The 57,671-nt window shown below is 45.4% G+C and carries 51 protein-coding genes and 4 pseudogenes (1 of these 55 cut by a window edge); 48 read left to right on the forward strand and 7 right to left on the reverse strand.

Going from position 1 to position 57,671, the window contains the following annotated elements; all coding sequences use genetic code 11:
- The 8 genes and pseudogenes from HMPREF9007_RS20490 to HMPREF9007_RS20455 form a co-directional block, all read left to right on the forward strand.
- Positions 1 to 654, forward strand: a pseudogene (locus HMPREF9007_RS20490) (M60 family metallopeptidase); the annotation flags it as partial.
- Between the two features lie 10 nt (positions 655 to 664).
- A complete protein-coding gene (locus HMPREF9007_RS20485; RefSeq protein ID WP_008760227.1) occupies positions 665 to 2,026 on the forward strand; it encodes a M60 family metallopeptidase in 1,362 nt (453 codons plus the stop codon).
- Positions 2,027 to 2,038: 12 nt separating this feature from the next.
- A complete protein-coding gene (locus HMPREF9007_RS20480; protein ID WP_008760228.1) occupies positions 2,039 to 3,355 on the forward strand; it encodes a M60 family metallopeptidase in 1,317 nt (438 codons plus the stop codon).
- Positions 3,356 to 3,384: 29 nt separating this feature from the next.
- Positions 3,385 to 6,417, forward strand: a complete 3,033-nt coding sequence (locus HMPREF9007_RS20475) for a hypothetical protein (protein WP_225651845.1) — start codon at positions 3,385 to 3,387, stop codon at positions 6,415 to 6,417.
- An 18-nt stretch (positions 6,418 to 6,435) separates the two neighbouring features.
- Positions 6,436 to 8,424 (forward strand): glycoside hydrolase family 97 protein, encoded by a 1,989-nt coding sequence (locus HMPREF9007_RS20470; RefSeq protein ID WP_008760230.1) that lies wholly within the window; start codon positions 6,436 to 6,438, stop codon positions 8,422 to 8,424.
- A gap of 36 nt (positions 8,425 to 8,460) precedes the next feature.
- Positions 8,461 to 10,185 (forward strand): right-handed parallel beta-helix repeat-containing protein, encoded by a 1,725-nt coding sequence (locus HMPREF9007_RS20465; protein WP_008760231.1) that lies wholly within the window; start codon positions 8,461 to 8,463, stop codon positions 10,183 to 10,185.
- Positions 10,186 to 10,190: 5 nt separating this feature from the next.
- Positions 10,191 to 11,669, forward strand: coding sequence for a sialate O-acetylesterase (locus tag HMPREF9007_RS20460; RefSeq protein ID WP_008760232.1), 1,479 nt, complete (start codon positions 10,191 to 10,193; stop codon positions 11,667 to 11,669).
- A gap of 207 nt (positions 11,670 to 11,876) precedes the next feature.
- Complete coding sequence (locus HMPREF9007_RS20455; RefSeq protein WP_008760233.1) at positions 11,877 to 12,125, forward strand: hypothetical protein; 249 nt, start codon at positions 11,877 to 11,879, stop codon at positions 12,123 to 12,125.
- A gap of 623 nt (positions 12,126 to 12,748) precedes the next feature.
- On the opposite strand, the gene HMPREF9007_RS20450 is transcribed toward HMPREF9007_RS20455, so the two are convergent.
- On the reverse strand, positions 12,749 to 13,399 hold the full coding sequence (locus HMPREF9007_RS20450; protein WP_008760234.1) for a response regulator transcription factor: 651 nt from the start codon (positions 13,397 to 13,399) through the stop codon (positions 12,749 to 12,751).
- A 157-nt stretch (positions 13,400 to 13,556) separates the two neighbouring features.
- Complete coding sequence (locus HMPREF9007_RS20445) at positions 13,557 to 14,045, reverse strand: GNAT family N-acetyltransferase (RefSeq protein ID WP_008760235.1); 489 nt, start codon at positions 14,043 to 14,045, stop codon at positions 13,557 to 13,559.
- A 293-nt stretch (positions 14,046 to 14,338) separates the two neighbouring features.
- Between HMPREF9007_RS20445 and HMPREF9007_RS20440 the strand changes: the two genes are divergently transcribed.
- The 31 genes and pseudogenes from HMPREF9007_RS20440 (at position 14,339) to HMPREF9007_RS20320 (ending at position 42,985) form a co-directional block, all read left to right on the forward strand.
- Entirely contained in the window at positions 14,339 to 15,511 is a 1,173-nt protein-coding gene (locus tag HMPREF9007_RS20440) for a PLP-dependent transferase (protein ID WP_032850123.1), read from the forward strand.
- A gap of 38 nt (positions 15,512 to 15,549) precedes the next feature.
- Positions 15,550 to 16,730, forward strand: a pseudogene (locus HMPREF9007_RS20435) (PatB family C-S lyase).
- Positions 16,731 to 16,755: 25 nt separating this feature from the next.
- Entirely contained in the window at positions 16,756 to 17,226 is a 471-nt protein-coding gene (locus tag HMPREF9007_RS20430; RefSeq protein WP_008760237.1) for an Lrp/AsnC family transcriptional regulator, read from the forward strand.
- 187 nt (positions 17,227 to 17,413) lie between these two features.
- Positions 17,414 to 18,382, forward strand: a complete 969-nt coding sequence (bioB, locus tag HMPREF9007_RS20425; RefSeq protein WP_008760238.1) for a biotin synthase BioB — start codon at positions 17,414 to 17,416, stop codon at positions 18,380 to 18,382.
- A 32-nt stretch (positions 18,383 to 18,414) separates the two neighbouring features.
- Complete coding sequence (locus tag HMPREF9007_RS20420; protein WP_032850210.1) at positions 18,415 to 19,227, forward strand: HesA/MoeB/ThiF family protein; 813 nt, start codon at positions 18,415 to 18,417, stop codon at positions 19,225 to 19,227.
- Between the two features lie 37 nt (positions 19,228 to 19,264).
- Entirely contained in the window at positions 19,265 to 19,780 is a 516-nt protein-coding gene (locus HMPREF9007_RS20415) for a DsrE/DsrF/DrsH-like family protein (RefSeq protein WP_128567787.1), read from the forward strand.
- Positions 19,781 to 19,799: 19 nt separating this feature from the next.
- Complete coding sequence (locus tag HMPREF9007_RS20410) at positions 19,800 to 20,021, forward strand: sulfurtransferase TusA family protein (RefSeq protein ID WP_032850211.1); 222 nt, start codon at positions 19,800 to 19,802, stop codon at positions 20,019 to 20,021.
- A gap of 406 nt (positions 20,022 to 20,427) precedes the next feature.
- On the forward strand, positions 20,428 to 21,351 hold the full coding sequence (locus tag HMPREF9007_RS20405) for a hypothetical protein (protein WP_032850124.1): 924 nt from the start codon (positions 20,428 to 20,430) through the stop codon (positions 21,349 to 21,351).
- Between the two features lie 61 nt (positions 21,352 to 21,412).
- Positions 21,413 to 24,511 carry a TonB-dependent receptor gene (locus HMPREF9007_RS20400; protein WP_008760243.1) on the forward strand — a complete coding sequence of 1,033 codons (3,099 nt, stop codon included), beginning with the start codon at positions 21,413 to 21,415 and terminating at the stop codon, positions 24,509 to 24,511.
- Positions 24,512 to 24,553: 42 nt separating this feature from the next.
- Entirely contained in the window at positions 24,554 to 26,077 is a 1,524-nt protein-coding gene (locus tag HMPREF9007_RS25820) for a RagB/SusD family nutrient uptake outer membrane protein (RefSeq protein WP_008760244.1), read from the forward strand.
- 32 nt (positions 26,078 to 26,109) lie between these two features.
- The gene (locus HMPREF9007_RS20395) at positions 26,110 to 27,138 is read left to right on the forward strand and encodes a uroporphyrinogen decarboxylase family protein (RefSeq protein ID WP_165000507.1); all 1,029 of its coding nucleotides are present in this window, start codon (positions 26,110 to 26,112) and stop codon (positions 27,136 to 27,138) included.
- An 11-nt stretch (positions 27,139 to 27,149) separates the two neighbouring features.
- The gene (locus HMPREF9007_RS20390) at positions 27,150 to 28,313 is read left to right on the forward strand and encodes a dicarboxylate/amino acid:cation symporter (RefSeq protein ID WP_008760246.1); all 1,164 of its coding nucleotides are present in this window, start codon (positions 27,150 to 27,152) and stop codon (positions 28,311 to 28,313) included.
- 825 nt (positions 28,314 to 29,138) lie between these two features.
- Complete coding sequence (locus HMPREF9007_RS20385; protein ID WP_008760247.1) at positions 29,139 to 30,089, forward strand: amidoligase family protein; 951 nt, start codon at positions 29,139 to 29,141, stop codon at positions 30,087 to 30,089.
- Positions 30,086 to 30,319: a hypothetical protein gene (locus HMPREF9007_RS20380; RefSeq protein WP_008760248.1), complete on the forward strand. Its 234-nt coding sequence runs from the start codon at positions 30,086 to 30,088 to the stop codon at positions 30,317 to 30,319. Before HMPREF9007_RS20385 ends, HMPREF9007_RS20380 begins: the two co-directional genes overlap by 4 nt.
- 225 nt (positions 30,320 to 30,544) lie before the next feature.
- A complete protein-coding gene (locus tag HMPREF9007_RS20375) occupies positions 30,545 to 31,324 on the forward strand; it encodes an AAA family ATPase (RefSeq protein WP_008760249.1) in 780 nt (259 codons plus the stop codon).
- Between the two features lie 13 nt (positions 31,325 to 31,337).
- The gene (locus HMPREF9007_RS0124655) at positions 31,338 to 31,757 is read left to right on the forward strand and encodes a DUF3408 domain-containing protein (protein WP_032850125.1); all 420 of its coding nucleotides are present in this window, start codon (positions 31,338 to 31,340) and stop codon (positions 31,755 to 31,757) included.
- 4 nt (positions 31,758 to 31,761) lie between these two features.
- Positions 31,762 to 32,517 carry a hypothetical protein gene (locus tag HMPREF9007_RS0124660; RefSeq protein ID WP_032850126.1) on the forward strand — a complete coding sequence of 252 codons (756 nt, stop codon included), beginning with the start codon at positions 31,762 to 31,764 and terminating at the stop codon, positions 32,515 to 32,517.
- Positions 32,518 to 32,955: 438 nt separating this feature from the next.
- The gene (locus tag HMPREF9007_RS0124665) at positions 32,956 to 33,222 is read left to right on the forward strand and encodes a DUF4134 domain-containing protein (protein ID WP_128567788.1); all 267 of its coding nucleotides are present in this window, start codon (positions 32,956 to 32,958) and stop codon (positions 33,220 to 33,222) included.
- A gap of 11 nt (positions 33,223 to 33,233) precedes the next feature.
- Positions 33,234 to 33,584, forward strand: a complete 351-nt coding sequence (locus HMPREF9007_RS20370) for a DUF4133 domain-containing protein (protein ID WP_008760251.1) — start codon at positions 33,234 to 33,236, stop codon at positions 33,582 to 33,584.
- Positions 33,547 to 36,036, forward strand: a pseudogene (locus HMPREF9007_RS0124675) (TraG family conjugative transposon ATPase); the annotation flags it as partial. The gene HMPREF9007_RS20370 and the pseudogene HMPREF9007_RS0124675, both read left to right, overlap by 38 nt.
- A 31-nt stretch (positions 36,037 to 36,067) precedes the next feature.
- Positions 36,068 to 36,700 carry a DUF4141 domain-containing protein gene (locus HMPREF9007_RS20365; RefSeq protein WP_008760252.1) on the forward strand — a complete coding sequence of 211 codons (633 nt, stop codon included), beginning with the start codon at positions 36,068 to 36,070 and terminating at the stop codon, positions 36,698 to 36,700.
- A gap of 24 nt (positions 36,701 to 36,724) precedes the next feature.
- Complete coding sequence (gene traJ / locus HMPREF9007_RS20360; RefSeq protein ID WP_032850129.1) at positions 36,725 to 37,744, forward strand: conjugative transposon protein TraJ; 1,020 nt, start codon at positions 36,725 to 36,727, stop codon at positions 37,742 to 37,744.
- 22 nt (positions 37,745 to 37,766) lie between these two features.
- Positions 37,767 to 38,390: pseudogene (gene traK, locus HMPREF9007_RS20355) on the forward strand (conjugative transposon protein TraK).
- 13 nt (positions 38,391 to 38,403) lie between these two features.
- A complete protein-coding gene (locus tag HMPREF9007_RS20350) occupies positions 38,404 to 38,679 on the forward strand; it encodes a hypothetical protein (RefSeq protein WP_008760254.1) in 276 nt (91 codons plus the stop codon).
- Positions 38,669 to 38,857, forward strand: coding sequence for a hypothetical protein (locus HMPREF9007_RS0124685; protein WP_032850130.1), 189 nt, complete (start codon positions 38,669 to 38,671; stop codon positions 38,855 to 38,857). Before HMPREF9007_RS20350 ends, HMPREF9007_RS0124685 begins: the two co-directional genes overlap by 11 nt.
- Positions 38,858 to 39,970: a conjugative transposon protein TraM gene (gene traM / locus HMPREF9007_RS20345; protein ID WP_128567790.1), complete on the forward strand. Its 1,113-nt coding sequence runs from the start codon at positions 38,858 to 38,860 to the stop codon at positions 39,968 to 39,970.
- 33 nt (positions 39,971 to 40,003) lie between these two features.
- Complete coding sequence (gene traN / locus HMPREF9007_RS20340; protein WP_008760255.1) at positions 40,004 to 40,903, forward strand: conjugative transposon protein TraN; 900 nt, start codon at positions 40,004 to 40,006, stop codon at positions 40,901 to 40,903.
- Between the two features lie 2 nt (positions 40,904 to 40,905).
- On the forward strand, positions 40,906 to 41,490 hold the full coding sequence (locus HMPREF9007_RS20335) for a conjugal transfer protein TraO (protein WP_008760256.1): 585 nt from the start codon (positions 40,906 to 40,908) through the stop codon (positions 41,488 to 41,490).
- 7 nt (positions 41,491 to 41,497) lie between these two features.
- On the forward strand, positions 41,498 to 41,980 hold the full coding sequence (locus HMPREF9007_RS20330) for a hypothetical protein (RefSeq protein WP_008760257.1): 483 nt from the start codon (positions 41,498 to 41,500) through the stop codon (positions 41,978 to 41,980).
- 49 nt (positions 41,981 to 42,029) lie between these two features.
- Entirely contained in the window at positions 42,030 to 42,488 is a 459-nt protein-coding gene (locus tag HMPREF9007_RS20325; RefSeq protein ID WP_008760258.1) for a TraQ conjugal transfer family protein, read from the forward strand.
- An 8-nt stretch (positions 42,489 to 42,496) separates the two neighbouring features.
- Positions 42,497 to 42,985: a hypothetical protein gene (locus HMPREF9007_RS20320; protein WP_008760259.1), complete on the forward strand. Its 489-nt coding sequence runs from the start codon at positions 42,497 to 42,499 to the stop codon at positions 42,983 to 42,985.
- A gap of 83 nt (positions 42,986 to 43,068) precedes the next feature.
- Here HMPREF9007_RS20320 and HMPREF9007_RS20315 read toward each other — a convergent pair whose 3' ends face one another.
- From HMPREF9007_RS20315 to HMPREF9007_RS20305, 5 genes are all read right to left on the reverse strand, one after another.
- Positions 43,069 to 43,839: a phage antirepressor KilAC domain-containing protein gene (locus HMPREF9007_RS20315; protein ID WP_008760260.1), complete on the reverse strand. Its 771-nt coding sequence runs from the start codon at positions 43,837 to 43,839 to the stop codon at positions 43,069 to 43,071.
- A 97-nt stretch (positions 43,840 to 43,936) separates the two neighbouring features.
- Positions 43,937 to 45,394 (reverse strand): DNA cytosine methyltransferase, encoded by a 1,458-nt coding sequence (locus HMPREF9007_RS27475; RefSeq protein WP_225651431.1) that lies wholly within the window; start codon positions 45,392 to 45,394, stop codon positions 43,937 to 43,939.
- A 144-nt stretch (positions 45,395 to 45,538) separates the two neighbouring features.
- Positions 45,539 to 46,015 (reverse strand): Hint domain-containing protein, encoded by a 477-nt coding sequence (locus HMPREF9007_RS28035; RefSeq protein WP_032850132.1) that lies wholly within the window; start codon positions 46,013 to 46,015, stop codon positions 45,539 to 45,541.
- Between the two features lie 98 nt (positions 46,016 to 46,113).
- Complete coding sequence (locus HMPREF9007_RS20310) at positions 46,114 to 46,461, reverse strand: hypothetical protein (protein WP_008760261.1); 348 nt, start codon at positions 46,459 to 46,461, stop codon at positions 46,114 to 46,116.
- A gap of 13 nt (positions 46,462 to 46,474) precedes the next feature.
- Positions 46,475 to 46,795: a helix-turn-helix domain-containing protein gene (locus HMPREF9007_RS20305; protein ID WP_008760262.1), complete on the reverse strand. Its 321-nt coding sequence runs from the start codon at positions 46,793 to 46,795 to the stop codon at positions 46,475 to 46,477.
- Between the two features lie 323 nt (positions 46,796 to 47,118).
- On the opposite strand from HMPREF9007_RS20305, the gene HMPREF9007_RS25835 reads away from it, so the two are divergent.
- From HMPREF9007_RS25835 to HMPREF9007_RS20265, 9 genes are all read left to right on the forward strand, one after another.
- The gene (locus HMPREF9007_RS25835) at positions 47,119 to 47,445 is read left to right on the forward strand and encodes a hypothetical protein (protein WP_008760263.1); all 327 of its coding nucleotides are present in this window, start codon (positions 47,119 to 47,121) and stop codon (positions 47,443 to 47,445) included.
- Positions 47,400 to 48,107, forward strand: a complete 708-nt coding sequence (locus tag HMPREF9007_RS20300; protein WP_128567791.1) for a nucleotidyl transferase AbiEii/AbiGii toxin family protein — start codon at positions 47,400 to 47,402, stop codon at positions 48,105 to 48,107. Before HMPREF9007_RS25835 ends, HMPREF9007_RS20300 begins: the two co-directional genes overlap by 46 nt.
- An 804-nt stretch (positions 48,108 to 48,911) precedes the next feature.
- Positions 48,912 to 49,112, forward strand: a complete 201-nt coding sequence (locus HMPREF9007_RS20295) for a helix-turn-helix transcriptional regulator (RefSeq protein WP_008760265.1) — start codon at positions 48,912 to 48,914, stop codon at positions 49,110 to 49,112.
- A gap of 2 nt (positions 49,113 to 49,114) precedes the next feature.
- Positions 49,115 to 49,960: a DUF4007 family protein gene (locus HMPREF9007_RS20290; RefSeq protein ID WP_032850133.1), complete on the forward strand. Its 846-nt coding sequence runs from the start codon at positions 49,115 to 49,117 to the stop codon at positions 49,958 to 49,960.
- Between the two features lie 66 nt (positions 49,961 to 50,026).
- The gene (locus HMPREF9007_RS20285; protein ID WP_277754620.1) at positions 50,027 to 53,140 is read left to right on the forward strand and encodes a hypothetical protein; all 3,114 of its coding nucleotides are present in this window, start codon (positions 50,027 to 50,029) and stop codon (positions 53,138 to 53,140) included.
- Between the two features lies 1 nt (position 53,141).
- A complete protein-coding gene (locus HMPREF9007_RS20280) occupies positions 53,142 to 54,245 on the forward strand; it encodes a phosphoadenosine phosphosulfate reductase (RefSeq protein ID WP_008760268.1) in 1,104 nt (367 codons plus the stop codon).
- A gap of 20 nt (positions 54,246 to 54,265) precedes the next feature.
- The gene (locus HMPREF9007_RS20275) at positions 54,266 to 56,533 is read left to right on the forward strand and encodes a DEAD/DEAH box helicase family protein (protein WP_008760269.1); all 2,268 of its coding nucleotides are present in this window, start codon (positions 54,266 to 54,268) and stop codon (positions 56,531 to 56,533) included.
- A 2-nt stretch (positions 56,534 to 56,535) separates the two neighbouring features.
- A complete protein-coding gene (locus HMPREF9007_RS20270; protein ID WP_008760270.1) occupies positions 56,536 to 56,769 on the forward strand; it encodes a hypothetical protein in 234 nt (77 codons plus the stop codon).
- Positions 56,766 to 57,671 carry the 5' portion of an AAA family ATPase gene (locus HMPREF9007_RS20265; RefSeq protein ID WP_008760271.1) on the forward strand. Its footprint extends 1,266 nt past the window's final position, so only the first 906 of its 2,172 coding nucleotides appear in the window; the start codon lies at positions 56,766 to 56,768; the stop codon falls past the right edge of the window. The genes HMPREF9007_RS20270 and HMPREF9007_RS20265 overlap by 4 nt, the downstream gene beginning before the upstream one ends.

Raw genomic sequence — 57,671 nt, forward strand, 5'->3', positions numbered from 1 at the left:
GATGGAAAAATTATCTCAATTCGTTCTAAAGAGATTGATGCATGGGCATATGCCGGAAATCCAATACAATGGAATAAAAACTATATTTACGAATCGCTTCAAACGATTCGGAGAGGAGATTGGTGTTTTGGAATAATGCATGAAATAGGGCATAATTTTGCTCCTTATATTTCAAGTGCTACATATGCTTGGAATTGGAATGAAGAGATATTTGCCAACTTCAGGATGTTCTACGCCTTGGAAAAATTAAATGCAAAAGTTATAACAACAGCCTCTGTTGTACAAGCAGATGGTTCATTTGAATCACAAGAGAAAACGTATACAGGTTCAGAACTTTTACAATTATATAAATCAGAAACAGACAACTGTTACGATCGGACAATAGGTGCCGGTAGAGCGGTAGAGATGGGCAATGCTCTTTGTTATTGTTTAATTCGTATTAAAGAAACTTACGGTTGGGAATTATATCAAGATGTTTTCGAGGAATTATATTCCATTCCAAGAAACGAGGAGCAAGAGAAAAACATGAATCAATGGCAGAAATTCGAATATTTTCTCTCTTTTCTTACTAAGCATGCTAAGGTAGATACGAACGAACTGTTTAGTAAACAAGAATTACAAGTGATAAAATCATATCTTTCTACACAACAATAATTGAAGATTTATGAAATTAAAATTTACACAATTATTTATTTTTATTATTTGCTTTGTTGCTTGCAAAGATGATAATAATGTTATTCCAGAAGATTCTCCAACACCTCCTGTCATTGAGAATCCTAATGCAATAGAGGTATCTAATGCTTCTTTTGAGAATGGATTAGAAGGATGGACGAGGGTAGATTATGCAAACGGCTCTAAAACGCTTCTTGAAGTTGTTGATGGAGAGGGGGTAAATAACAGTAAAGCTCTAAAAATACAGCAATTACCGGAAAATGATGAATGTTGTGTTGGCGTGAAGAGAACATTAACAAATTTAGAACCGGATCAGATGTACCGTATGACAGCTCGTATCAGATATTCAGATATTCCGAACGGTCAAGGTACTGGGCCTGTCATATTTCGACCTAATTCTAAACAATATTGGAATTCGTCACGCTATCTCTATGGTACTGAGCTTAAAAATTGGACAAATGTAACTGTAGATTTTATGTCTGATGATAACGGAGAGGCTGAAATAGTTGCTGCGTTAGGGTTCTGGCAAGGCGGAATGGCTAACGGAGGTCGTTCTACAGGTACTGCCTATTTTGATAATATTAGCGTAGTTAAAGTGACGGATGAATTATTTACTTTAGAAAGTGAATATATGAGAATCTTTATTGAGCCATCTAAGGTTAATATATCTTTGCAGGTCTTGCAGCAATGGTTAAAGAATCTGGATAAGATCTATCTCTCTTATTTAGAGTTGATGGGGGAGGTTCCTCATGAAGGTAGAAAATTAGCTATCCAAACAACCAAAGGAATCTATTCTGGATATTGGGCACTTGCCGGTTATCCAATTTTATGGACTGCTAATGGTACTGCTGTAGAGGATTCATTCTCTCAAATGCTTCAGCATGATGATTGGTGTTTTGGAATCTTACATGAAATAGGACATGTCTTTAATATAGGTGATACTTCTTGGAACTGGAATGATGAAATGTTTGCAAATTTCCGTATGCACTATGCTCTTGAAAAAAATAATGGGAAAGTATATATGGATGGCAGAAATGGAAAACAAGTATTCACAGGAGGAGAGATTTTGGATATGTATAAAATAGATTATGAAAATACAATAGGTACAAAGGTAAATGATAACGGCATTCATTATATGTTAGCACGTATGGCAGCATCGATTACTTGGGAACCTTATAAGAAGACCTTTAATTATCTTAGGAAAAATGGAGGTTCAGGAACAAATAAATACGATAAATTTGTCTATTTTGTAAACACCCTTAACAGGTTTGCTAAGGAAACAAATCCTGATGTAGATGTTTGGGATTATTTTTCTATCTTAGAATTGGAATCTATAAAGAAACAACTGAATTAACACTAAAACAATATGAGATTATTATTTACATACTTAGCTTGTGTATTTCTTGGAGGAATGAGTGTAAACGTATTTGCTCAGGATAAAGTAATTTTTGAAGACGACTTCAATCATAGTAAAAAGTTTGAGAAAAATTGGTTTGACAATTCTACAGAAGAAAAAACAGGTAAAATAGAGTATAAAAAAAGGGGGGGAATCGATAATAGTGGATGTGTAAAGATTTCCAATCCTGAAAGAGGGGCTATAAGAATCATGCATAGCTTGAATAATCTCGAACCTGGAAAACTTTATCGTATGAGTGCCATGATGAAGTGTGTAGGGGTGAAAGAGGGACGTGGAGCTGTCATATACCTTAATCCAGATGGTTTGGAGCAAGGTTGGAATGCCTCTAAGTTTGTTTATGATGATATGGAATGGTCTGAGATTTATATGGACTTTGTTCCAAATCAGAAAGGGGAGGCAACGATTTGTTGTGCTTTAGGTTTTCCTTGGGGAACTTATAATGGTGGAAAGGCATTAGGAGAAGTTTATTACGATAATGTCAGAGTCGAACCGATTGGCGATAAATTATATCATCGTGAAAGTAAGCATTTCATTGTGTCATTGGATAAGGATAAGGTTACGATTACCGACAAGCAGATGGATCGGTGGTTGGCAAACCTGGACAGGACATATGAAGCTTATAAGGAACTCTTAGGAGGAACTCCATACGGAGGTCGTAAGATTATGATTTTAAATACACCAGGTATTGAACCTGGATATTGGGCCCTTGCAGGAAACCCTATTTTATGGAATAATAAAGTAAAAGTTACCGAAGTAATTGAACGTGCTGCTAACCTTGATGATTGGGGCTTTGGTATTCTTCATGAAATTGGGCATAATTTTTCCGCTAGGAATATGCTTGGTAGTGGAATGGGAGGATGGAATTGGAATGATGAGATTTTCGCTAATTTCAGAATGTCATATGCTATAGAAGTTTGTCAAGGTGCAGTAAGCCAAAGAAATATAATTTATCGTGGAGCAGATATAATTAACTACTACCAGATTTTCTATGATGAGACTATTGGTAGTGGTGTAGCGAAGAATAATGGTGATGCTCTTCACTATACATTTCTTCGTATTAAGGATAAATATGGTTGGGACGTATATAAGAAAGCTTTCCGTACATTGTATGCAATCAAAGATGCCGATCTTCCAGAGATGAAAAGTTCTTATGAGAAGTTCTTGTATTTTCTTTCGCACGTATCTACAGCAGCAGGCGAGGATGTAACTAAGACCTGCTACACTCCAGAGGAGTTGAAATTGATTGAGAGGTCTTTAGAAAAATAGTACTAGCAATAATTATTTTGTAATAAAATATGAAGCTCAGACATTTGGTATGTGCGGCTTTGTTGCTGTTTAGTATAGCAGCATCTGCACAACCGATTTATAGATTTAGTGTAAAAGTAGGTATCGACTGCGAGTCAGTAGACTCTTTAGGGGGTGTTGACAAAGTTAAACAGAAAATTGAGTATATGTTTAAGCGTGTCAATAAGGCTTTCAATCATACTCGTCAATTTGATGCAGTATATGATTTCGAGGTAGATTGGGAGGCTTTTTATATATATGATGGCATTTCTGCAAAGGAAGTTAAAAAGCCACATCCCAATCATGATTATTTAGTGATTATCGATGGATATAAGTCCCACCCTGAAGAAGTTGGTGGTGGTTGGTGTGGTTCGAATATTTTAACAGTATATCATTCAAGAACTCATAATGATAGATTTAACGATCCTTTTAACGAAGGTGCTATCGACGGTATTATTCATGAATTCGGTCACGGTCGTGGTGTGCCAGATATCTATGCAATGAAGGTGGATGCTGATAAGAATCCAATTGCTCCGATAGCCTGCGACGGCACTCGTTGTATTATGAACTATCCTTATGGTGAGACTTTTTGGAGTGAATATGCTGTAAATATGATCAACCTTGCCGAGGATAAGATGGTTGAGATTGACAATCTTGTAGCTGATATGCTCCCCAAAAATCTTGCATTCAAGGTGATGGATCCTAATGGAAAACCTGTAAGAGATGCTGAACTTACATTCTATCCTGTAGTTTGGTATTCTAATAGCGTATCTGCCGAGCCTGTGTACTCTACAAAAACAGGGTGTGATGGTGAAGTGAGTTTCGATACTCAAAAAGTATTCCCTACATCTGAAGAATTCGGTGTTAAGTATCCAAATGCCTTTGTTAAGATTGCTTCAGGTGATATGGTTGCTTATGCGTGGCTGCCATTATATGAGATCGAGAATGCCACTTTCGAAGGTAAGAATACACATGAGACTTTTGTTTCTTTAAAAGATACCAGGCCATCCAACCCATTTGAGTTCAAGCCAAACAGAAAGGTATATTATGAACCGGAGGTAAAGGAAACTGCGGCAAGATGGGAGGTCAGCAAAAATGGCGTAATTGAGTGGAATATTACTGAGAACAAGCTTCCTCATTATGACCACATCGAGATGTCAGGTGAGCAGATAGCTTGTGTCCTTCGTTGGAATATTGATGAGAACTCTACTCTGACTACTGAGCGTTCTTTGGTATTTCCAATGCTCCGCAGGCTTCCCAATAATACTCATGCAAGTCTTATGCATAGAATTGCTTTAGATATACCGTCGCTTATTAGCGTTGACGGTCTTGTTCTTCAGAATCCTAAGACAGAGTCTGTTTATATTGATGGTGTATTCGGAAGCGCAGAGACATATTGCATAGGAAAGCAGAACATTGGATCAGGTAAAGAAACATCCCCGGTTCCTGCAGTTAAGCTTACTAGAACTATTTTCCCTTCAGTGGATAAGCCATATTTGTGTGAGCGTTATGTGATAACTAGTATTAGGGACCGTGCTCTGACTCTATATATTCCTGAGTTTACCCAGACATTTAAAACTCTTGACTCTAAGGGCAAAGATGGTGCTTATATCGTGGAAGCCAAGGTTCAGGGATCTGGTACTTATGTTTTGGGAAAAGGTGAATCTCTTACTTTTGATGTTATTTTTTCCGGACGTAAGGCAGCTGAACCTCAGTTTATAGCAGATGTTAAAGCAGAGCTTCAGGCACGTAGAGATTTCATCAATAAAGATATCGATGGTGCATTAATATTAGAAACGCCGGATTCTGTTATTAATACAATGTTCCGTTATGCCAAGATTCGTACCGGCGAGAGCATTTGCAAAACAGCAGGTGGCTATATGCATGCACCGGGGGGGGAGTCATATTATGCGGCAATTTGGGCAAATGACCAAGCAGAGTATGTAAATCCATTCTTCCCATATTTGGGTTACTGGCGTGGCAATGAGTCGGCAATTAACTCATTCCGTCATTTCGCCCGTTTCATGAACCCTGAGTTCAATCCAATTCCAAGTTCAATTATTGCTGAAGGTACAGACATCTGGGCAGGTGCCGGAGACAGAGGTGATGCTGCGATGATAGCCTATGGCGCTTCTCGTTTCTCGCTTACTTATGCTGATAAGGCAGTGGCACAGGAACTCTGGCCATTGATTGAGTGGTGTCTTGAGTATTGCGATAGAAAGCTTAATCATGCCGGCGTAGTAATGTCAGATACAGATGAACTTGAAGGTCGTTTTGAGGCTGGTGATGCAAATCTTTGTACTTCATCACTTTATTATGACGCATTGCTTAGCGCAGCCAGCCTGTCAAAAGAACTTGGGCTGCCGGCGTCTGTCGCTAAAGCATATCGTAGCAAGGCTGCAACATTGAAAGTTAATATCGAAAAGTATTATGGTGCTACAGTTAGTGGTTTTGATACTTATAGATATTATGATGGAAATGATATTCTTCGTTCATGGATTTGTATTCCATTAACAGTCGGTATCTTTGATCGTGCTGAAGCTACCGTAGATGCACTATGCAGCCCGCTTCTTTGGGAAAAGGATGGTCTGCTAACAGCTCAGGGTAGCACTACTTTCTGGGATCGTTCTACTCTATATGCTCTTAGAGGCATTTATGCAGCGGGAATGGCTGATATTGCTACTGAAAAGTTAAAATATTATTCAAAAAGGCGTCTTCTAGGTAATCACGTTCCCTATGCGATTGAGGCATGGCCAGAGGGCTCACAGAGACATCTTGCAGCGGAGAGTGGTCTGTATTGTCGTATCATTACTGAGGGTATGTTTGGTATTAGACCTACGGGGTTTAAGAGCTTTGACATTACTCCGTCTATGCCATCCGATTGGAATGAAATGGCACTTAAAAGCATTAGGGCATTTGGGAAAAATATCGACGTAAAAGTATCTCGTATTGCTGCGGGCAAATTAAACGTTGTTATAAAGGTAAATGGCTTAGTGAAGAATTACAAAATCTCTGAAGGCGCTAAAATTAGCGTAAAAATTTAAACTAAATCATAATTATTAATGGATAAAATTAATGCTATAGTAAAGAAGCTAATTATGAACGTAATGATACTTGGACTAGGAATCTTGGTATCGTGTTCCAAGGCACCTGATTTCATTACAGTTACTTCGCCTGATGGTAAAATCAAACTTGTTGTAGATTTGAAAGACAGTGTTAGTTATTCTATCGTTCATGAAGGAGAGGTTCTTGTATCACCATCTGCTTTGGCTATGAAATTTGAGGGGGGCAGGATGTTAGGTGTCGGTGAAGCTTCTTACAAAGTGAAAATTGGTTCCGCATCCGAGTCTGTAGATGCCCCCTTTTATCGTCAGAATAAAATCTCTGCAGAGTGGAATTATGCCCGCGTAGATTATGCCGACTGGACATTAGAGTTTAGGGTTTACAATGAGGGTGTGGCATGGCGTTTCGAAACTGAATTTGAATCTGATGCAGTGGTTCTGGATGAGACGGCACAGTTCGTGTTCCCGGAAGATCCGATGGCTTGGGTTCCTTATTCAAGAGGAAAAGATCTGATTGCAAATTCTTATCAGAGCCAGTATACTTATGAGAAAGTAAGTAGGTTTGGCTCTCAGTCTAACTTGACTTTTCTTCCTGTTGCAGTGAAAAATAAAAGTGGTAAGACCCTTTTAATTTGTGAGTCAGATCTTCGTTCTTATCCAGGTATGTTCCTTGAGGGTATGGAGGGCGGTTATTCAGCAACTTTTGCTAAGTTGCCGGATAGCACATATATTACTCCTACCAGATGTCAACTTAAGATTGCCACTCGTCAGGATGTAATCGCTAGAACGGAGGGTACTCGTTCTTATCCATGGCGTATTGTTGCTGTGGCAGAGAATGATATTCAGCTGCCTACTAACGACTTGGTTTATCTTTTGGGTGAGCCGAGAAAAGTTGGGGACGTGAGCTGGATTAAGCCGGGACTGGTTTCCTGGGAGTGGTGGAATGACTGTGGCTTGACTAATATAAATTTCAAACCAGGTGTAAATACTGAAACCTATAAAGCATATATCGATTTTGCAGCCAGATTTAACATCCCATATATCATAATTGATGAAGGATGGTCTGCGAAGGATGATATTATGGTTATCAAAGAGGCCGTTGATCTGAAAGGTCTTATTGCTTATGGTGCTGAAAGAAATGTTGGTATCATTATTTGGGCTGTAGCAAATGTACTGGACGATAAACTTGAGGAAGCGTGTGCTTTCTACTCTCAGATGGGAGTAAAAGGTTTCAAGGTAGACTTCTTCGACCGTGATGACCAGAGGTGTGTTGATATGGTTTATCGTTTGGCTGAAGCCGCAGGAACATATCATTTGATGCTTGACCTTCATGGTATATACAAGCCGACAGGACTTAATAGAACTTATCCTCACATCGTAAACTTCGAGGGTGTTTTCGGTCTTGAGGAGGTGAAATGGTCTAATCCTGATATGCCGCTTTATGATGTAACTTTCCCATACATCCGTCAGGTGCAAGGGCCGGTAGATTATACTCAGGGTGCATATATAAACAGCACTAAGGAAGGTTTTGAGATTAATTATCATAAGCCTATGAGCCAGGGTACAAGAGCCCATCAGGTGGCCACTTATGTAGTATTTGATTCTCCACTTGCCATGCTCTGCGATACTCCTTCACACTATTTGGCTGACGTTCCATGTACTGAGTTTATCACTTCTATTCCAACTGTGTTTGAACAGACTCATATTATCGCAGGTCAAATTGGCGAATACATTGTAACTACCCGTGAGAAAGATGGTAAATGGTATGTCGGTGCCTTGACAAACTGGGATGAAAGAGAAGTTATTATCAATCTTTCATTCCTTGAAAAAGGAAAACAGTACACTGCTAAGCTATTGGCAGATGCTGCTGATTCATCTGTTAAACCTGAGAAATATAAAATCTCTACTATTGATGTAGATTCTGCATCTGAAATCTTAGTTAAATTGGCTAAGGGTGGTGGAGCTGCGTTGATTATTGAAGCCAAATAATTATTATTTGAATAGCCATTTAAAATAGAATACATAATGAAGAAAATTACTCAATTATTCCTTTTGTTGGTAGTTGTTTTCGTAACAGCATGTAATAACACTCCTAAAATAGTGTACTTGACAGATTATCTGGCTAAGGATCAAATGGAAATTGATGCTATGCCGGCAATTCGTGAGGCTTTGGATTACTGCCGCGAGGTAAAAGCAGAAAAACTAGTGCTTCCAAAGGGAACACTTTGTATTAAAGCTGACAAGGCTTACGAGAAATATCAGTTTATTAGTAACAACGACGAGAGTCTTAAGAGAATTGCATTCGAACTTGAGGGTATGCAGAATTTCACTGTAGAAGGTCAGGATACTAAGCTTCTTTTTACAGGTTTCGTTTCTGCATTCAGCCTTGAGAATTGTAAGAATGTACGTATCGAAGGTCTTTCTATTGATTATACTCGTACTTTCCATTCAGAAGGTATTATTGAGGCTGCAGGTAATGGCTACCTTGATATTCGTTTCCCGGATGAATATCGTTGTAATATAACAAATGGTTGTCTTTATTTCTCTGATGAGAATGGTATTGTTTATGACTTTTCTAACCTGCTGGAGTTTGATACAGAGAAAAAAGAGCCTGCATACCTGGTATGTGACTATTGGCTTTCTAAGAGAACTATCCCGGCAGAGCGAATCAAGGATAACCTTATTCGTATCAAACGTCATGACCTGAAGGGTACGGTCGGTAATACAATGGTATTTGGTGCAGCACGGAGAATTAACCCCGCATTCTTCATTTCTAATTCAGAGACTATCCATATTTTCAATGTAAACATCTGGCATTGTGGTGGTATGGGGGTTATAGCCCAGCTTAGTCGTGATATCGAACTTAATAATGTAAATGTAGTTCCTTCACCAAACACAGGTCGTATTATCAGTATTACAGCTGATGCAACTCACTATGTGAACTGTGCCGGTTATATCCGTATGATTGGCTGTACCTTCTGCAACCAGAAAGATGATGCGACAAATATCCACGGTCTTTACATGGCTGTTGATGAGATTCTTGCCCCTGACAAGGTTGTCTTCAAGTGGAGAAATTCAGGTCAATATGGAGTTGACTTCCTTGAACCAGGTATGAAGGTTGAGTTAGTAGATAACAAGTCTGTAGTGACTAAGTGCTATGCTGTAGTTAAAGAAGTTGAGCGTCTTAACAAGATTACTACTATAGTTACATTCGAGGAGAACCTCCCTGAGGGAATCGAGAAAAATATGCTTATTGCTGCTGACGAGGAGTATCCTGAAGTCTTGATCAAAGGTTGCCACATGGCAGGGAACAGAGCACGTGGTCTTCTCCTTGGTTCAAGAGCCAGGATGATTATTGAGGATAACTACTTCCATATCCCGGGTGCAGCCATCCTATTCGAGGGGGACGGTAACTTCTGGTTCGAACAGGCAGGAGTAAGAGATGTTATCATTAGAAATAACGTATTTGAAAATGGAAATTATGGTTATCCTACCTGGGGGAATGCTTGTATTGCTGTTGGTAGCCGTATCCCTGATCAGTCGGGTGATGAGTGCTATCACAGAGGAATCGTAGTAGAGAATAATGTATTCCGTGTTTTTGATCCGCGTATTGTAAATCTTTACTACGTAGACGGCTTTACATTCCGTAACAATAAGATCGAAATGACTAACGACTATCCCTATAATGGTGATGTGAAAGATCATTTTATTTATAAGAATTCTAAGAATATCGTTATTGAGCACAACTAAGAACTATGAGACATTTATTATTTGCAACAATATTAACACTTCTGCCATCATTACTAGTGGCAGAAGTAAAGTTACCATCTATTCTTGGCAGCAACATGGTGCTTCAGCGCAATACAGAAGTTACTCTTTGGGGCACAGCTGATGCAGGTAAGACAGTTAGTATTACTACATCTTGGAACGGCAAGAAGTATAAAGTAAAGACAGATACTGATGGTGCCTGGAGTCTTAAAGTGCCCACATGTGAGGCAGGTGGCCCTTATTCTATCACTTTCTCTGATGGAAAAGAACTAGTAATCGATAATATCCTTCTTGGTGAGGTATGGGTATGTGGTGGTCAGTCCAATATGGAAATGCCTGTTGCGGGTTTCATGAATCAGCCTGTTGAGGGCTGTATGCAGGCTGTACTTGATGCAGAAAATTATCCGGGCATAAGAATGTTCACTGTTCCACGTAATTCTTCAGATGAGCCGGTTTACGACTGCAAAGCTCAGTGGCAGTGTTCTACTCCTGCTTCTGTAAGTGCATTTAGTGCGACAGGTTATTTCTTTGGACTTACTCTTTATAAAACTCTTCGAATTCCAATTGGTTTAGTAACATCTAATTGGGGAGGAACAAATATTGAGGCTTGGATGTCTAAAAAGTCAATTGATGCAATCGAGGGTCTTGATATGGAACGTATCGCTAAATGGAAAGGCGAAAGTAGTAAGCCTGCAGGACTTTTCAACGGCATGATCTTTCCTATCGCGAACTTCACTGCTAAAGGATTTATCTGGTATCAGGGTTGTTCAAACCGTATTAATTGGTACGACTATAAGGACCTTCAGGTAGGCTTGATCAAACTTTGGAGAAAGATGTGGGGTAATGATGAAATGCCATTCTATATTACTCAGCTGGCACCATATAGATATGAAGGTGACCACTTACGTTCATTGCCACTTGTAATTGAGGCTCAGTATCAAGCTGCCGCAGAATTGGAGCATGTTGGTGTAGCTGCTACAACAGATTTGGGGCACCCAACCTGTATACATCCAGCTAAGAAGTTAGAAGTTGGACAACGCCTTGCTTTTTTAGCTTTGGCAAATGATTACGGAATTGAGGGAATTCCGGCTCCATCTCCTACCTATAAGTCAATGGAGCGTGAAAAGGATAAACTTGTGATTTCATTCAATAATCTTTCTGAACCATATAAATTCAATGATGCCAACTCTATTGTTGGCTTCAGTGAAACAGGAACAATGAGATTTCAAGGCTTTGAGATTGCAGGTGAAGATGGAGTATTCTATCCGGCAACAGCACATTTGAAATGGTGGGAGAACAAAATCATGGTTAGTTCAGATAAGGTCCCAGAGCCAGTAGCGGTACGCTATGCGTTTAAAAACTTCTGCCCAGAGGCAAATGTTAAAACGAACTATGGTCTTCCATTGGCACCATTCCGTACAGATAACTGGGAAATTCCTGCTGAGGAAATAGGTGAAATTCGTTAAGAACCATTAAGTGAAAAAATATTCATTTTAAAGTCTGAATAATATTAATGTGGAGAGGATATAGTGCTAAAGTTGTGCTGTAATCTTTTCTTGCAAAAATGATTCACAAGGCAACTAATTCATCGCAAGTTAGTTGCCTTTTTGTATCTTTAAACTCCCTAAAAATATTTTACACCTAAAACGAGGGTAATCTGAAATAAAAAACACATGGTAAAGATACAAAAAATATCAGAAATCGAACCTTGTTTAGATTTTACAGAATTCGATATGCTTAAAAAATATCGTCAAAGTTTTGCAACGAGTGAATTAGGTCGCCTCCAGGCTCTGTTCCCTTTTTCGGAACTGGGCCAACAAATGTATTTGCATGAAGCTTCTCTGGATCGTGAAAGTTATTTTTCTCTCGAAGGTAAAAATTGTTTTTCCGGTACACGTTCTGATAAACTAAATGTATACTAATAAGATATATAGCCCGTGGAGCGTCCAATCTATTATCCTGTTGTAGCCTTGAAATTGGGGATTTCCTGAGCATGTATAATGCCCAATGTCTACTGTTATTAATCCTTTTTTGCAAAAGGTATGGTAAAACAATAAAGAAATTGATTTGCTTCAACAAAAACAACTTTTTTCATTGCTATGACATATTAATTAATTATTTTTCTTTAGCAAAGAGAGGAATATAAACGAAAAAGGAGCAGATAAACGAAAAAAGATTGCAAATAAGGGGCCTAGTGAGAAACGGACTGCAATGATGATACCTAATGAAACCGAAAAAGCTAAGTGAAACCGGAGTTGCAATACTATCGTTACTCTTTTCCGAACGGTGGCAGAGGTTTCCAATATACTGAATTACAACCTTGATTCGAGAAGTTTCGACTGTAAAAGCGACCGGATTATTCCCATATTTGTAATATCGACGATTAAGTGCTATCATCACTTTATGAGCTATATTTTTTCGTTAGCGACTGGAGGACTCCGGAATATATATGCACATGCAATAGAAACCATAATAAATAAGCAAAATATTCACGGATATTAAGATGTTCATATAGGTAAAATGGAATCCCTATTCTGTCCAACCGTCATATATAATATTCCACCAGTTCGACCAGACCTGCGCGTAATGCATATCTGGTCGCTTCATACACATTGTTGACCCCAAGTTTTCTGAATATATTTTTTTTATGGGTGACAATGGTATGGACGCTTGATATCCTTTCCGCGGCTATTTCCTTTACGGATTTTCCACGCGCTATCAACTTGAGAATGTCCGTTTCCGTAGCGGTGAGGACGGAATGATGTTCCGGCCTGCCGGAATTGCTTATCAACAGTTCGGTTATCTGATAACAAAGAAAACGCTCTCCCAAAGCCATACATTTCAATGCGGAACGGATTTCCTCACCGGAACTCTCTTTAAGAATCATTCCGACATTCTTTTCTACTCCCAGTCTCCGGATAAACTGCTCGCTCAGTTCATCTGAAAATAATAGCCAGCGGACATCCGGAAAGCGTTTTTCTATAATCAGAAACTCTTCTACGCCATTCATGTCAAACAAAGTATAATCAAAAATGACAAGGCATTCATTATGTTTTGTCAAGGCTTGCAGAAGTTCCCGCTTGTCCGCCACATCTTCAGTATGGCATCCTTCGAACAGGTCGGAAATATACCCATGCATTCCTCGCCTGGTTATATCTTGATTGTCCGCGATAATAAATATTGTATCAGTATTCATGACTGTTCCTAATAAAAGTTCAACGGGATAATATAATTAAAAGATGTCGTTTTCCCCTGCCTGTCGCAGTATGTTTGCGAACAGTGACGATCATCTGTTCTCCTTTGACTGACGTCTGGATGGTCTGGGCAGTGACAACTGTTACAACGGGCAAATCTCAATGTCCTAGAATTTTTTCCATATACAGATTGCATCTGTCGTACATAGGGTTCTTCGCTTCCACCTGACGGAAGCCGAGTTTGTGGTACAGCCTGACGGAAGCCGCCAGCCGTGTATTGGCCTCCAGAAAAATATCGGTCACACCATGTTCCCCTGCATATTTCAACAGGGCGACTCCTAACAGAAAACCGATCCCTTTTCCTTGTTCGGCAGGAGAGACAGCCATCTTGGCCAGCTCATGTCGCCCGGTATCAGGATGGTACATCAATGCGCAACACCCCACCACCTTTCCACGATTCAAAGCAAGGAATATCTCTCCCCCCTTGTCTATTATCTCCCCTTCGGGATCACCCAGTATCTTCAGGTCGGATTCTTCCAGACAGAAAAATCTTTCAATCCATTCACGGTTCAAACGAATGAAATCACTGCGGTATTTCCTGTCCCAGCGCGTGATCTCTACAGAATCTCGAATTTTATTTGTTACCATAGAAATATGTTTTGTCCTTGTGATTCAACAAGGTGCGTAATTATGGCAAAATTACAGTAGATGAATGAACCGCCCAATATTATAAAGAAAAATAGAAAATAACACTATTTCATAACCTTTTCAAAGAACAATTATACTATAACGAATATCTGGAGATTCATAAAAAAGAATATTATTCCAAATCAAAGCCTCTAAAACAGATATTACGCCATGTTTCGTATACGATTTAGGTTTTATCACTAAATTTGCCGCGATATACAGATGAAGATAAATATATAATAAAAGAAAAAGCAATGAAAAAACAAACCCAAGCAATCCATACCCGATTCCAACGCCGGGATGCCTATGATGCCTTGAGCATGCCGGTGTACCATACGGCTGCCTACGAGTTTGACGATGCCGACAGCATGTCGGACGCATTTTGCGGTCGGACGGACTCTCCTGACTATTCCCGGGTGATGAATCCTACGGTAACTTTTCTTGAAAACAAGGTGAGGTCCCTCACCGGTGCTGCGGACGTTATCGCCCTGAGTTCCGGTATGGCGGCCATCAGCAACACCCTGTTCTCGGTGGCAGCCGCCGGCAGGAATATCGTCACATCACGCCACCTGTTTGGTAACACCTATGCGCTCATTACCGGAACGTTGCCTCGTTTCGGAGTGTCCCCCAGACTGTGCGACCTGACTGACATCCGGTCCGTGGAGAGTGCTGTGGATCGTGATACTTGTTGCATCTATCTGGAAATCATCACCAATCCGCAGATGGAGGTTGCAGATCTGCAGGCGCTCTCCCTGATTGCTCACAGAAAGGGAATCCCCCTCATAGCCGACACCACGCTCATTCCTTTCACGGAATTCAGTTCGCATAGCCTTGGAGTGGACATAGAGGTGGTTTCCAGTACCAAATATTTGTCCGGTGGAGCTACTTCCATCGGCGGACTAGTCATGGATTATGGGACCTGTCCCGAATTCGGCAGACGCATGCGTACGGAAATGCTTTTCAACTTGGGTGCTTATATGACCCCGCATGTAGCCTACATGCAGACCATCGGACTGGAGACGCTGGATGCACGTTACCGGGTACAGTCCGGCAATGCCGCCGTAATTGCGGAACAGCTCCGTACCCAGCCTGATGTCCGGCACGTAAATTATATAGGGCTGGAGGATAACCCGTACCATGCGCTGGCACAGAGGCAGTTCGGCTCCACCGCCGGTGCCATGATAACGATGGAACTTGAAAGCCGAGAGGCGTGCATCAGTTTCATCAACCGTTTGAGACTGATACGACGCGCCACCAACCTGTTTGACAACAAGACACTCGCCATCCATCCCGCAAGCACTATTTTCGGGCTATTTACCGAAGCACAGAGGCGTGAGATGGATGTAAGGGATACGACTATCCGTCTTTCCATCGGACTGGAGGATACGGACGATCTGCTGGAGGACATCGAACAAGCGCTGGGCTAACGATCATATAGGAATAATCATTAAAGACAGAAGCAAGTATGGAAAGATACGATTTTGGCAAAATTGTGGACAGAAGGGGCACAGGCGCCCTGAAAATAGACGCACTGCAAGAACGTTACGGTAACGCCGGGCTGCTTCCCTTATGGGTGGCGGATATGGATTTTGAGACTCCGTCCTTCATCATCAGAGCGTTACGTCAACGACTGGAACATCCGCTGTTCGGTTATACGGTGGAACCGGAAGAGTACAGAACGGCTGTCATCGAATGGATCGCTTCACACCACGGATGGAGGGTGGAACCGGAGTGGCTGTCATACATCCCCGGAATAATGAAAGGTATCGGAATGGCCGTCAATGTATTTGTGAAGGAGGATGAGAAAGTCATCATACAGCCTCCCGTCTACCATCCCTTCCGCATAACCCCTCAGGAGAACGGGCGTGAAGTGGTATATAACCCGTTACGGGAGAATGAAGACGGCTCCTACAGCATGGATTTTGAGAATCTTGAAACCGTGGCTGACGGGAAATGCCGGATGCTGATTCTCTCCAATCCTCATAACCCCGGCGGTGTCGTATGGGACAGGGAAACCACTTATCCGCTTGGCAGTATTTTTGTTACCGCCGTGGCATCCTTGTCATCTCCGACGAGATACATTGCGATATGGCGTTGTGGGGCAACAGGCACATTCCGTTCGCCACGGTCTCCGAGGAGGCTTCCGCATGCAGCATTACTTTCGGAGCACCTTCCAAGACATTCAATATCGCCGGTATCGTCAGTTCCTATGCCATCGTTCCTGACAGAAATATACGCCGTCGTTTCTTCGGATGGATGAAAGCGAACGAGCTGAACGAGGCACCGCTTTTCGCCCCCATAGCCACCATTGCAGCATTCAAGGAAGGTGAGCCCTGGCGCAGGGAAATGCTCCGCTATGTGGAAGGCAACGTCGATTTTGTAATGGACTATTGCAAGAAGTATTTGCCAGCTGTCAAGCCTCTGCGTCCGCAGGCTTCATTCCTTATATGGCTGGACTGCCGTGCCCTGAAGCTGAATCACGACCGATTGTTGCATCTTTTTGTAAACAAGGCCCGCCTGGCATTGAATGACGGCGAGATGTTTGGTCCTGGCGGCGAGGGATTCATGCGGATGAATGTGGGCACTCCCAGAGCGGTGCTCCGGCAGGCAATGGAACAGCTCCGGCAAGCGGTGGAGGCATTATGAACACTTTTTATATTAGCAGAAAACGATGGATACTTCAAGAAAATTGGACCATGTGGACATACAGATGCTCCGCACATTACAGGAGAATGCCCGGCTGACAGTCAAAGAGCTCGCGGCGAAAGTCCGCCTTTCATCCACTCCCGTATTCGAACGGCTCAAGAGGCTGGAGGAAGGAGGATATATAAAAAAATATATGGCGGTACTGGACGCGGGAAAACTTGACCGGGGATTCGTGGTGTTCTGTAATGTGAAACTCCGGCGGATGAACCGGGATATCGCCGGGGAATTTGCACGTATCGTGCAAGATATCTCGGAGGTGACCGAATGCTACAACATATCGGGCGGCTTCGACTATCTGCTGAAAATCCATGCCCCGGATATGAAATATTACCAGGAGTTCATCCTCAATGTATTGGGGACGGTTGAAAGCCTCGGCTCCATTGAAAGTATGTTTGTCATGGATGAAGTGAAGCATGTTTACGGTATCCATATCTGATCTTCCGTATAAGCTACGCCAACCGGCCTCCGACACGCCTGACCGCCCCCCCTTTATCACGGATACCATATTTGTGGGATAAAATATACCGCACTGGTGGTATTTTCCGCCGTGTAAATCCATACTACCTTTGCATGGACAGTTCCTGTACGGAGATTCAGGTATCTGTCAATCAAAGAAAGTAGCAATGGAAATAATAGAAAAATTGAAACAACGGGTACTCCGGGGAGAGTCATTGACCCGGACAGAAATCATGGAGCTGGCCGAAACAAAAGGGAGGGACGCCCTCTACAAGGCTGCCGGAGAAATTACACGCCACTTCGGGAAGCCGTCTTTCAACCCGTGCAGCATTATCAATGCCCGTGCCGGCAAATGCCCCGAGAACTGTAAATGGTGTGCCCAATCCGGACACTACTATACCGGTTCCGAAGTCCATGGGATTGCTCCGGCTGACAAGGTGGTGGCACAGGCCAAGCGGGACGAGAAGAAAGGTGTGAGGCGCTTCTGCCAGGTGACGAGCGGCCGGTCCGTAAAAGGGGATGACTTGGAAAAGATTTGCGAGAACTATCGTGAACTGGGAAAAAATACCCGTCTTTTCCTGTGTGGCTCGCTGGGACTGTTAGGGAAAGGAGAGCTGCAACAGCTCTGGGATGCAGGCGTGAGACGCTATCATTGCAATCTGGAAGCGCCACCTTCCTTTTTCCCACAATTGTGCACGACCCATACCATTGAGGAGAAGATACAGACTCTGAAATGGGCCAGGGAGATTGGTTTTGAGATATGCAGTGGTGGGATCATAGGCATGGGGGAAACACGTACCCAACGTATCGAGCTGGCCATCGCATTGCGAGAGGTGCGGCCGGAGTCTATTCCTATTAATATTCTGTCGCCTGTCAAGGGCACTCCCCTGTCCGATACGGCTTCCATTGACGATGAGGAGATATTGCTGACCGTAGCTGTTTTCCGTTTCCTTCATCCCGGGGCGGAATTGCGCTTTGCCGGGGGAAGGGGCAGGCTCTCACGTGAAGTACAATTGGAAGCACTCGAAATCGGCATCAATGCCGCTGTGGTAGGCGACTTGCTGACTACGACCGGTTCCTGCATAGACGAAGATAAGGCGTTGACCACCGAAGCCGGCTATCACGTCTGGTTGTAACGAGGAATCTGAAACGAAAAGGAGGAGGAATGATTGATTTCACGGAAGAGGAACTTCAACGTTACAGCCGGCATATCCTGTTGCAAGAAGTCGGAGCGGAGGGACAGGAAAGGATACGACGGGGGCGTGTGCTCGTTATCGGTGTCGGTGGGTTAGGGTCACCTGTCGCCCTCTATCTGGCAGCTGCCGGAGTGGGGACAATCGGCATTGCGGACGGTGACACGGTGGAGCTTTCCAACCTGCAACGCCAGGTGATACACTTCACGCCGGACGTGGGGCGCAACAAGGTGGATTCCGCCGGAGAGAAACTGCGGAAGATAAATCCCCATGTCCGCATCAACACCTATCATGAGAGCCTTACAGTGGAGAATATTTTGGATATCGTCAGAGAATATGACTTTATCGTGGACGGTACGGACAATTTCCCCACCAAGTATCTTATCAACGACGCCTGCGTCCTGGCAAGCAAACCTTTTACCCAGGGGGGAATCCTGCGTTTCGAAGGACAGATCTTCACCCATCTTCCGGGCACGGCCTGTTACCGGTGCCTGTTCGGTGAGCCTCCTGCAGGCGGCTCGCCTTCCTGCTCGCAAGCGGGCGTACTGGGAGCCATAGCCGGCATAGTGGGTAGCATTCAGGCGGCAGAGACCTTAAAATATCTGACCGGAACGGGAGAACTTCTGACCGACCGTCTGCTGACATTCGATGCCAGGACTATGGAATTCCACCGGATAGAGTCTTGCCGACAAAACGATTGTCCCTTGTGCGGAATACACCCCATGATAGAAGAGCTTGTCAGTTATGGACAGCCAGTGTGCGATTTGAAACCACACCGGAATCCATAGCAGGTCCTTTGGTACTGACGTTAAAAAACACAATAAAATGGGAATCATAGAAAACGCAATTTATTATCAAAGTACAACTGGCGTGAGGAAACTTTCACTCATCGCCTTCAGCGGAGATTTCGACAGGCTGACTGCCGTTTTCACGCTAGCTACCGGCGCCGCTGCCGTCGGTTACGAAGTAAACATATTCTTTACCTTTTGGGGACTGGATGCCATCAAGCGGAAACAGGGACGCTCTTTTACAGGCAGGGGATTCCTGTCCAGGGTATTCGGTTTCATGATGGGGGGACTGGGAACAGCGCCGGCCAGCCGTTTCAATTTCATGGGGCTGGGACCGAAAATATTCCGTTACATGATGCGCAGGAACAACGTCGCCACACTGGAAGAACTGCTGGATGCTGCCAAGGCGCTTGGCATCCACCTATATGCCTGTGAGATGGCGATGCACATTCTCGGACTGGAAAAAGGCGACTTCATCCATGAAGTGGAGGATGTCCTGGGAGTGGCCACTTTTCTGAAACTTTCCCAAGGGGGGCAGACCTTATTTGTATAACAACGCCAAAAACAAAAAGATGAACCATATACTTGACATTACCCGGGAACACTGCCCCATGACCCTCGTCCGCACCAAACTGCGACTTGCACAAATGGCCGAAGGCGATACGCTGGAAGTCCTTTTGTGCAAAGGAGAACCGTTGGATAACATACCCCGCAGCCTGCAAGAGCAAGGTTATAGGGTGCTTTCCATAAAACATTATGGAGGGGGCACTTATAAAGTTACAATAGAAAAATAAGAAAAACATGCTCCAGCATCCTGGACATACCGATATTGTAAAATACCGCAGATGCGGTATGTAAAAATGCCATTAGAATGGTATTGTGTGGCTTTCGGTTCCGATTTATCTTTGCACCATGTTTTTAATACATCATAAAAGAAGATAATAGTTTGTGAGTTTAAGGTAAAAGGAAAAGAGATGGTAAAAAACAGAAAGTTAAATCGTTTTCGATGGTCGACAGTCTATGTCTGTTGCCATAGAGACATGCGAATGTGCCACCTGGCACAATAATACAATAATGAACCGGGAAGGATGATCCCCCTTTCCGTACTGTTATGCAATTGGCTTACAGTCATTCCATGGAAAGAAAGATGGAAGTCTTGTGGAAAGAAGTGAATTACAAACTTTAAAAATAATAATTGATATGACTACAATACGATATTATTTCAGACAAATATTCATTATGGTTCTGTTGACTGTTTTCTCTTCATCTTATGCGGCAGACAAACCTCAAAAAGTGATCACCGTCACCATCCCCAAGTTTGGTCGCGGGCTGGTGGAAACTTGGATCAAGAAATATACAGAGGCATATCCGGATGTGCATGTTCGCATTGTTGAAAAGAACAAGGGGCAGGCCGATTTGGAATTCGTTTCCGAAACTCCTGAGGGTGATAGCGGAGAGCATATCACCTACGTGGGACGTTATGCGCTGCTTCCCGTTACTACCACCGAAAATCCCCTGTATGAGAGACTTTCCCGTAAGCGCTTTGATGAGAAGGATTTGAAGGATTTGTTTTTTCAGAAGGATATCTTGCAGAAAGTAGGGAATGAACGTAAGGGGATTTCCCCGTATGAGGGACTGACGGTTTATTCCGGTACAAGCCGTATCTCAGGGGCGAATGCTTTCGCCTCCTATTTCGGTTGTCAGACTTCCCAGTTCCGCGGCAAGCGTATTGCGGGAGACGACCTTTATCTTCTCACCGCCATCAACAAGGACCATACCGGAATTACCTTCAATAATCTGGCTTACATATTTGACCTTCAAAATCGCAGTCTGAAGCCCCGCTTGTTCCTGATTCCGCTAGACATCAAAAGGGAACAAAGGGATGTACTGGATAACGGCAATCTGGATGAAACATTGCAACTGCTGGAAAACAATGACGTAGCTTTGATCCCCCTACCCAAAGTAGGATTTACTTATAACGACAGGACCTCAGTTGTTGATTTCCTGCGGTGGATTGTCAGTGAGGGACAGCAATTTAACCATAGATTCGGCTTCCTTACCCTGGATGAGAAGTCGCTCCGTAAGGAGCAGAGGCAGTTGGATGGTAATTTGTTAACTGACTGATGACAATATGCTCTCGGAAAGAATATCGTAGCCCAAGTATGAATTAAAAAAGAAATTCAATATGCAAATCATATATCGTTTATGGGCTGTTCTGCTGCTGGTTGGCGGGATAGCCGGAGGGGCTTTTGCCCAAACCCGGGTTAGTGGCAAAGTAGTGGACGCACTCAACAATGAACCTGTAATAGGTGCGTCCATATCCGTGGTCAATGAGAAAACAGGTACTTTAACCGATGCGGATGGAAATTTCGTACTCGAAGTAAAAGAGTTACCCACCACTCTTCAAGTGAACTTCATCGGTTATCGCGAACAACAGATTGATGTGTATGACAGCAGCGAGCCGGTTGTCGTTGCATTGAGTGAAGCAACAGACGTGCTGCAAGAGGTCGTTGTGGTGGGTTATGGCGTACAGAAACGTAGGGAGTTGACAAGTGCCATCTCTACGGTAAACAAAGAGATTCTACAACAGACGCCACCTTCGGTGGAAGGAGCGCTGGCCGGATCTGTAGCCGGATTGAATGTCTCTGTCACTTCGGGACAGCCGGGAGCCTCGTCAACCATTCGTATTCGTGGTGGGAATTCCATTACGGGAGGAAACGAACCACTCTATGTCATTGACGGCTTCATTGTCTATAATGATGTGACGGCCAACCGTACAGATGCCGGAGGCAGCGACGCTACGTTGGACCCGCTCTCCTTTGTCAATCCTGCTGATATCGAAAGTATTGAAGTATTGAAAGATGTGAGTGCGACTGCTATTTATGGAACAAGAGGTGCCAATGGTGTCATTATCATTACCACGAAGAAGGGCAAAAGAGGTAAGGACCAGATCAATTATCGTGCAACCTTCGGCTGGCAAAGCATCCATAAGAAAATGGAATTCCTGAATGCAGACGAATGGACGGATCTGTACAATGAGATTCGTCGTGACGAAGGGACTCCTGAATTACAACTCGCCTCTCCGGAGAATGGACTCGGATATGATTGGCAGGATGCCGCCTTGCGCACGGGATTCACCCAGGAACATCAGCTCTCAATTATCGGAGGAGATGAACATTCGCGCTACTCCCTGTCCGGTAATTATAAGAAGCAGGATGGTATTATTATCGGTACGGATTTGAAACGCTACGGCGGACGATTCAGCTACGACCGTGACCTGTTTGAGAAATTGCGGGTGGGAATTACAGCTTCAAGTGCTTATTCCCAACTGAATGGCCTGCGCAATGTGAATGGCAATAACAATCCCAATACTTGGATCTCTGCCATTACGACTGCCCCCATCATATCGATCTATGATGCAGATGGTGGATTTAACTACGAACCGAATGAACTGACGACTGTCTCTTACAACGGAAAGGTGCCCAATGCCATTTCGGATCTGAAAAATGTAAAGACCCTGACTGAAAATACCCGCCTGCTCTCCATTGTCTATGTCGAATATCAGTTGTTGAATGATCTGACATTGAAAGCAGATATCGGATTGGATTTGAGCAATACCCGTCAGAGTAACTACGCACCGTCGTACACTTCACTGGGTGCGGATAAGAAAGCTGTTGCCTCAATCGGGCACAAGTCGGTGTACACGTGGCAGACGGAATATACTGTCAACTATAACCATGTATTTAACGAAGTGCACTCTTTGTCAGCTTTGGCAGGATATACGGCACAACGTACTGACAAGCGTGGCTCTTCCGCCTCTTCATACGGATTTGCCAATGATGCTACGGGATATAATGACCTTGCCGGTGGAGAGACGGCCAATCCTCCTACCAGTGAAAGTTATACATCGACCCTAAGTTCGGTATTGGGACGTATCAATTATTCATTTGACCAACGTTATAATGCGACAGTGACATTACGCGCTGATGGTTCGTCCCGCTTTGCCGAAGGTCATAAATGGGGATATTTCCCCTCTGTCGGGTTCTCTTGGAACCTCGACCGCGAACCGTATATCCATTTCGGGAAGGGGATATCCTATCTTAAGCTTCGCTTCAGTGCCGGAGTGGTGGGCAATCAGGAGATCGGTGATCATCAATATATCGCCAATGTCATCCCTGAACTTTATTACTTCAATGATCAGCCTGTGACAGCTTACGTGGTGAACAATCCCCCAAATCCGGACTTGAAGTGGGAAACGACCTCCTCTTACAATGTCGGCCTCAATACCGGATTTCTGGATGGACGTATCAATGTCACCTTTGATGCTTACTATAAAAAGACCAATGACCTGTTGCTGAATGTGCCGATCGAAGGTGTCACAGGATTCAGCTCCGCACTCCGTAATGTAGGTAGTGTCTCCAACAAGGGATTGGAGCTAGAGATAAGCAGCATGTTGATCGAAAATAAGCAGTGGAAATGGAATGCTTCATTGAACCTGGCTACTAATAAGAACCGGGTCGAGAGTCTGGGAAATGCCGACTACTTCCTGCCCTCCTTTGAAGGAGTCGGTACATTGCAGTATATGACTCCGTTGATCGTGAAACGGGGAGAACCTTTAGGCACTTTCTATGGCTACAAGTTTGCAGGCATAGTCCAAAAGGATGAAGACATCAGCAAGCTGCCGGCACAAACTACGGAGACTTTGGCTCCGGGTGTTGTGAAATACCAGGATGTGAATAACGATGGTGTCGTGAATGAACAAGACCGTACCGTCTTAGGCAACAGCCAACCGAAGTTCACAGGCGGATTCAATACGACATTGAACTATCATAACTGGGACTTGTTCATCGCCTTGCACGGTAGTTATGGCAATAAGCTCTTCAATACGTTGCGTGCCCGTTTCGAGAAGACGAGTACATCGTACAACTCCTTGAAATCTGTAGCCGATCGCTGGACAGAGGATAATCCATCCAATACCATTGGCAAGGCAAGCAACTCTACTTCAATCGTCTCCGACGACCGCTACGTGGAAGATGCCTCCTTCTTGAAGGTTCGCAACATCACGTTGGGATATACATTGCCTTTGAAACAGATTACCCAAAATAGTAAATTGCGCATCTTCGTATCTTTGCAGAACTTTTTCACACTGACGGGCTATTCGGGATATGATCCGGAATCCAACCGGAACGGCGTGGACGAGAGTAGCGGACTTTATCAAGGGGTGGACTTTGGTACATATCCCTCTGCAAAAAACATTCAGTTCGGTCTCAACCTGACATTGTAATGAAGGAGACTTTTGATTCACTAATTTAAAAACAGTTCAAGTATGAAAAAGATATTCTATATATATTATGTAGTCGGATCACTTCTGGGACTGAACAGTTGTGCCGATCTGGACATCACGCCGGCGAGCTCCATTGACAAGGATGAGTTTTACCGGTCTGCGGAAGATGTGGAAAGTGCAGTGAATGGCATTTATGCCATCTTTACAAACTGGCCTTCGGATTTCCATGGGATGTATAACAACCTGACGATTTATCTGGGAGATATTACCACCGAATATGTGAAGGCTGGTGCGAATACCAACAGTGCACACATCCGTGAGCTGAGCAACAATGCCGTGCAACCTGCCAACCAGTTTATCGAAAATGCTTGGGAAGAGTCGTACATCGGCATCAATCGTGCCAACATCGTGATCGACAAGACTGAAGCCAATGACCGGTTGGACGAATCGATCCGCGATCGCTATGTGAACGAATCCAAGTTCCTCCGTGCCCTATTCTATTTTAATATTGTACGTTGGTGGGGCGACGTGCCACTGGTGCTGCATGATGGAGATGGGGAAGGAATTCCCCGTACACCGCGTGATTCTGTCTATGCACAGATTGTGGATGATCTGGAAGCAGCTTCGCATCTGCCTGAAACTTTTTCCGGTAGTACCGAAGGACGTGCGACGGCTGGAGCTGCATTGGCTACTTTGAGTAAAGTCTACCTGACATGGGCACAGACCGATTCGGAAGCGGGTAACAGCCGTCGGAACGAATTCTATAAAAAGGCAATAGAGTATGCAGATCGTGTGATAGCTCTGAATAAATACCGGTTAGTGGAAAATACCTTTGATCTTTTTGCGACAGACAAGAAGAATGGTCCTGAGCACATCTTTTCTATCCAACATGCTGATCTGAATAATGTGACAGGACACTGTACGTTCGCAACCGGATGGAGTGATTCGGAGCCGGTACTCATAACGAACAACGTCCGTTTTTATGAAGAGATGGATGATGCCGACCAACGCAAAGAGAGCAGTTGGGCGAAACGTCTCTACAATCCCAACACTGGAGAGTACTTTACCTTCAAGGTGCCGTTGTTCCGGAAATACATTGATACGATCAACTATGCCAAGAACCAATATGCCGGACGCAATACCAATAATGTCTACATCCGTTATGCCGAGGTGCTGTTGATCAAGGCAGAGGCGGAGAATGAGCTGAACGGACCGACGCAAACCGCATACGAGGCAATCAACCAAGTACGCAGACGTGCCTACAGGCATTTTCCGATTACGGCTCTCTCTGTCCACGATCTGCCGGCCGGACTAAACCAAGAGGAATTCCGCAAACGGTTGCAGCAGGAGCGTTTCAATGAGTTTATTTTAGAGGGACAGCGTTGGTTCGATCTTGTGCGGTGGCGCATCCTGGTATCAACTGTTTCTCAGGAGAAGACTGGCATTACCGAGAAGAACTACCTCTTTCCGATACCGGCCAGTCAGATTACACTGAATCCGAATCTGAAACAGAACTGGGGCTATGACGGTGAAACATCCGGCAGTCCTTACGCAGGATATAAATAAGTATGAATAATTGAATAATAAATTATATGGATATGAAAAAGAATGTATTAAAAAGTGGTCTGTTGGCATTGGCCCTGACCCTGTTGACATCGGCTGTAGATGCAACGAATCCGACAACAAACGACAGTAACAAACGTGAATTGATTCTCTCCGTATTGGACCAGTCCAAACCGAACCAGTATGTTCCGGCAGCCTTCTTCCTGCATTTTGAACACAAGCTGGGTGCCAAGGCTGTACAAGATCATATCAATTTCTTCCGTGCCACAAATATGGACATCGTAAAGGTTCAATACGAAGTGGTCGTTCCCCGCTTGGAGATCAAGACGCCCGACGATTGGAAAAAGGTTCCTGTATATGGCGAAGAATTCTTTGAGCCGCAACTGGCAGTGATCGAGGATTTGGCACGCGAGCTGAAAGGTGAAGCTCTGGTGTTGCCCACCGTCTATTCTCCGGTCTCTTTGTTGCACCAGACGGTTGGTGACGGTTTTGTGGAACTGGTGAAGAAAGACCCGGAGGCTGTTCGTCCGGCATTGGAAAATATAACTCTGAGTATAGAGAATTATCTGCGTGCCGCACGCCGGCGCGGAGCTGACGGATTCTATGTATCCAGCCAAGGGGGTGACACAAAAACCTTCGGTACGACGCCCATCTTCAAGAATGTTATCCGTCCGTATGACAAACGAGTTAGCGAAGTGGCAAACGAGATCGCTCCCTTCAATATCCTGCATATTTGTGACTATGGCAGCAGCTATGTAAGCATTGATGACTATGCCGATTACCCTGCGAGCATCATCAATCCCCCAATCCATTTAGAGAATGGAAGTGTCGATCTGAAACATGTACAAGAGGTATTCAAACGCCCTGTCTTCGGTGGTCTCGACCGCTTGGGTGTTTTAGTAACCGGTACGCTGGAAGAGGCTAAGAAAGAGGTGGACAAGGTGATGGAGAATGCTCCTGCCAACTTTATTTTGGGGGCCGACTGTACAGTACCCAGTGATACGGACTATGATAGATTGCGTGCCATCATTGACTATGTACATTCCTGGCGTTACAATCATTAAACAATATCGATATGCGTAAGCTTCTTTCCAATACGATTGTTCTACTATTGCTGGCTGTTGTTGCCGGCATACTGGCAGGCTTCTTCATCCCCGAGGCGGGGATGAAGGGCGTGTTGGTCCTTAAGCAAATCAGTGGACAGATAATTTTTTTCCTCGTTCCTCTGATCATCATCGGTTTCGTGGCTCCTTCCATCGCATCGCTGAAAGGGAGTGTTTCACGGCTGATAGTCTTTGCCTTCTCGTTAGCATACCTTTCGTCCGTAGGCGCAGCGTTCTTTGCCATGCTGGTAGGATATCAGGTGATACCTTTGCTGGACATACGGCCTGTCACCGGGTCCCTAAGGGAACTGCCGGAAGTCTTGTTCAGCCTGGAGATTCCCCCCATGTTGAGTGTGATGTCCGCTCTGCTATTCTCGGTCTTGATCGGGTTGGGATGCATTTGGATAAAGTCGAAAGAGATTGCGGAACTGCTCTTGCAATTCCGGGAGATCGTGCTGCAGCTGGTAAAACGTATTCTGATACCCCTGCTTCCATTGTATGTGGCTGCTAATTTCTGTTCGTTATCTTATGAGGGGGATATATCCCGTTTGGGGATATTTTTGCCGGTAATACTGATTGCCATAGCCTGCCATTATCTATGGTTGTTGCTGCTCTATGGATTGGCTGCCGTTTATTCCGGTAAGAACAGTTGGCAGGTAGTCAAATTTTACTTGCCTGCCTATTTCACGGCATTAGGAACCATGTCTTCTGCGGCTACACTGGGAGTAGCTCTGGAATGTGCAAACAAGAGCCCTGTCCTGGACAAGAAAGTCTCGGACTTTTCCATTCCTCTGTTCGCGAATATACATCTTTGCGGCTCCGTTCTGACGGAAGTGTTCTTTGTATGTGTCGTATCCCAGTTGCTTTACGGACAGCTTCCCGCACTTTCCACCCTTGTTTTGTTTATCTTTCTGTTGGGAATATTTGCGGTAGGTGCGCCCGGAGTTCCCGGCGGAACAGTGTTGGCCTCATTGGGCATCGTAGTTTCCGTGTTGGGATTTGACGACGCAGGCACAGCCATGCTTATCGCTATTTTTGCTTTGCAGGATAGCTTTGGAACAGCTTGCAATATTACCGGTGATGGTGCTCTAACTTTAATAACCAGTACCTTTTCAAAACGACATTGTAAAATATGATGTAATATTAGTGAAATACTATTCGTAGTCAAGCGTTAAGTACTGGTTTCTAGAAGAGCCGGACCGGACACATGAAGGAATATCCCCGATGAGATTGTGGAAGAACCGGACGGAAAACAGTGGGAACTCCCTGATATTTTTCCCTGTGGCAAGCAACTCCGGAGCTTGGAATGGGTAACGGTTTAACGGCGTAACGCGCTGTTAAACCGTATGGTTTTCGTTTAACGAAAACACAACTTGCTGTCCCCTAATGGGGACAACGTTTTTAAGTAGAACTGCAGATTGCTCCGCTTGATGCCTTCCTCCCTTCCTCAAAACTTCTCCATATATGTCCATATTTTTTAACAACAAGGTGATTGTTATCGGAATTTTGGCGTTAAGAAATGGGCTGAAATGCCTGAAAATACGCCGGGATTGCTGAATAACCGGCATAACCCGATAGATAATCAGGTAAATTGGTATTTAGATAAATTGGTATTCTGATATTCTGCTAATCGGGTATTTTGATATTCTGATATTCGGGTTATTAGGTAAATAGGTATTACTGAAGTTTAGACCGCTTGGTTATCTGATAATCGGGTAAATTGGTATTTTGGTTATTTGGTATATTGATAAATTGATATTCAGATAATAAGGTATTTGGAAAAACAGACGGTAAGGTGGGGAGCGGATAAACATCGAGAGAACGTAATAAAACAAGACACTTGATAAGGACTTTTAGCCTAAGCTAAACTAAGCTAATCCATTGATAATAAGTCTCGTAATGCTACGACATGTGAGATTATAATGCTACCTTAGCACTATAACAACAAAGGGTAAAGCATTATGAATGAGCAAATTAGAAATATTTTAGCGCAGGATGCCACCAAGACGAGCAAGATCCGGCAGCTGCTTCTTTTGGGTATGACACGCCGGAAAATCGCCGACCTGCTGACAAACGGAAATTACGGCTTCGTACACAATGTTTACAAAAAGATGCTGCAGGACGGCTTGATTGAGAATATCTGGAACTCAGCCATTGAAACAAGACAGCCGGTGCGGCCGGACTATACCTTCACTCATAAATTCGGTATTGAAATAGAAGCCTATAACTGCAGCATGAGCAGGCTGGCTGATGAGTTGAGGGAAGCCGGTATCCGTGTTACCGTCGAAGGTTATAACCATACGACACGGGATCATTGGAAACTGGTTACCGACAGCAGCCTGCATGGGAACGATACTTTTGAGCTGGTCAGCCCGATACTGGCCGGTGAAGCCGGGTTGAAAGAACTGGAAAAGGTGTGCTGGGTGCTTGACCTCTGTAATGTGAAGGTAAACGACAGTTGCGGGCTACACGTCCACTTGGATGCGGCGGACTTCAATATGAATACCTGGAGAAACCTGGCTCTGAGTTACAAGCACCTTGAGAATCTGATTGACGCTTTCATGCCGGCCACGCGCAGGAACAACAGATACTGCAAAAGCCTGAACCATGTTTCCGATGAGAGGATAAAATCAGCCCGGACAATAGATGACCTGCGGGATGTCTTTGACCGCGACAGGTACCACAAGGTAAACTTCGAGGCTTACTCCCGGCATAAGACGGTTGAGTTCCGCCAGCATTCCGGCACGACAAACTTCACAAAGATGGAGAATTGGATCTTATTTCTGAACGGTTTGATTACCTTTGCGAAACAGGACAACCTTTCCGGCAGGAACACCCTGGAGAGCCTGCCTTTTCTGGACGAGAAACAAAAATTGTATTTCAAAATTAGGACTAAAAAATTGGCGAGATGAAGAAAGAGTATATTTTACTGGATGGCGGCCGGATAGCCGCTTCCAGTGCGGAAGAGTTCGTCCGGCTGCTCCGTGAGGGGAGCTGGTTCGACAGTGATTGTACCGACGGGGAGTATATGCAGCGGTTTGCCGCGCGTTACAACGAGTCGCATGGTGTGACAGTTTCCACCGATACTCCCGAAGGGTTCATGTCCGACCTGATGAAGGACGGCTATCTCAAGGAGCGGTAAGCTCCGTCCCTTTATTATTATAGTCCCTGCCTTCAGTCTTTGAGGCGGGGATTTTTTTTCTTTCACCGCAATCCCGTCCTGTTCTTTTGGGGGATTTCTCTCCGGTATCCATGACAATCCATGACTTTCCATGACAAACCGTGACGGGGTATTTTACCCTATCGGGGCATTCATTTTCTTTGTGCCGTAAATAGTTACACAGTAATCAGAATTTTTAAAAAAGGCATGAAAAAAGAACCGTTATTAATTGCTGTCGCCAGCCAGAAAGGAGGCGTAGGCAAATCCGTCTTTACGGTGCTGCTCGCCAGCATCCTTCATTACCGGAAAGGTTATCGGGTGGGTGTCGTGGATTGCGACTCCCCCCAGCACAGCATTGCCCTGATGCGTGAACGCGATATCAAGAGCGTGATGGAGAATGATACTCTGAAAGTAAACCTCTACCGCCAGCACGAGCAGATTCAGAAACGCTCTTATCCGGTCATCAAAAGCGACCCGGAGAAAGCCGTCGAGGATTTGCACCGGTATATGGAAAAAGAGGATGCCGTTTTTGATGTCGTGCTGCTCGACCTTCCCGGAACGCTCCGCAGTGAGGGGGTGATCTACACCATTTCCGCGATGGACTATATCTTCGTCCCGCTTAAGGCGGACAATATCGTCATGCAGAGTTCCCTTGAATTTGCCGCTGTACTGGAAGACGAACTGATATCCAAACACAATTGCAACCTTAAGGGCATCTATTTCTTCTGGAACATGATTGACAAAAGGGAACGGAAAGAGGTGTACGAGTCATGGAACCGTGTGATCCGGAAAGCGGACCTGAAACTGCTGGACTCACGCATTCCGGACACGAAACGTTACAACAGGGAAATAAGCCCGACGCAGAACAGTATCTTCCGTTCCACGCTGTTTCCACCGGACAACCGGCAGGAAAAAGGATCGGGGTTGTCCGAACTGGTGGAAGAGATATGCCGTATCGCCGGTTTAAACGAACCAGACGCTATCTAAAACAGAACAGCTTATGAATAAATCAGACAAAAAGAAAATATTCCCCGGAGGCATAGACGAGCAGGCGATACTGGACATAGTCGCTTCCAAAGGTTCGATGCTGTCCATCCTCTCCGAAACGCCTCCCCAGCCGGAGAGGGCGGAAGCAATCCCGCCGGAACCGGCGGTAACCGGGAAGCAGGCGTTTACTGACAAAGAGTGTGATGCTTTCATTGCAAATTTTCTGAATGTACCCCGGAGTGAGTCCACCACGACGCTTCATATCGATGCCGATATACACCGGCGTATCTCTTCCTTGGTGTGGGGTATCGGCAGCAGGAAGGTCACCGTTGCCGGAGTCACCAACCGGATACTGGCACTTTTCTTCGAACAGAACGAGAAGCTGGTCCATTACATTATCGAAAAACATTGCAAATCATTTAAAACAAAATAACCGTATGGAATATCTTTTTATTCTCCTTTTTATTTATGCTTCCTATTTGAGCATTGAGAAGTATGTCCATACGGGCGGCATTTTCACATGGAGGGGCGGAAAAGTCAAAAAGGAACGTCGGACCACACCTGCCGCCGTTCATCCGGAAATATCATTGTCAGAGGCGGAAATAATAGGCAGGAGCCGGTACCGGATGCGACAATCACTGACAATGGATGACAATAGCGGACAGGCTGAATCTGGTATTGAAAAGAGTGGTACCTTTACTCCCGAAAAGGAAACAGGACCGGTTCTTCAAGCGCACGAACCCTTTGACAGGCATACGAAATACCCGGAAGTTCCGGGCACTTTTCAAAAATTGAATTATCCTGAAACCGACTATATGCAGAAGGGTTCCCCTTCTTCCGGTGAAGAAAAGGAAGAAATACCCGAACGCTATGAGATTACGGGATACGTACAGCGGAGCAATCCCCACCGGGCAACCGGTGTCACCTTCGACGACCTGGATATGATAGAGAAAGTGATGACATCGGACATTCCCGTGACGGAAGCGGAACAGGAACAAACCCGGCAGACTTTCCGTAAGCTGGAAGGCACGAACATGGAGCGAATCCTGCAGGCGGGCATCCTGGGTAACAACGACAAGCTGAAACGGTATATGCGTCTGTATGTGGACAAGGGTGAACCCCATTTATTGACCAGAAAGGACAAGGACGACATTCTCCGGGAATTTGACATTACGGAGCATGTGCCTGAATAGATAACAGGACGATAGTATGGGAAAGTATTATGATTCCGGTTGATTCCGGATGTTGTGGACCTTTAAAATGAAGTGTACAATTAAAAAATGAAAAAACATGAGAGATTTCTTCGACTCCGGTTGATCCGGGCATGGCGAGTTTTAAAACGAAGTGTATAACTCTTAAAGAACGGATATATGAGAGGCTTCCATGATTCCGGTTGATCTTTTCCCTTTACCGGAGCGAACATTCAAAACAAGTAATTAACCCTTTAAAACGGAGGTGCCCATGATTGGTTACTATGACTCGGGTTGATCCTAAAAAGGACATCGTGGTTGCAAGCAGCGGACCGCAGGAAATTTCCTGCGGTCTATTTGAAAGAAGTTTTTTATTCACATTTAATTCGTAGATTGTATATGAAAAGACATTTTAAAAAGACGGTTGCATTAATAGCATGAATAGTTGTTTCCACCCTGGGTGCCTATGCCGAAGGGGACGGAAGTGCCGGTATCACAAAGGCCACATCCATGCTTTCCAGTTATTTCGATCCGGCCACGAAATTGATATATGCCGCAGGAGCCATTGTAGGGCTGATAGGCGCGATAAAAGTTTATTCCAAGTTTTCTTCAGGAGACCCCGATACCGGAAAAACAGCCGGGTCCTGGTTTGGAGCCTGTGTTTTCCTCATTGTTGCTGCGACCGTCCTGCGCTCCTTTTTCCTGTAATATAGACGGTTATGGAATACAATATCAACAAAGGAATAGGACGCAGCGTGGAGTTTAACGGCTTGCAGGCACAATACCTGTATTTCTTCGTAGGAGGCTTGCTTGCCATCTTCCTGTTGTTCGTCATCTTCTATATGATAGGTATTGACCGGTGGGTCTGCATCGGCTTCGGTATCCTCTCCGCTTTCGGGCTGATCTTCGGGGTGTTCCACCTGAACAAGAAGTACGGTCCCAATGGCTTGATGAAGCTTACCGCAGTCAAATACCACCCGTTTTATATCATCAATCGCAAACGTATATCTTCCTTATTTAAAAAGCGCATTTATGAGAAATACATTAAAAGCCGCAACGCTGGAAAGTAAGTTTCCGATATTGTCCGTGGAAGAGGGATGCATCCTCTCCAAGGACGCGGACGTGACCATCGGCTTCAAGGTTTTCCTTCCGGAGCTCTTCACGGTCACTTCCGCAGACTATGAATCCATGCACGGCACATGAACAAAGGCAGTCAAGGTACTGCCGAATTACACGATAGTACACCGGCAGGACTGGTTCCTGAAAGAGAATTACAAGGCCGACATGCAGAAGGACGGGATGAGCTTTCTGGACCGCAGCTTCGAGCTCCACTTCAATGAACGGCCTTTCCTGAACCATTTTGCCTATCTCTTCATCACCAGGACAACCAAGAAGCGGAGCCGCAAAGAGAGCAACTTCTCCATCCTCTGCCGGGGGAACATCATCCCGAAGGAAGTCCGGGACAAGGACGCGGTCAGCCGCTTTCTGGAAAGTGTCGACCAGTTCGAGCGCATCCTGAACGACTCGGCCTTTATCCGCATGGAACGGCTGACCACCGATGAGATTGTCGGCACGCCGCAGCAGGCCGGGCTGGTCGAGAAATATTTCTCCCTCTCGCAGCAGGACACGACCACGCTGAAAGATATACAGATGAGCGCATCGGAAATGCGTATCGGGGACAATATTCTCTGCGTGCACACCCTTTCCGATGTGGACGATCTTCCCGGCTCTGTCCGGACGGATGCCCGGTACGAGAAATACTCCACCGACCGCAGTGACTGCCGTCTGAGCTTTGCCGCCCCGGTGGGGCTGATGCTTTCCTGTGACCATATCTACAACCAGTTCCTGTTCATAGACGATTCGGCGGAAATCCTGCAACGCTTCGAGAAGACGGCACGCAACATGCATTCGCTTTCCAAGTACAGCCGTGCCAACCAGCTCAACAAGCAGTGGATCGACGCTTATCTGGACGAGGCGCACTCCTTCGGGCTGACCGCCATCCGTTGCCATTGCAATGTCATGGCATGGTCGGACAGCCGGGAGAAGCTCAAGGTGATAAAGAACGACACTGGTTCGGCTCTGGCACTGATGGGATGCAAGCCCCGTTACAATACCGTTGACGCGCCTACCCTGTACTGGGCGGGCATTCCCGGCGGCGAGGGTGATTTTCCTGCCGAGGAGTCCTTCTATACTTTCATCGAGCAGGGAGTCTGCTTCTTTACCGGGGAGACGAACTATGCGGATTCTCTGTCGCCTTTCGGCATCAAGATGGCAGACCGGACCAACGGGAAACCGCTGCATCTGGACATCTCGGACGAACCGATGCGCCGGGGCATCATCACCAACCGTAACAAACTGGTTATCGGGCCTTCCGGTTCGGGCAAGTCCTTTTTCATGAACCATTTAGTGAGGCAGTATTGGGAACAGAACACCCACATTATACTGATTGATATCGGGAACAGTTACAAGGGTTTATGCGACCTGATCCGCCAGCGTACAAACGGGGAGGATGGCGTGTATTATACGTATAGCGAAAAACACCCGATAGCCTTCAATCCTTTTTTTACCGAAGATAAAGTCTTCGACCTGGAGAAGAAAGAGTCCATTAAGACACTGATCATGTCGCTCTGGAAAAGGGATACGGAAGTAATCACCCGTGCCGAGGAAGTGGCCCTCTCAATGGCGGTCAACCTGTTTCTTGAAAAGATAAAGGAGGATGTTGAGCTGGTTCCTTCCTTTAATACTTTCTACGAGTTCGTACAGGGAGAGTTCCGTGGAATACTGGAAGAGAAACATTACCGCGAGAAGGATTTCGACCTCACTAATTTTCTCAATGTATTGGCTCCATATTACCGTGGTGGAGAATATGATTATCTGCTGAATTCAGATGAGCAGCTCGACTTGCTGAACAAGCGTTTTGTGGTATTTGAAATTGACGAAATTAAGGAGCATAAGATTCTTTTTCCGGTGGTGACCGTCATCATTATGGAAGCTTTTATCAACAAAATTAGGCGGTTGCATGGGGCTCGGAAGATGATAGTTGTGGAGGAGGCTTGGAAGGCAATCGCCCGCGAAGGCATGGCGGATTATATAAAATTTCTCTACAAAACCGTCCGTAAATACTTCGGTGAGGCCGTAGTCGTCACGCAGGAACTGGACGACATCGTGTCAAGTCCTATTATCAAGGACACTATCGTCAACAATGCCGATTGCAAGATTTTGTTGGACCAGCGAAAGTATATCAACAAGTTTGATTCCGTGCAATCCTTGCTGGGACTGACCGACAAGGAGAAAGGGCAGATTCTGTCCATCAACCAGGCCAATGATCCGGCAAGAAAGTATAAGGAAGTTTGAATTGGCTTGGGCGGAGTCCGGTCTGCTGTCTATGCCACGGAAACCTCTGTCGAGGAGTATCTCACTTATACCACGGAGGAGACCGAGAAGCTCGAAGTCACGCAAATGACAGAGAAGTTGGGCGGCAATATGGAACAGGCCATCCGTATGCTGGCAAGTGAGAAGAAAAAGAAAAATAAACGGTTAAAAGAAAGAAGTAATGAAAAAGAAAGTTTTAAGTCTATTGTTTGTCCTGCCGGCTTTAATTGTGCCGGTAAGCGTGCAGGCGCAGTGGGTGGTGTCCGATCCGGGCAACTTGGTCCAAGGTATCGTGAACAGTGTGAATGAGATGGTGGAAACCTCCCAAACGGCACAGAACGCCCTTTCCACATGGAAGGAAACCTCGAAAATATTCGAACAGGGACGGGAGTATTATGACAAGCTGCGCAAGGTGAACGACCTGATCAGCGGCAGCGAGAAGGTCAAGGAATCCGTCCTGATGCTGGGCGATATCTCCGAGATTTATGTGAACAATTTCGGCAAGATGCTGACCGACAAGAATTTCAGCCAGCGGGAATTGGACGCGATAGCCTCCGGTTATAATACGATCATGAAGAAAAGCAGCCGCAGCATTGCCGAACTGAAGAATATAGTTAATCCCACCGGCATGTCCATGAACGACAAGGAGCGCATCGACCTGGTAAACCGGGTATATGGGGAAATGACGCATTACAAGAAACTTGCGAACTATTATACCCGCAAGAACCTGCATGTGTCCTACCTGCGTGCCAAACAGAAAAATGAACAACAGCAGGTATTTGACTTGTATGGCAAAGACGAGCGTTACTGGTAATCATTCAATTAAAATCAGAACAGTATGTTGCTAATGTCTATCTCATTTGAAAACTTGCACCAGATTCTGAGGAATCTGTACGATACGATGACCAAGCTCTGCCAGCCGATGATGGATATGGGGATGGCACTGGCCGCACTGGGAGCCTTGTTCTACATTGCTTACCGGGTGTGGCAGTCCCTTTCCCGTGCCGAGCCGATAGATGTCTTTTCGATGCTCCGGCCTTTCGTACTGGGTATCTGCATCCTCTTCTTCGATATAATGGTGCTGGGAACCCTTAACGGCATCTTCAGTCCCATTGTCCAGGGAACCGGCACGCTGCTGCGGGACCAGACTTTCGACCTGCAGAAATACCAGCAGGAGAAGGACAGGCTCCGGGCGGACATGCTGGCAAAAACCATGATGACCGGAAGCGTCTTTGCCTCCAACGAGGAGCTGGACGCCGAACTGGAGAACATGGGCTGGAGCGAGGAGGAGCATACGGCTTTGCAGACGATGTATGAGGTTTCCTATTCTTTCTCCCTGCAGGGGATCACCCAGATGATCATGCGCAAACTGCTGGAGATCCTTTTCCAGTCCGCTTCCCTGGTCATCGACACGATCCGTACCTTCTTTTTGATTGTGTTGAGTATTCTGGGGCCGATAGCCTTTGCCCTGAGTGTATTCGACGGTCTGCAGAACACGCTCGTCCAGTGGCTGGCACGCTATATCAGTGTCTACCTCTGGCTGCCGGTATCAGACCTCTTCGGGGCGATGCTCGCCAAGATACAGACGCTTATCCTGCAGGAGGAGATGAACCTGATGGCTAATCCGATGAGCATCATCGATGTGGACGGTTCCTCGGCCATCTATCTGATATTTATGATCATAGGGCTGGTAGGTTATTTCTGTGTCCCGACGGTTTCAAACTGGATTGTCCAGGCCGGCGGCATGAGTGCCTATAACCGGAATGTGAACAATACGGCATCCAAAGTGACCAATGTGGCGGGTGCTACGGCAGGTGCTTCAACAGGTAATGTCGCTGCTGTATTATTGAAAAAGTAGGAATGTAAAAATATATAAGAATATGGAATTCAAAAGTTTAAAAAATATCGAATCCTCGTTCAGGCAGATACGCCTGTTCACGCTGGTCTTTCTGGGTATTTGCGCATCGCTCACGACGTATGCCATCTGAAAGTCCTACCTGTTCGCTAACCGGCAGCGGGAGAAGGTGTATGTGCTGGATCAGGGCAAGTCGCTGATGCTGGCATTATCCCAGGATGCGGCGTTGAACCGTCCGGTGGAAGCCCGCGAGCATGTGCGCCGCCTACATGAGCTGTTCTTTACGCTGGCTCCCGACAAGGCCGCCATCGAATCCAACATCAACCGTGCCATGTATCTGGCGGACAAGAGCCTTTACGGGTATTACCGGGATTGGAACGAGAAAGGATATTACAACCGGCTGATCAGCGGCAATATCAACCAGACCGTCCTGGTGGACAGCATGCAATGTGACTTCGATAACTATCCCTACCGGATCATCACCTTTGCCCGGCAGATGGTTGTCCGCAGCAGCAATATTACCGAGCGTTCCCTGGTCACCCGTTGTTTCCTGCAGAGTGTAACCCGGTCGGATAATAATCCGCAAGGCTTTATGGCGGAGCGTTTCGAGATTCTGGAGAACAGGGATATAAGGACCGTTGAACGCTAAAAAGAACAGGATAATGAAAAGCAGAGAAATAAAAACAGAAATAGGTGAAAAACTGAAGGGCGTTTGCGAAAGCCTGTCGGAGAAAGAGCGTAAGGGAGTGCTTGTCGGCATGCTGGCTGTCAGCACGGTCTTGTGTGGTGTCACGGTAGCGCGCGCTTTCGGACGTTTCCTTTCTCACGGCACACCAAAGGAACTGCCGTTTGGCAGGCATGTTCCGGCAGATTCACTCCACCGGACAGATAAAGACAGTATAATGTATCATTCTAAATCAACGGATAATGGAAGATAAAGAATTGGAAAAGCCCGAAGCGGCAGAAGAAACGGCGGTACAGCCGGAAACCGGCAGAGCCTTGCAGGACGAGCCGGGGAAAGAGAAGAGGGTGCTTGCCCCGGAAGAAATTGAGAAAAGAAGGAAGTTTATTGTGATTCCGGCCTTTGTATTGGTATTCCTGGGAGTCATGTACTGAATATTCGCTCCATCCGGTAAGGAAAACGGGACGGAAGTTCCCGGCAACTCCGGGTTCAACGTGAATGTCCCGGAGCCTACCACGGCCAAGCTGTTGGATAAGAAGACCGCCGCTTACGAGAAGCAGCAGGCGGAAGTGGAGGAAGAAAGCCGGATGAAATCGCTGGAACAGCTTGCCGGGACGTTGCTGGATGGTGGAAAAATAACACCCGATGCGAACGAAAAAGACGGGGACAGGCTGCAACAGTCAGTCAAGACCTACGAGCAAATTTCCAGCCAGCTGGATGATTTCTATGAGACTCCCGAAAAAACTGTAAACAGTGATCTGGAGAGAAAAGTGGAGGAGTTGAACAAAAAGCTGGAAGAAGCGGAAAAAGAAAAGGACCGGACGGCTTCCCGTGAAGAACTGATGGAGCGTTCCTACAAGATGGCGGCAAGGTATCTGAATCCGGATAAGGACACCATAAAAGAAGAAACAACCGGAAAAGAACTGCCGGAAACAGTTCCGGTACAGCGGGCGGAGCACCAGACCACCTCCGGCCTTTCACAGCCGGTTACGGATTCAGCCTTTATCGCTTCGCTCGCCGTTGAAAGGAATTACGGTTTCAATACAGCCGTAGGCAGCAGTTACCGGATGGGGACGAATACCATTGCCGCCTGCATCTCGGAAAACCAGACTGTCGAACAGGGAGGCAGGGTAAGACTCAGGCTGCTCCAGCCCCTGCAAGCCGGAAACATCACCGTTCCTGCCAACAGCCTGGTAACGGGTGCGGCGGTGATACGGGGGGAACGGCTGGATATCCTGATCAGCAGCATCGAATATGCGGGGAATATCATTCCCGTGCAGCTGGCGACCTATGATGTGGATGGGCAGAAAGGAATCTTTGTTCCCGGCTCCGAAACCCGCAGTGCGGCAAAGGACGCGGCGGGGACGGTCAGCGAGAGCATGGGAAACAGCGTGTCGTTTGCACGTTCCGCCGGGCAGCAGGTGGTGATGGACCTGACGCGCGGAGTCATGCAGGGCGGCACACGGTTGATCGCCGGACGGGTTCGTGCGGTCAGGGTGACACTGAAAGCCGGATATAAGGTGCTGCTGGTCACAAAGAAACAATAACGGATTATTCACTTTAATAAAAAAGACAAGACAATGAAAATAGTTATGGCATTATTGATGGCTGTTCTGGCCTCGGTATCCGGTTTTTCACAGGAGGAAAGACCGGTAAATCCCGTCAGGATTCTGACGGCGGGCCAGCATATCACCCCTTATAAAATTGAGGTCACTTTCAGCAAGACGGTGCATATCCTTTTTCCTGCCGAAGTACGCTATGTGGATCTGGGCAGTAACAATATCATCGCGGGCAAAGCCGACGGGGTGGAGAATGTGGTACGTGTAAAAGCGGCGGTAAAAGAGTTTCCGGGAGAGACAAACTTCTCGGTTATTACAGGCGACGGTTCCTTCTTTTCTTTCAATGTGGTTTATAAAGAGGAGCCTTCCGCGCTGAATATCAATATGGACCAATGGATAAATCCGGACGAAGGGGGAAAGAAAGGAGGCAGTTCCATCCGTGTCACGGAGCTGGGTGAGGAAGATCCGACGGTCATCGCCAGCGTGATGTACACCATCCACCGGCTGGACCGCAGGGACGTGAAGCATATCGGATGCCGGCAGTTCGGGATGCAGGTTCTTCTGAAAGGTATTTATGTGCATAAGGACCTGCTCTTCTTCCACGTTTCCCTGACGAATAATTCCCATGTGCCTTTCGATGTGGATTTCGTACGGTTTAAAATAGTGGATAAGAAGATAGCCAAACGGACGGCGCAGCAGGAAACCTATATCGAACCGGTACGTACGCTCAATGCCCTGACACGCATCGAGGGAAAAAGTACGGCGCGTATTGTATATGCCTTCCCGAAGATAATTATTCCTGACGACAAGCTGCTGGAAGTGGAAATTTACGAAAAGGCGGGAGGCCGCCACCAGCGGTTTTATGTCGAAAATAGTGACCTGGTGGATGCGCGTGTCATGAATGAATTAATCAAGGAGTAATCATGAAAAGAGTTTTATTTATTATGTTATGCATTTGTCTGCCCTTTGCGGCAGGCAAATCCTTTGCCCAACGCTATTTGCCGGGACAAAGGGGAATTCAGCTTACAGCAGGCGGTGTGGACAACTTCGGTTCCAATGTGAAGCATTTGGGCGGTAACTTCCAGGTCGGCCTGGCTTTGAGCCGGTATAACCGGAACCATTCCCGATGGTTGTTCGGGGCGGATTATGTGAAGAAACACTATTCCTATAAGGAGATTGCGATACCCAAAGCGCAGTTTACCGGGGAAGCGGGTTATTTCGTACCGTTCTTCTCGGACCGTGACAAGAACGTGTTCTTCTCTGCCGGGCTTTCCGCTCTGGCCGGTTATGAGACAACCAACTGGAACGGGAAGCTTCTCTATGACGGGGCGACACTTAAGAATGACGGATGCTTTATCTACGGTTTTGCTCCGGCTTTCGAGATGGAGGCGTTCCTTTCGGACAGGCTGGCGCTTCTTTTCAATGTCCGCCAGAGGATATTCTTCGGCTCGTCCGTAGGACATTTCCACACGGTGGTCGCTGCCGGATTCAAGTACATTTTTAATTAGGGACAGCATGGAAGAAAATAATTGGAATATAGACCAGATACTGCACTGGCTGGACATAAAAATAGAACGGGAAGACCGGGACATAGCCAGGCTTGAGAAACAGATGGACGAGGATTTTCTGTACTATTTCGAGTGGAATGCGGAGAGCCTGTACAAATCCCACTTTATGTCAGACTGTTATAAAAAACTCCGCCAGGCAGTGGACGGGGTAAAAGACATCGATGAAATCAGGAATATCCTCAAGGAGAATGCCGCCTGCTGTGAGAAGAAACTGCTGGACGGCCAGCTGGATTGCCGAAGTTCCAGCCGGGGTGCGAACATGGCCCATTCCATGAGGCTGGAATGTATGCAGCGGCTGATAAAGGATTACCGGGAATTTGCAAATATTCTTTCAGTAACGCCTCCTGAAAAGAATCAGCAGCAGGCACATAAAAACGGGAAGAAAGAAGGACCGCCTGAAAGGAAGATAAAACGGGGTATCAGGTGTTAGCCATGCCGCCGGATTCAAGTAAATTATCAATTTAGTAATACGTAAAGTCATGAAGATAAAATTAATTGCAAGCAGTATCATGCTCACATTACTTTGCCTGCTGGGTAGCTGTGACGACAAACTGGAAGTGCGGCAGGCTTATGATTTCTCCCTTACCTCGTGGTATCTTCAGAAAACCATCTCCCCGGATGAGACCGTGGAGATTCGTCTGACACTCAATCGCAGTGGAAACTATGAGGAAGCCCGCTATCAAATCGGTTATATACAGATGGAGGGTAGCGGTGAGGTATACGACAAGAAGAATGTCCGGCTGGTGAACCGGGAGATGCAACCGTTGGATTCGATTGTGGGGTTGGACAGCAGCGATCCCTGCCGCCAGGTGTTCACGCTATTCTATCATAATGGGAGTAGTAAGAACGCGGAAATTAAATTCGTAGCTGTGGATAACTTCGGACAGGAAAGGGATTTGGATATTTCTTTCGCAACAGAAACGGAAAGCGAACAATAAAAAGATTGATGATGGATACAGATCATTTAGAAGTCGAACAGCTGCAACAATACCTTGACAAGGCAAGAAATGAGGTAAGGAGCGACATCAAAATGTATAAGAGCCAGCTGGAAAAGAACTATCTTGATTTCTTTAACTGGCATGCGGATGACTTGTACAAAGCCTGTTATATGGATAACCAATATAGGATAATTCAGCAGAAGATTGATACTGCCGAGACTCCGAGGGATATTGAAGCGTATCTGAAACGTTGCACTCTCTATTTGGAAGAAGATCTTTTATCCGGTCCGCTCGTCAGGAGAAGTACCAGTCCGATATCGAATATGGCCCTTTCTCTGGAGATAGAGTGCAAACAGAAACTGCTGAAGGATTTTCGGAATTTGAATAGGTTTCTTCAGAGCGAGACGGTCGGTGAGAAAATAATGTCCCAGGAAAAAACAAGGCGAGAGGCTATCCCCCGGCTGGAGAAGAAAAAAACGGGACCACGGTTGAGATAGTTTTTTGAAGCCGGCAATAAAGAAGAAGGCCGCTGAAGCATGATTTCAGCGGCCTTCTTCTTTATTATATTGGAATCTTCTGCTTAGAGCAGACAAGCCTCAAACAGATAATGTATGAATAACCGGCCCTTTTCCGTCCAGACGGTCAGCATGGCAGTGCCTGTATCGCCATCGGTTTCCCATTGGTGGGTACGGGTGGCTGTATAGCCTTGATTCTGGTAGGGTGCTTTAAGCAGCCACTGTCCGGACTGGCGGAACTGGATGCCCGCCCATTTCAACCGCCTGTTCAATGCGCTGGCACTCATGCCCAGTTCTTTGGCTATCTGGGTAGCCGTATAGGTGCTTTGGGATTGCAACACCTTGTCATAATAAGCGACTTTAGGGGCCTGTAATTTCAGCTTCAGAAAGGCAAGGTTGTTTGCCTGCTGCAATTTGCCGATATGCTCGTCACGGGCCTTGATTTTGCCCTGTGCAAGCAACACGGCACGTGCCAGCAGTTCATTGTCCGTTTCGCCGCTCTTTCGCAGGATATAACCGCCGTTTTTCAGTGTTCCGGGAACCAGTTCATCAAATATCCAGCTTTCGAATTTTTCGGCAGCAGGCAGCTTGCTGCCGGCGATCAGGCGGTACACATTCCCTTCATTGATGTATTTTATCTTCTGTACGGCACTGCGTGTAGGGGTGTCGTAAATCGCGACGCCCATTGGTTTACAGTGTCTTGCAACGGCATCCCTCGGATTGGCATAGCCGAGTGCGGAGGCAACGTCGGATGCGCAGAACCATATTTTCCCGTCAATATCCAGTGTCCGGATACGTCCGAACTCAGGATGTTCAAATATTGATATTTTATTCATGACTGTTCAATTTATAGGTTTCTTCTATTGCTTTGAATATCTCGTAGACTACCTGGGGGACGATGGCGTTTCCGTATCCTTTGATGGATTTTTCTCTTCACTGAGAAAAGGTAATACCGTCCAACCTGGCGGAAAACCCATCATCTCGGCTACAAACAGGGGGTTGAGTTGGAAACTCTTTCCAGTCCGGGCGAAGAAATCGGGAAGGCTGTTCTTTTCCGGTATCCGGCCTCTCTTCTCCAGACTCCCCAAGCTTGCCGCACCCTTCCAATCCCTCGCCGTCGGCGTGGGCAGAAGTTCGGCCATCCTTCCAAGCCCTACACTCCAGACATGCCCTTTCTGATTGATCTTCCGTATCTTCCCTTTCGGTGTCACAATAATCCTGTCGTTTTTCCCCATTACAGCCCCCACACCGGCATCGCTGGCTACCGGAGTGGGCAGCAGCATCCCGTAAAAGTCCAGAAAGTCGCTCAGGCCGTTGGGCTTCTTTTCCCCATTGAGCTGGCTGTGCAGGGATGGCGCATGGGCCCGCCTCCATTTGTGGACCCTCTCCGGATGGTGTATTTCCGTAGCCAGCGGAGTAGGAAGAAGCATCGCACGGATGATCTCCGGCAGTCCCTGCTGGCTGCTGTTCGGCCCTCTCTGCTTGTAATCCTGGGCCGTTACGGTGGGCAATAAACCATATCCGGTCCCGGCGGTGGGGAGCTCCGACGGAACAAGCCAGTATAAGTACCGGCTGGACGGAATATCCTTCACGTTCAAGATCAAGGCAAATGGTTTCAACGACATATTGCTGCCGTCTTTTAAATACAGGCTCACTCTCTGAGAATAGAGTGGATTGACTTCCCACTTCAGTCTCCTCGCCGGGCTGTACCATCGTGAGGATGCCAGCAACGTTCTCACCAATGACCCAATCGGGCCTGACTTCATGTATGGCCCGGAGCATATGAGGCCAGAGATAGCGGTTGTCCTCCGCTCCCTTTCTTTGGCCTGCGACGGAGAAAGGCTGGCAGTTATGGACAACGATTCCGTTTGCCGTATAGGTTTCGTCCGTCTTGACTCCGATGTTGAATACTGTTCTTCTTTCATATCTATGTTCTATGTTTTTTACAAGGCACCATATAAATCCATCTTTATAATATCCGTATCTTTCATTCGGGCTGACAGTCACACAATATAACGGATGCCCATTGACTTGCCTGCCATCGATTACGCAAATGCGTTCCGGGTTCTTTTTCGATATGGAAACGGGGCGGTGGAATACATCCCTCGCTATTTGGGCTATCCCGGCTGCAAGCTCCGCACTGATTGTTGTCGTTTGCATGGCTCCGTTTTTGCCTGCGTAGCCGTCCGCAGAGAAATAACCCTCATACAATGCCTTTTTCCGTTCATGTTCCAGATTGAAACATTGGCCGGAGAGTTTTTTCCCGATGGCATAACGTCCGAATCCTTTCAAGAAGGAACACAGTTCCCGGTTACAAATGATAAACCTGAAAGTGGACCGTTCCTCTGAAATGGCAGGGATATATCCTGCATCCCGTATCAGTTCCTCCAATTCGGATTTTGCTTTCTTTCCACAACAGATGACCACTTTATGGTTGAATGAGTTTATCCGTGAACCTCTGTATCCTGCCGGTATGTTACTTTTCCGTTTGCCGTCAAGGATTCACCCGTCTCCGAGAAAACGCCCGACCATCCTTCAGAAAGCGGGGGTAAAAGAGGTATCAGTGCCTTCGATGCACCGGTATGCTATCCGATCCCCTTTCACTATTTCCCCGGCTTTCTTCCATATGCACCGGCCTTGCCGGTCAGATATCCAGAACGGATGGTTGTCCGTGGTGATGACCGGCTCCCAGAGGCCTTGGGCTTCGAGACGGATAATACTCCTTTTATGGCTCTTCATGACGGCGTTGCACTTTCTGAACCGTCCTTCCTTTGTCAGGATATCATCCCCGGTTCTTATCTCCCTGATCGGTTTCAACCCTTTGGAAGTGAGAACCAGCGTATCTCCGTCAAAGCAAGGGAATCCGCCTGTAAGGACATTGACCTTCCCTCTCCAGTTCCGAAAATCGGTCGTGGTAATGTCCGTATAGCTTTGGGCGTCAGGAAACCAATAATTCAAAATCCGGTTGCAGAACGGATCAATCTCGCAGTGGAAAGCGTTCTGCCATCCCATTCATTCGGCGGCCAGGTCGGGAGCGCCGAATCCACTGAACAGGGAAGCGTGTACCAGAGGCTTCCGTCCTTTCTTTTCTTTCTGTTTTTCTTTCATCGCTATTCATTATTTAAAGGTTCGATATTCATGGTTTTCGCGTCGATCTTGCGGTAGACGCTTCCCATTTCCAGCATGTTCTTCAGCCGGAGCAGGTCGGTAATTTCATAGACGGTCATTCCTTTATGTGTCGTGAAGCGGATGTATCCTTTCTGTCGCTGTATCTCCACTTCTTCGGGAGTCATCTGCAACACTTCGCATATTTCCTGCAAGGTCAAGGTCAGGCTTATTTGCTTGACGGTATAGATGTAGGTCAGGATGTCCAGCATCTGGATACATTTGCGGTGTGATTTGACAAGTGCCGCAAATTTGTTTCGTTCAATGACGATTACTTTACTTTGATTTTCCATGTGAATTCTTTATTTACGAGTTAATAGAATCAGACATAAAATCCTCGTTCCGGCATTCTTCCCTCAGGAACTTGTGTACGTCCGAGGCCCAGAAGTAAATCTTGCCACAGAGTTTGAAATAAGGCAGTTTGCCGGAGTTGCGCCAGCGGATCAGGGTCCGGTCGCAGACTTTCAGCATCAGGCGCATGTCCCGGCTGTCCAGCATCTGTTTACCATTGAAGCTGGTGACCGCTTCCAGTGCCGTTTCGAGCCTGGCAATCAGCTTTCGTTGTTCCTCAAAGTTCTCTTTGATCATCGCTTTGAGCTTTTCGATGTCATTGCTGTTCTCTTCCATACGGATATTCCTTTGTTTGAGTGAGTTGTTTATCTTATCTTCGGCTGCAAAGTTTTAAAAAACGGGCATGAAAAAATAGGGCTGACGGTAACCGCCAGCCCCATATTTTATTTGTAACACGCTTTGTATCAATGGAGTTTTTTAGTGTTTTTTTTGTACGAAGCATGGAATAACAGGGTGATTACATATTGCTATCCGGCATCCGGTTATTGCAATAAAGAAAGTCTTTTCCGGAAAAGGGAAAAAACAATAAAAACCTCCTGATAAATTGCATCTTCGGGTAAAATACAGTAAATTTGTAAGTGCATAAATAAGGATAAGGAATGACTATATTTGATGAATATAAAACATACACGGGCGATACCTCAATCTCCCCTTCATTACTTTGGGAATATGACTTGTCCCATTTTGATTGGTGGAAATCAAGAAAGATTGTGGTCCAGCGTATCATTGAGAGAGGATGGCTGAAAGATTTTTATGCAGCGTTCAAATTATATGGCGGCATAGAAGGATTCAGGGAAATAATAAAGGAAGTTCCCTGCTTGTCCGCACGGGACATGAATTTTGTTTGTGTCGTCTTTGATCTTAAAAAAGAGGATTTGAAATGTTACACACGGAAACTGTTGCGGGACCAACTCTTGAACTCCTAAAGAAACTGGAAGCGGAAGCTGCCATGGTGGATTTTAATCTGGCGGGCGGAACATCCCTGGCTCTGTATTTAGGGCACAGGATTAGTGTTGATTTGGATCTTTTCACACCGAAACCGTTTGATGCGAAGAAAATGGAAACATTCCTCCGGGATAAATATGGTTTTCGTTCTGATTTCATGGAAAAGAATACATTGAAAGGCACCATAGATGGTGTTAAGATAGATTGTATTACCCATTCTTATGATTATCTTGAGAAGCCTTATACCGAATCCGGAATAAGATTGTATAGCATGGAGGACATCATCGCTATGAAACTTTCCGCCATCGCTGACAATGGTTCACGGCTGAAAGATTTCATTGACATAGCTTTTCTTTCCACCCGTTTCCCCTTCGGCTCGATGTTGAGATTATATGAGCGCAAGTTCCCCGGATCGAATGTCATCAGACCCTTCAAGGCCATTACTTACTTTGATGACATAGACTTTGAAGAGGATATTGTTATGCTGAACTGTAAATTCGATTGGAAACTTATTGAAAGAAGATTGGTCGATATGACCAAAATCCAGAATAAAGTTTTTGAATCTTTTCCGCTTCCCTTGAAGGAACAGGAACCTCGGTCAGTGGTAAAAAAGGGTATTCACAAACGAGGTTTAAAAAGATAAATATTCAGACATAAATGGGGACGATAATTTTTATCGCCCCCACTCGAAATATCCTCTGATTAACTTGTAACCTTCAAATACATTGCTTACCTTTGTGTCAGAGAGATATTTGAAATTATGCAGAACAATGCAATCCGTAGCTGAACTTCCGCTACTTTATCGTTACCTGCTTCTTTTAGAATGCCTTTTAACTCTTTAATAAAAAAATAAAAGCAACTATTCCTTTTTCTGTTCAACATGCATGTTATGCTTGTTTTTACAAATGACTACATGATAATTAAAACTAGTAAAAATTAATTAACAAAAGTTAACAAACCTTCAAAACAAGCCTTTACAAATAGTCAAATTCAATAATTTATCGGCTATCTCTTGATGATAGATGGACTTCTGATTAAATGATTTATTTTACAGTTGCATTATATGTGCAGAAGTTCGAAGAGAGATAGCGTGCGTAGCTTTATATGGAGGGTTCTTGTTTGATATTTGTTTTTGACTAATCGTGATTTCGCAGTTTACATCAACAGTCAAAGAGTAAGATATTTATAGATATTCACTGTAGGTATATTATACCCTGCCGTGATTTGTTGTATATGTCCCGTTTGCTTGTTTACTGAAATTAAACACACATCAAAATAATTCGTTGCGTCGAACGGGAAGTGCTTTTAGTGCAAAATCGTCATTTAGTATGTAAACCGTGCAATAAATATTTAACCAAGCAATAAAAACCATTTTAGCCGTATTTCAAATAAAATTCCTACCTTTGTGATGAAATAAACCATTTATAAGAGTATTAATAACCGAAATATGGTGATGAATCGCATAAAGGTCGTCTTGGCGGAACTGCGAAGAACCTGCAAATGGCTGGCTACGGAGTTGGGAAAAAGTGAGAATACGGTTTCTCCTTGGACAACCAATCGCACGCAGCCTTCTGTTCAACAGTTGTATGACATTGCAGCAGTTCTTAATATTGACGTTAGATGTTTACTAACCCCATCAAAAGAGTAATTATGAAGTATGCATTCTCTGGTCATGAGTCCTTTCAATGCAAGGGCTTGTGGTTGAAAAAAGGATATGACTACGTTAAAGCGGGATTGTCGTTCACAGACGATTACGCTGTTGTAGAACTTGGTGTGGGCAAGAATATGGTAGCCTCAATACGCTATTGGTTGAGGGCTTTCGGCATCACTAACGACAATGGTGTGCCGACCGAGATAGGTAAATATCTTCTTGATGACAACGGCGCAGACCCTTACATCGAAGACACGACCACGCTATGGCTGCTACACTATATGCTCGTGACATCACGAGTAGCAACACTCTACAACATCGTTTTCACCGAGTACAACAAAACACGCAAAGAATTCACGAAAGCAGATTTGGCAAATGCAGTAAGACGGATGTTTGCCGACAAATGTTTTGACAGCACACCCTACAACGAGAAGACAGTTTGGCGTGACATTGACACGATGCTAAAGAATTATGTTACGCCCGACTCTATCAAGGCGTGCGATGACTTCTCTGCACTGCTAATTGACCTCAAACTGATAGGCAAAACTGGCCACGAGGATTATACCTTCAACTGTTCCGCTCGCGCCAAGATGGAGCCGCTCGTTTTCCTCTTCGCCGTACTCGACATCACGCAGGGCAAACAGCAAGTGATAGAGTTCGAGGTATTGCTGCGACTTGCCAATATCTTCGGTATGTCAGTCAATGAACTATATGACGTTTTCGACCAACTGCACACTATCGACCCCCATATAACCTTCTGCAATACTGCCGGTGAGCAACTCTTCACCATGAAAGAGCGGATAGACAAGTGGCAGGTTCTCAACAAGTATTATCAAGCAACATGAGTTTCACTACTTCAATCAACATAGAGCGTGACTTTGGCAAGACACCCCACTATATCGTCACTGCCAATGCTCGCCAGACCATTGGCAAAATTATCAATCACTTTGCCAGTGGCATTCATTCGTTTTGCCTCATCGGCTCGTATGGCACTGGCAAATCCAGCTTCATCCTCGCCTTGGAAAACTGCCTGTGTGGAAAGACTGTTGGAAAAAAATGTCTTACTGAGCCAACGTGGTCAATTCAATAGTTTTGAGCAATTCTCGTTTATAAACATCGTTGGCGACTACACATCGTTGGCGAATCTACTTGCGTCACATCTTAATGCAGAAAGTAAGAACGTTATCTCTGTGCTGGACAACCACTATAACAGACTTCAGAAAACAAATCAATTCTTAGTTATTGTTATTGACGAGTTCGGTAAAGTGCTTGAACATGCAGCCAAGAACAATCCTGAAAAAGAAATGTACTTTTTACAGAAGTTCTGCGAGTATGTAAATGACACAAGTAAGAACATTCTCTTCCTTACAACGCTGCACCAAGGTTTTGGAGCCTACGCCAAGGGATTGAAAGCAGAGCAGAAACAGGAATGGACGAAGGTAAAAGGTCGCATTCAGGATATCGTCTTTGCTGAACCGATAGAGCAACTTCTCAACCTTACCGCCACTCATATATCTTCGGCTGATAAAAAGCCAACACTCAACACAGACAAGATTTACAACTTAGCTGTCGCTTCTAAGTTTGCCGCCAGCACACTTGATGCTAACGTTGCCCGTGCTCTCTATCCAATGGATATTGTCTCGGCTTACGTTTTTACCCAAGCTAATCAGAGATATGGCCAGAATGAGCGTACCTTGTTCACATTCTTGGAGACGCGCGGTGAGGGGACTGTCAACGATTTTGAAGCTTCAATCAATCGTTTGTATAGTCTTGCCGACGTCCATGATTATATTGTTTACAATTTTTACTCTTATTTGCAAGAGGCTCACGAAGACTCGGCGAATTGGTCGGCTATCAAGATTGCCATCGAAAGAACAGAGGGACTCAATGCAGATGCCACAACCATAACCGATGCCATCAAGATTGTTAAGGCCGTCGGCCTTCTGAACATCTTTGCCTCGTCTGCTGCTAGCATCGACAAGCAGTTTCTGATAGTCTATGCTAGCTATGCTATGGACGTTTGTCAAGTGGGCTCGGTGATAGACCTCCTCGAAAAGAACCAGATACTGCGTTTCGCTAAATACAAGTCCAAATATATCCTCTTTGAGGGAACCGATGTAGATTTGGAAGCAGGGCTTTATGAGGCTGCTCGCGAATGCAAGCGTCCCGATGTTATAGCAGAAAAGGTGTGTGAATACTTCGACGACAAGATAGCACTTGCCAATGCGCACTATTTTCGCACTGGCACGCCACGATACTTCCAGTACTGTCTCACCTCTTCGCCTATTGAATACATCGTCAGTGGCGAGACCGACGGGGTTATCAATGTAATACTGCCCCGTCAGGAGGACCTTGTTGCTGTCAAAGCTGCTTGCACGGACATAAATGGTAAAGCCATCCTCTATTGCATTTTTGAGAACACAACCGAAATCGCTGACCATCTCTTTGAGATAGACAAACTCCATTGGGTGCGCGACTATTACGTGGCCGACGAGAACGACAAAGTAGCCAACCGAGAGATAGCTAACCTGCTGGTTCACGAAAAGTCAATGTTGAACAAAAACATTATGGAGAGCCTCTTCTCTGACAACGTGACGTGGATTTTTAACGGTAAAATTCTTGCGTCAATCACATCGCGTAAGATGCTCGCACAGCAACTTTCTACCATATGTGATTCTGTCTATTATGCCACTCCAATCTATCGTTTCGAGCTCATTAACAAGCACCGCCCCACTGGTAATATGTCACTTGCCCGCCAGTCGTATTTGCAGGCATTGCTTGACCACTCTTCCGAGCCATACCTTGGCTTTGAGAAGGATAAGTACCCACCCGAGAAATCACTATATCTCACACTTCTCAAGAATACAGGTATTCATACGACTGCCGGACTGGGCTCACCGACCGAACCTTCATTCCAACCACTTTGGGACGCTTGTGAGAACTTCCTGCGCTCCACTATCGGCAAACCGCATAAGTTGGGAGAACTCTTCACTCTGTTAGAGGCTGCACCTTTTCGTCTGAAGCAGGGGTTGCTCTATTGTTGGATTCCCACATATCTGATTATTAAACGAGATGATTTCGCGCTCTATAACAGCGATGGGACCTATGTACCTTACATCAACAAGGAGGTGCTTGACCTTATACTGCGCTCACCCAATGGTTTTCTCATTAAGGCCTTTGCTGTTGACGGTGTCCGCCGTACATTTTTCGACAAATATAGAGAGGCTATCAATATGGGCAGCTCAGAACTCTCGACTCAATCGTTTATCGAAACGATTCGTCCGTTCCTCACCTTCTATAAGAAGTTGAATAGCTATGCTCGACGTACGAAGGATATTTCGCCCAATGCTCGTAAGTTCCGCGATGTCATAGCAAAGGCAACCGACCCAGAGAAAACATTCTTTGAGGTGTTGCCGGATGAGTTGGGCTTTAAGGAAATTACACTTAGCCAAAACCCAGAAGCCATTGAGAGCTTTGTTGCTGTCATACAAGAGGCTATCCGCGAACTCCGCAACTGCTACTCTGAATTGGTTGGCAATATCGAGCAATATTTGCTTAAAACACTGCGACTTGAAGAAGTCGGTTTCTCTGACTATCATCATCTGATAGCAGAACGATATAAGTCGGTTAAAACGGAATTGATGCCTGTAAATATGCGTAACTTTCAAACCCGGCTTGTTGGCAACTATGATGACAAGACCACATGGATTGAAGCGGTGTCATACGTTGCCCTCAACAAGCCTTTGACAGAAATACGCGACACAGATAAATCGTTCCTGCTGGCTACATTGAAAGATATGCTGTTTCAACTGGATGACTATGTGGAGATGCACAAGACTGCAAGTGAGGATGTCATAAGACTGCATATCACACAGAATAAGAGTAAGGCTGTAACTACGCAAGTCATTCTTTCCGAAGCAATGCGTCAAGAGGTCAACAGCCTTGAAAACAAACTGGAGTCTATTTTGAGTGGTGACAACTCGCTCGACGTTGCTGCACTGATAGCAATCCTTAAAAGAAATTGAAATGAGTGAAGTAAGACACGTGTTAGGTATATCTGGTGGAAAAGACAGTGCTGCTCTTGCCATCTACCTAAAAGATAAATACCCCAATCTTCATATTGAGTATTATAGCAGCGACACCAAATGTGAGTTGGATGAAACCATTCAGTTCATTGACCGGTTGCGCTCTTACTTAGGACACATAACGACCTTAATTGCGGCAGAAGGAAGTCCTGAACCTACTCCTTTTGACCACTTTCTGAAGGTAAGCGGTGGCTATCTGCCATCGGTACAAGCAAGATGGTGTACGCAGAAAATGAAACTGGCCGAGTTTGAGAAATTTGTTGGCGACACCCCAACTGTTTCATACGTGGGTATCCGCGGCGATGAAGACCGTGAAGGCTATGTATCGACAAAGCCAAATATACAAGCCATATTCCCGTTCCGCAAGAATATCTGGAGTATGGATGTAATTCACGAGGTGCTGCATGATAAGAACATTGAGAATTTTGCAGAATGCTATCGCAACGTTGCAGACGATGAGACCTATCAAACAGTTGAAGCGGCTCTCACTTCAAAGCTTACCAAGCACTTCTACTACTCAAAGAAATTGAATATGCTACTTGATGCTGATGTCATCACCTTTAATCACGCCGTATTCAGTTTTCTGAAGCAATACACAGATTACCCTGTGGGAAAGTTGGACTATTTCCCATTGATTGACAATGACGAAGTTTTGATGAGAGAAGAAATCTTTCGCATCCTTGAAGATAGCGGCGTAGGCATACCAGCATATTACAACCTTATCGACTTTGAAGTGGATGGAAAGAAAGGACAGTATTGCCGTAGCCGCTCTGGATGTTATTTCTGCTTCTTCCAGCAGAAGATAGAATGGATTTGGCTCTACGAGCAGCATCCCGACCTTTTCAAAAAGGCAATGGAGTATGAAAAAGACGGATATACGTGGATTCAAGGCGAGCCTTTGAGCGAACTGATACGTCCGGAGCGTATGCGGCAAATCAAGCTTGACCAGATAAAAAAACAAGAAGAAGCGAAAGCAAAGAGCAAAAGTAAGCTTCTGGTGGACTTGTTTGATGATGAAATCAATTGCGCCAACTGCTTTATATAATATATAATAAGGAATGTCCTATGCTGAAATCTGATGTGATATGGCCAAATAGCCGACGATTCAAGTCGCGGACAGAATGGGAGCCTTTAGGCTTCTTCTCCGAAGCTTTGTGTAATTCCACGCAATTTGATCTGAAGCTAGGCTTCTTTTCCTCATCGGCCATCAATGTACTGGCAGACGGTTTCGCTGCGTTTCTCTATAATGGAGGAAAGATGCGCATGATTATCAACGATATTTTATCTACCGAGGATAAGCGTGCGATAATTGTAGCAGACTCGTGCGACGATGTGGATTACTTCAACCTGCAAGATTTGGGTGGTATGAGCGACACGTTGTCTAAGCGCAACCAGCATTTCTTCGAGTGCCTTGCTTGGCTGATTCGTCATAACCGCATTGAGATAAAAGTGGTTGTACCAAAGGCTGGAGAGGGCATAGCCCATTCCAAGTGCGGCGTATTCTTCGATGGACTGAACCGTGTGGCATTCGATGGCTCATGCAACTTCTCGAAGACGGCACTTATTGCCAACATCGAGAGCATCACTGCTTTCTGCGATTGGGACGGGCAAAGCGATGTGTGTCGCATTAAAGATGTTGTGGACGATTTCGAACGCACTTTCTCTGGTAACGACGAGAGTGTGACTTATCTTGATACAGACCATATCCGCACACATATTACTGACACCTACAAAAACAAAGATATACAAGAACTGCTGGCAGACGAAGCACAACTCATCAATGACCGATTGGAGAATGACTTGCCTAAAACTGTGACCGCGTTCCTCGGTCGGGCCAAGAATAAGGTGAAAAGCATTATCGAGCGAATCCATCAAAATGAGATACAAAGGGGAAAGGAAGCTGCACCTCGGTTTCCCTACTCGCAAGGACCTCGCGAATACCAGCAACTTGCGTTTGAAAACTGGAAAGCAAACAAGCAAAAGGGGCTGTTTGCAATGGCAACAGGTACAGGCAAAACCATCACGTCGCTCAACTGTTTACTTGAAATATATAAGCGGTGCGGCTATTACAAAGCCATAATCCTTGTGCCTACGATTACGCTTGTTGGCCAATGGGAAGAGGAGTGCAAGAAATTCAATTTCAAGAACGTCATACGGGTTTGTTCCAAGAACTCCAAATGGGAGGAGCAGATAGAAACGATTACATTAAGCGAACGATTGAAAGGGAGTGACAACAATCTATCATACATAATCATTTCCACATACGCCTCGTTTATCAAAGACAAGGTCTTCAAGTCGTTGTCTGTGTTCCCGAAGACAAAGTTGCTGCTGATTGCCGACGAAGCCCACAATATGGGCTCACGCCGGATGTTGAACATCTTGGATGGCATCCCTTATTTGCGGCGCATAGGTTTGTCGGCTACTCCCGAACGCCAGTTTGAAGAAGAAGCGAACCAGACGCTTTATCATTTCTTTGGCGCAGAAAATGGCTTTACTTACGAGTATTCAATGCAGGAGGCCATAGACAAGGGTGTTTTGTGCCGATATTATTATTATCCGCATGTCGTGCGTCTGACGATGTCGGAGATGGAAGAATACATGAGAATATCGGTACAATTGGCTAAATTCTTCAATAACAACCATTTTGCGGATAGCAATGAGATACTGACCGCACTGCTACTGAAACGCAAGCGGATTATTCATAAGGCAGAGAACAAATTGGAGGTGTTCCGGAATATACTTGAACAGCGTTTCCAAGAAAAAGGTAACTTGAAATATACGCTGGTCTATGTCCCGGAGGGATTGAAACCAGATACGGCAGATGCAGACGTTTACGATGATACAGACCAGTTACAAGACGATGACTATTCCGAAAAGCTCATCAATGAATATACCGCTGTAGTGAGTGGCATTGACAGCAAAGTCACAGTACGTAAGTTTACATCTGGCATTAAAGAACGTGAAGAATTGCTGAAGGGATTTGCCGACGGTGATATAGAGGTTCTGACCTCGATGAAATGTTTGGATGAAGGCGTTGATGTTCCGCGGAGTGAACTTGCCATTTTCTGCGCAAGCACAGGTAATCCCCGACAGTTTATACAGCGTCGAGGAAGAATTTTGCGAAAACATCCCGACAAGCACATGGCTGTGATACATGATTTGGTGGTGGTACCAGAGGTTAATATCGGCGAAGGCTCATATGCTATGGAACGTAGTCTGATGGCAACGGAATTACGCCGAGTCAGGAATTTCTCGTTGCTTTCGGAAAACAGCGACGACACTATTAACGAATTGGAGGATATAATGAATTACTATAACTTATCATTGTTTTAACGATGGCACATTACAACAATAACAGCAACAGAATCTTGCAGGCTGTTTTGGCCGATGAGAAACTGATAGAGTTTGGCGAGTACAATCCCGCTGACTATCAAAGCTTGGACGAGGCTCTTGCGTCTGACAACCTTGTGGTGAATACTGTGGCAAGGATTATCAACGAGGTAAATGAGGAGAGCAGCTCACGGGAAATATATAATATGGTAACAACCTATCTAAAGAATAATATATGATAATCAAGAGCGTAACAATAAATAATTTCCGCAGTTACTACGGGGAGAATACCTTTGAGTTTTCTAAGGGACTGACTCTGATTATTGGTGGCAATGGCGATGGTAAGACCACATTCTTCGAGGCGTTGGAGTGGTTGCTTGATACGGTTCATGAGACGAAAGACCCTTCGCTCATCTCGGAAATGCGCAAATCGGAATTGGACGAAGATGAAGCCGACACTATGTCTGTTTCAATGTTTTTTGAGCATAATGGAGAAAAAGAGGTATCGAAGAGCCTGACCTTCGAAAAGAAAAACGGAGTATGTCGAGTGACGAATTTTGCTTTCAAAGGTTACGAGACCAATGGCGCTGAGCGTATGCAACGAAAGGGCAGCTCGCTAATTGACGTGTGTTTTGATGCGTTCATTCGTAAGTATTGCCTGTTCAAAGGTGAGAGCCAGTTAAATGTTTTTAATGAGAAAGAGGCGTTGAGAACGCTTGTAGATAAATTCTCCGACATCCACAAGTTTGAAGATTATGTCGCTGTTGCTACTGAACTTGAAGCAAAATCCGATCGAGCATACGCAAAGGAGTGCCAATCGGATAAGAAGATCTCGCAGAAGGTTTCGGAACTCCAATATAAGAAAGAGCGTCTTGGACAACAGATAGACGAGATAAAACGCGATATCAGGAAACAGGAAGATGTGGTGAGTACCTATTCTGTGAAACTTGAGGATTTGGAGAAGCACCAGGCCACCAGCGAAAGTTATCAGGACATCAAGAAGCGCATAGACACGCAACGCGAGAAGCTGGCTAAGCTCCGTTCCATGACGATGGTGCGCTACAATACGAACCTGCTTGATGAGTTCTGGGCATTGATGCCATATCAGAATGTGTTTGAGGAATTTCAGAAAAAGGTATCG

This window comes from Bacteroides sp. 1_1_14 (assembly GCF_000162515.1).
Classification (GTDB): Bacteria; Bacteroidota; Bacteroidia; order Bacteroidales; family Bacteroidaceae; genus Bacteroides; species Bacteroides thetaiotaomicron.

Excerpts from the sequence above, each read along its gene's own strand:
- HMPREF9007_RS20485 (WP_008760227.1), top strand. The coding sequence starts at position 665 with ATGAAATTAAAATTTACACAATTATTTATTTTTATTATTTGCTTTGTT.
- HMPREF9007_RS20480 (WP_008760228.1), top strand. The coding sequence starts at position 2,039 with ATGAGATTATTATTTACATACTTAGCTTGTGTATTTCTTGGAGGAATG.
- HMPREF9007_RS20475 (WP_225651845.1), top strand. The coding sequence starts at position 3,385 with ATGAAGCTCAGACATTTGGTATGTGCGGCTTTGTTGCTGTTTAGTATA.
- HMPREF9007_RS20470 (WP_008760230.1), top strand. The coding sequence starts at position 6,436 with ATGGATAAAATTAATGCTATAGTAAAGAAGCTAATTATGAACGTAATG.
- HMPREF9007_RS20465 (WP_008760231.1), top strand. The coding sequence starts at position 8,461 with ATGAAGAAAATTACTCAATTATTCCTTTTGTTGGTAGTTGTTTTCGTA.
- HMPREF9007_RS20460 (WP_008760232.1), top strand. The coding sequence starts at position 10,191 with ATGAGACATTTATTATTTGCAACAATATTAACACTTCTGCCATCATTA.
- HMPREF9007_RS20455 (WP_008760233.1), top strand. The coding sequence starts at position 11,877 with ATGGTAAAGATACAAAAAATATCAGAAATCGAACCTTGTTTAGATTTT.
- HMPREF9007_RS20450 (WP_008760234.1), bottom strand. The coding sequence starts at position 13,399 with ATGAATACTGATACAATATTTATTATCGCGGACAATCAAGATATAACC.
- HMPREF9007_RS20445 (WP_008760235.1), bottom strand. The coding sequence starts at position 14,045 with ATGGTAACAAATAAAATTCGAGATTCTGTAGAGATCACGCGCTGGGAC.
- HMPREF9007_RS20440 (WP_032850123.1), top strand. The coding sequence starts at position 14,339 with ATGAAAAAACAAACCCAAGCAATCCATACCCGATTCCAACGCCGGGAT.
- HMPREF9007_RS20430 (WP_008760237.1), top strand. The coding sequence starts at position 16,756 with ATGGATACTTCAAGAAAATTGGACCATGTGGACATACAGATGCTCCGC.
- bioB (WP_008760238.1), top strand. The coding sequence starts at position 17,414 with ATGGAAATAATAGAAAAATTGAAACAACGGGTACTCCGGGGAGAGTCA.
- HMPREF9007_RS20415 (WP_128567787.1), top strand. The coding sequence starts at position 19,265 with ATGGGAATCATAGAAAACGCAATTTATTATCAAAGTACAACTGGCGTG.
- HMPREF9007_RS20410 (WP_032850211.1), top strand. The coding sequence starts at position 19,800 with ATGAACCATATACTTGACATTACCCGGGAACACTGCCCCATGACCCTC.
- HMPREF9007_RS20405 (WP_032850124.1), top strand. The coding sequence starts at position 20,428 with ATGACTACAATACGATATTATTTCAGACAAATATTCATTATGGTTCTG.
- HMPREF9007_RS20400 (WP_008760243.1), top strand. The coding sequence starts at position 21,413 with ATGCAAATCATATATCGTTTATGGGCTGTTCTGCTGCTGGTTGGCGGG.
- HMPREF9007_RS25820 (WP_008760244.1), top strand. The coding sequence starts at position 24,554 with ATGAAAAAGATATTCTATATATATTATGTAGTCGGATCACTTCTGGGA.
- HMPREF9007_RS20395 (WP_165000507.1), top strand. The coding sequence starts at position 26,110 with ATGAAAAAGAATGTATTAAAAAGTGGTCTGTTGGCATTGGCCCTGACC.
- HMPREF9007_RS20390 (WP_008760246.1), top strand. The coding sequence starts at position 27,150 with ATGCGTAAGCTTCTTTCCAATACGATTGTTCTACTATTGCTGGCTGTT.
- HMPREF9007_RS20385 (WP_008760247.1), top strand. The coding sequence starts at position 29,139 with ATGAATGAGCAAATTAGAAATATTTTAGCGCAGGATGCCACCAAGACG.
- HMPREF9007_RS20380 (WP_008760248.1), top strand. The coding sequence starts at position 30,086 with ATGAAGAAAGAGTATATTTTACTGGATGGCGGCCGGATAGCCGCTTCC.
- HMPREF9007_RS20375 (WP_008760249.1), top strand. The coding sequence starts at position 30,545 with ATGAAAAAAGAACCGTTATTAATTGCTGTCGCCAGCCAGAAAGGAGGC.
- HMPREF9007_RS0124655 (WP_032850125.1), top strand. The coding sequence starts at position 31,338 with ATGAATAAATCAGACAAAAAGAAAATATTCCCCGGAGGCATAGACGAG.
- HMPREF9007_RS0124660 (WP_032850126.1), top strand. The coding sequence starts at position 31,762 with ATGGAATATCTTTTTATTCTCCTTTTTATTTATGCTTCCTATTTGAGC.
- HMPREF9007_RS20370 (WP_008760251.1), top strand. The coding sequence starts at position 33,234 with ATGGAATACAATATCAACAAAGGAATAGGACGCAGCGTGGAGTTTAAC.
- HMPREF9007_RS20365 (WP_008760252.1), top strand. The coding sequence starts at position 36,068 with ATGAAAAAGAAAGTTTTAAGTCTATTGTTTGTCCTGCCGGCTTTAATT.
- traJ (WP_032850129.1), top strand. The coding sequence starts at position 36,725 with ATGTTGCTAATGTCTATCTCATTTGAAAACTTGCACCAGATTCTGAGG.
- HMPREF9007_RS20350 (WP_008760254.1), top strand. The coding sequence starts at position 38,404 with ATGAAAAGCAGAGAAATAAAAACAGAAATAGGTGAAAAACTGAAGGGC.
- HMPREF9007_RS0124685 (WP_032850130.1), top strand. The coding sequence starts at position 38,669 with ATGGAAGATAAAGAATTGGAAAAGCCCGAAGCGGCAGAAGAAACGGCG.
- traN (WP_008760255.1), top strand. The coding sequence starts at position 40,004 with ATGAAAATAGTTATGGCATTATTGATGGCTGTTCTGGCCTCGGTATCC.
- HMPREF9007_RS20335 (WP_008760256.1), top strand. The coding sequence starts at position 40,906 with ATGAAAAGAGTTTTATTTATTATGTTATGCATTTGTCTGCCCTTTGCG.
- HMPREF9007_RS20330 (WP_008760257.1), top strand. The coding sequence starts at position 41,498 with ATGGAAGAAAATAATTGGAATATAGACCAGATACTGCACTGGCTGGAC.
- HMPREF9007_RS20325 (WP_008760258.1), top strand. The coding sequence starts at position 42,030 with ATGAAGATAAAATTAATTGCAAGCAGTATCATGCTCACATTACTTTGC.
- HMPREF9007_RS20320 (WP_008760259.1), top strand. The coding sequence starts at position 42,497 with ATGATGGATACAGATCATTTAGAAGTCGAACAGCTGCAACAATACCTT.
- HMPREF9007_RS20315 (WP_008760260.1), bottom strand. The coding sequence starts at position 43,839 with ATGAATAAAATATCAATATTTGAACATCCTGAGTTCGGACGTATCCGG.
- HMPREF9007_RS28035 (WP_032850132.1), bottom strand. The coding sequence starts at position 46,015 with ATGGGATGGCAGAACGCTTTCCACTGCGAGATTGATCCGTTCTGCAAC.
- HMPREF9007_RS20310 (WP_008760261.1), bottom strand. The coding sequence starts at position 46,461 with ATGGAAAATCAAAGTAAAGTAATCGTCATTGAACGAAACAAATTTGCG.
- HMPREF9007_RS20305 (WP_008760262.1), bottom strand. The coding sequence starts at position 46,795 with ATGGAAGAGAACAGCAATGACATCGAAAAGCTCAAAGCGATGATCAAA.
- HMPREF9007_RS25835 (WP_008760263.1), top strand. The coding sequence starts at position 47,119 with ATGACTATATTTGATGAATATAAAACATACACGGGCGATACCTCAATC.
- HMPREF9007_RS20300 (WP_128567791.1), top strand. The coding sequence starts at position 47,400 with ATGTTACACACGGAAACTGTTGCGGGACCAACTCTTGAACTCCTAAAG.
- HMPREF9007_RS20295 (WP_008760265.1), top strand. The coding sequence starts at position 48,912 with ATGGTGATGAATCGCATAAAGGTCGTCTTGGCGGAACTGCGAAGAACC.
- HMPREF9007_RS20290 (WP_032850133.1), top strand. The coding sequence starts at position 49,115 with ATGAAGTATGCATTCTCTGGTCATGAGTCCTTTCAATGCAAGGGCTTG.
- HMPREF9007_RS20285 (WP_277754620.1), top strand. The coding sequence starts at position 50,027 with ATGCTCGCCAGACCATTGGCAAAATTATCAATCACTTTGCCAGTGGCA.
- HMPREF9007_RS20280 (WP_008760268.1), top strand. The coding sequence starts at position 53,142 with ATGAGTGAAGTAAGACACGTGTTAGGTATATCTGGTGGAAAAGACAGT.
- HMPREF9007_RS20275 (WP_008760269.1), top strand. The coding sequence starts at position 54,266 with ATGCTGAAATCTGATGTGATATGGCCAAATAGCCGACGATTCAAGTCG.
- HMPREF9007_RS20270 (WP_008760270.1), top strand. The coding sequence starts at position 56,536 with ATGGCACATTACAACAATAACAGCAACAGAATCTTGCAGGCTGTTTTG.